The 45513-nt window shown below is 70.2% G+C and carries 43 protein-coding genes (1 of these 43 running past the window's edge); 27 read left to right on the plus strand and 16 right to left on the minus strand.

Going from position 1 to position 45513, the window contains the following annotated elements; all coding sequences use genetic code 11:
• Nucleotides 1–377, minus strand: partial view of an MFS transporter gene (locus tag ACWD5D_RS16035; RefSeq protein WP_451373295.1) — the 5' end (the start) only. The gene continues 895 nt to the left of window position 1, outside the view; the window shows 377 of its 1272 coding nt (coding positions 1–377); the start codon lies at nucleotides 375–377; the stop codon falls past the left edge of the window.
• Between the two features lie 210 nt (nucleotides 378–587).
• Between ACWD5D_RS16035 and aroQ the strand changes: the two genes are divergently transcribed.
• Nucleotides 588–1061, plus strand: coding sequence for a type II 3-dehydroquinate dehydratase (aroQ, locus tag ACWD5D_RS16040; RefSeq protein WP_451373296.1), 474 nt, complete (start codon nucleotides 588–590; stop codon nucleotides 1059–1061).
• A gap of 310 nt (nucleotides 1062–1371) precedes the next feature.
• On the opposite strand, the gene ACWD5D_RS16045 is transcribed toward aroQ, so the two are convergent.
• Together ACWD5D_RS16045 and ACWD5D_RS16050 are read right to left on the minus strand one after the other, a co-directional pair.
• On the minus strand, nucleotides 1372–2028 hold the full coding sequence (locus ACWD5D_RS16045; RefSeq protein ID WP_451373297.1) for an MBL fold metallo-hydrolase: 657 nt from the start codon (nucleotides 2026–2028) through the stop codon (nucleotides 1372–1374).
• 46 nt (nucleotides 2029–2074) lie between these two features.
• The gene (locus ACWD5D_RS16050; protein ID WP_451373298.1) at nucleotides 2075–2761 is read right to left on the minus strand and encodes a maleylpyruvate isomerase family mycothiol-dependent enzyme; all 687 of its coding nucleotides are present in this window, start codon (nucleotides 2759–2761) and stop codon (nucleotides 2075–2077) included.
• Nucleotides 2762–2985: 224 nt separating this feature from the next.
• Between ACWD5D_RS16050 and uvrA the strand changes: the two genes are divergently transcribed.
• Complete coding sequence (gene uvrA / locus ACWD5D_RS16055; protein WP_451373299.1) at nucleotides 2986–6012, plus strand: excinuclease ABC subunit UvrA; 3027 nt, start codon at nucleotides 2986–2988, stop codon at nucleotides 6010–6012.
• A 170-nt stretch (nucleotides 6013–6182) separates the two neighbouring features.
• Here uvrA and ACWD5D_RS16060 read toward each other — a convergent pair whose 3' ends face one another.
• Both ACWD5D_RS16060 and ACWD5D_RS16065 read right to left on the minus strand, forming a co-directional pair.
• Nucleotides 6183–7094, minus strand: a complete 912-nt coding sequence (locus ACWD5D_RS16060; RefSeq protein WP_451373300.1) for a carbohydrate kinase family protein — start codon at nucleotides 7092–7094, stop codon at nucleotides 6183–6185.
• Nucleotides 7091–8215: a LacI family DNA-binding transcriptional regulator gene (locus ACWD5D_RS16065; protein WP_451373301.1), complete on the minus strand. Its 1125-nt coding sequence runs from the start codon at nucleotides 8213–8215 to the stop codon at nucleotides 7091–7093. Before ACWD5D_RS16065 ends, ACWD5D_RS16060 begins: the two co-directional genes overlap by 4 nt.
• Before the next feature lie 389 nt (nucleotides 8216–8604).
• On the opposite strand from ACWD5D_RS16065, the gene ACWD5D_RS16070 reads away from it, so the two are divergent.
• Entirely contained in the window at nucleotides 8605–9033 is a 429-nt protein-coding gene (locus tag ACWD5D_RS16070; protein ID WP_451373302.1) for a Rieske 2Fe-2S domain-containing protein, read from the plus strand.
• A gap of 80 nt (nucleotides 9034–9113) precedes the next feature.
• Here the strand turns inward: ACWD5D_RS16070 and ACWD5D_RS16075 are convergent, their stop codons facing one another.
• Together ACWD5D_RS16075 and ACWD5D_RS16080 are read right to left on the minus strand one after the other, a co-directional pair.
• Nucleotides 9114–10061 (minus strand): hypothetical protein, encoded by a 948-nt coding sequence (locus ACWD5D_RS16075; protein WP_451373303.1) that lies wholly within the window; start codon nucleotides 10059–10061, stop codon nucleotides 9114–9116.
• Between the two features lie 186 nt (nucleotides 10062–10247).
• A complete protein-coding gene (locus tag ACWD5D_RS16080) occupies nucleotides 10248–10424 on the minus strand; it encodes a hypothetical protein (RefSeq protein WP_451373304.1) in 177 nt (58 codons plus the stop codon).
• Between ACWD5D_RS16080 and uvrC the strand changes: the two genes are divergently transcribed.
• The 12 genes from uvrC (at nucleotide 10423) to pgi (ending at nucleotide 24045) form a co-directional block, all read left to right on the plus strand.
• Complete coding sequence (gene uvrC / locus ACWD5D_RS16085) at nucleotides 10423–12606, plus strand: excinuclease ABC subunit UvrC (RefSeq protein WP_451373305.1); 2184 nt, start codon at nucleotides 10423–10425, stop codon at nucleotides 12604–12606. The two genes, ACWD5D_RS16080 and uvrC, sit on opposite strands and share 2 nt — an antisense overlap.
• The gene (gene rapZ / locus ACWD5D_RS16090) at nucleotides 12603–13586 is read left to right on the plus strand and encodes an RNase adapter RapZ (protein ID WP_451373306.1); all 984 of its coding nucleotides are present in this window, start codon (nucleotides 12603–12605) and stop codon (nucleotides 13584–13586) included. The genes uvrC and rapZ overlap by 4 nt, the downstream gene beginning before the upstream one ends.
• Nucleotides 13583–14677 (plus strand): gluconeogenesis factor YvcK family protein, encoded by a 1095-nt coding sequence (locus ACWD5D_RS16095; protein WP_451373307.1) that lies wholly within the window; start codon nucleotides 13583–13585, stop codon nucleotides 14675–14677. Before rapZ ends, ACWD5D_RS16095 begins: the two co-directional genes overlap by 4 nt.
• Entirely contained in the window at nucleotides 14668–15657 is a 990-nt protein-coding gene (gene whiA / locus ACWD5D_RS16100) for a DNA-binding protein WhiA (protein WP_451373308.1), read from the plus strand. Before ACWD5D_RS16095 ends, whiA begins: the two co-directional genes overlap by 10 nt.
• 731 nt (nucleotides 15658–16388) lie before the next feature.
• Nucleotides 16389–16553, plus strand: coding sequence for a hypothetical protein (locus ACWD5D_RS16105; RefSeq protein ID WP_451373309.1), 165 nt, complete (start codon nucleotides 16389–16391; stop codon nucleotides 16551–16553).
• A 297-nt stretch (nucleotides 16554–16850) separates the two neighbouring features.
• The gene (gene gap / locus ACWD5D_RS16110; RefSeq protein WP_451373310.1) at nucleotides 16851–17861 is read left to right on the plus strand and encodes a type I glyceraldehyde-3-phosphate dehydrogenase; all 1011 of its coding nucleotides are present in this window, start codon (nucleotides 16851–16853) and stop codon (nucleotides 17859–17861) included.
• A 135-nt stretch (nucleotides 17862–17996) separates the two neighbouring features.
• Entirely contained in the window at nucleotides 17997–19208 is a 1212-nt protein-coding gene (locus ACWD5D_RS16115) for a phosphoglycerate kinase (protein ID WP_451373311.1), read from the plus strand.
• A gap of 41 nt (nucleotides 19209–19249) precedes the next feature.
• On the plus strand, nucleotides 19250–20005 hold the full coding sequence (gene tpiA, locus ACWD5D_RS16120) for a triose-phosphate isomerase (RefSeq protein ID WP_451373343.1): 756 nt from the start codon (nucleotides 19250–19252) through the stop codon (nucleotides 20003–20005).
• Between the two features lie 105 nt (nucleotides 20006–20110).
• Complete coding sequence (secG, locus tag ACWD5D_RS16125) at nucleotides 20111–20347, plus strand: preprotein translocase subunit SecG (protein ID WP_451373312.1); 237 nt, start codon at nucleotides 20111–20113, stop codon at nucleotides 20345–20347.
• A 236-nt stretch (nucleotides 20348–20583) separates the two neighbouring features.
• Nucleotides 20584–20919, plus strand: a complete 336-nt coding sequence (locus ACWD5D_RS16130; RefSeq protein WP_003957010.1) for an RNA polymerase-binding protein RbpA — start codon at nucleotides 20584–20586, stop codon at nucleotides 20917–20919.
• A 135-nt stretch (nucleotides 20920–21054) separates the two neighbouring features.
• Entirely contained in the window at nucleotides 21055–22323 is a 1269-nt protein-coding gene (locus ACWD5D_RS16135) for an MFS transporter (RefSeq protein ID WP_451373313.1), read from the plus strand.
• Nucleotides 22324–22395: 72 nt separating this feature from the next.
• A complete protein-coding gene (gene pgi / locus ACWD5D_RS16140) occupies nucleotides 22396–24045 on the plus strand; it encodes a glucose-6-phosphate isomerase (protein ID WP_451373314.1) in 1650 nt (549 codons plus the stop codon).
• Nucleotides 24046–24200: 155 nt separating this feature from the next.
• Here pgi and pgl read toward each other — a convergent pair whose 3' ends face one another.
• Genes pgl through tkt form a run of 5 tightly spaced genes read right to left on the minus strand, consistent with a single transcriptional unit; the run spans nucleotide 24201 to nucleotide 30817 of the window.
• On the minus strand, nucleotides 24201–24983 hold the full coding sequence (gene pgl / locus ACWD5D_RS16145) for a 6-phosphogluconolactonase (RefSeq protein WP_451373315.1): 783 nt from the start codon (nucleotides 24981–24983) through the stop codon (nucleotides 24201–24203).
• On the minus strand, nucleotides 24980–26026 hold the full coding sequence (opcA, locus tag ACWD5D_RS16150) for a glucose-6-phosphate dehydrogenase assembly protein OpcA (protein ID WP_451373316.1): 1047 nt from the start codon (nucleotides 26024–26026) through the stop codon (nucleotides 24980–24982). The genes pgl and opcA overlap by 4 nt, the downstream gene beginning before the upstream one ends.
• Nucleotides 26023–27561: a glucose-6-phosphate dehydrogenase gene (zwf, locus tag ACWD5D_RS16155; protein ID WP_451373317.1), complete on the minus strand. Its 1539-nt coding sequence runs from the start codon at nucleotides 27559–27561 to the stop codon at nucleotides 26023–26025. The genes opcA and zwf overlap by 4 nt, the downstream gene beginning before the upstream one ends.
• A 1-nt stretch (nucleotide 27562) precedes the next feature.
• Nucleotides 27563–28681, minus strand: coding sequence for a transaldolase (tal, locus tag ACWD5D_RS16160; protein WP_451373318.1), 1119 nt, complete (start codon nucleotides 28679–28681; stop codon nucleotides 27563–27565).
• Nucleotides 28682–28714: 33 nt separating this feature from the next.
• Nucleotides 28715–30817, minus strand: coding sequence for a transketolase (gene tkt, locus ACWD5D_RS16165; RefSeq protein ID WP_451373319.1), 2103 nt, complete (start codon nucleotides 30815–30817; stop codon nucleotides 28715–28717).
• A 378-nt stretch (nucleotides 30818–31195) separates the two neighbouring features.
• Here tkt and ACWD5D_RS16170 point away from each other — a divergent pair, with 378 nt between their 5' ends.
• The 4 genes from ACWD5D_RS16170 to ACWD5D_RS16185 all read left to right on the plus strand — a co-directional run bounded on the left by ACWD5D_RS16170 (nucleotide 31196) and on the right by ACWD5D_RS16185 (nucleotide 34888).
• Nucleotides 31196–32185 carry a heme o synthase gene (locus ACWD5D_RS16170; RefSeq protein WP_451373344.1) on the plus strand — a complete coding sequence of 330 codons (990 nt, stop codon included), beginning with the start codon at nucleotides 31196–31198 and terminating at the stop codon, nucleotides 32183–32185.
• A 101-nt stretch (nucleotides 32186–32286) separates the two neighbouring features.
• Entirely contained in the window at nucleotides 32287–32607 is a 321-nt protein-coding gene (locus ACWD5D_RS16175) for a hypothetical protein (protein ID WP_451373320.1), read from the plus strand.
• Between the two features lie 415 nt (nucleotides 32608–33022).
• Nucleotides 33023–34129, plus strand: coding sequence for an amidohydrolase family protein (locus tag ACWD5D_RS16180; protein ID WP_451373321.1), 1107 nt, complete (start codon nucleotides 33023–33025; stop codon nucleotides 34127–34129).
• An 18-nt stretch (nucleotides 34130–34147) separates the two neighbouring features.
• The gene (locus tag ACWD5D_RS16185; protein ID WP_451373322.1) at nucleotides 34148–34888 is read left to right on the plus strand and encodes a nucleotidyltransferase; all 741 of its coding nucleotides are present in this window, start codon (nucleotides 34148–34150) and stop codon (nucleotides 34886–34888) included.
• Nucleotides 34889–34907: 19 nt separating this feature from the next.
• Here the strand turns inward: ACWD5D_RS16185 and ACWD5D_RS16190 are convergent, their stop codons facing one another.
• The 4 genes from ACWD5D_RS16190 to ACWD5D_RS16205 form a co-directional block, all read right to left on the minus strand.
• Nucleotides 34908–35918: a COX15/CtaA family protein gene (locus ACWD5D_RS16190; protein ID WP_451373323.1), complete on the minus strand. Its 1011-nt coding sequence runs from the start codon at nucleotides 35916–35918 to the stop codon at nucleotides 34908–34910.
• Between the two features lie 70 nt (nucleotides 35919–35988).
• Nucleotides 35989–36705, minus strand: a complete 717-nt coding sequence (locus ACWD5D_RS16195) for an ABC transporter permease (RefSeq protein WP_451373345.1) — start codon at nucleotides 36703–36705, stop codon at nucleotides 35989–35991.
• Between the two features lie 145 nt (nucleotides 36706–36850).
• Nucleotides 36851–37828 carry an ABC transporter ATP-binding protein gene (locus ACWD5D_RS16200; RefSeq protein WP_451373324.1) on the minus strand — a complete coding sequence of 326 codons (978 nt, stop codon included), beginning with the start codon at nucleotides 37826–37828 and terminating at the stop codon, nucleotides 36851–36853.
• A gap of 31 nt (nucleotides 37829–37859) precedes the next feature.
• The gene (locus ACWD5D_RS16205; protein WP_451373325.1) at nucleotides 37860–38675 is read right to left on the minus strand and encodes an aminoglycoside N(3)-acetyltransferase; all 816 of its coding nucleotides are present in this window, start codon (nucleotides 38673–38675) and stop codon (nucleotides 37860–37862) included.
• Nucleotides 38676–38858: 183 nt separating this feature from the next.
• Between ACWD5D_RS16205 and ACWD5D_RS16210 the strand changes: the two genes are divergently transcribed.
• The 8 genes from ACWD5D_RS16210 to ACWD5D_RS16245 are packed head-to-tail and all read left to right on the plus strand — an operon-like array spanning nucleotide 38859 to nucleotide 45434.
• Nucleotides 38859–39608 carry a helix-turn-helix transcriptional regulator gene (locus ACWD5D_RS16210; protein WP_451373326.1) on the plus strand — a complete coding sequence of 250 codons (750 nt, stop codon included), beginning with the start codon at nucleotides 38859–38861 and terminating at the stop codon, nucleotides 39606–39608.
• On the plus strand, nucleotides 39605–41026 hold the full coding sequence (gene sufB, locus ACWD5D_RS16215) for a Fe-S cluster assembly protein SufB (protein ID WP_451373327.1): 1422 nt from the start codon (nucleotides 39605–39607) through the stop codon (nucleotides 41024–41026). The genes ACWD5D_RS16210 and sufB overlap by 4 nt, the downstream gene beginning before the upstream one ends.
• A gap of 59 nt (nucleotides 41027–41085) precedes the next feature.
• Complete coding sequence (sufD, locus tag ACWD5D_RS16220) at nucleotides 41086–42270, plus strand: Fe-S cluster assembly protein SufD (RefSeq protein WP_451373328.1); 1185 nt, start codon at nucleotides 41086–41088, stop codon at nucleotides 42268–42270.
• Complete coding sequence (locus tag ACWD5D_RS16225) at nucleotides 42267–42596, plus strand: non-heme iron oxygenase ferredoxin subunit (RefSeq protein ID WP_451373329.1); 330 nt, start codon at nucleotides 42267–42269, stop codon at nucleotides 42594–42596. Before sufD ends, ACWD5D_RS16225 begins: the two co-directional genes overlap by 4 nt.
• Before the next feature lie 7 nt (nucleotides 42597–42603).
• A complete protein-coding gene (gene sufC, locus ACWD5D_RS16230; protein ID WP_451373330.1) occupies nucleotides 42604–43368 on the plus strand; it encodes a Fe-S cluster assembly ATPase SufC in 765 nt (254 codons plus the stop codon).
• A complete protein-coding gene (locus tag ACWD5D_RS16235; RefSeq protein WP_451373331.1) occupies nucleotides 43365–44621 on the plus strand; it encodes a cysteine desulfurase in 1257 nt (418 codons plus the stop codon). Before sufC ends, ACWD5D_RS16235 begins: the two co-directional genes overlap by 4 nt.
• 16 nt (nucleotides 44622–44637) lie before the next feature.
• Entirely contained in the window at nucleotides 44638–45105 is a 468-nt protein-coding gene (gene sufU, locus ACWD5D_RS16240; protein WP_451373332.1) for a Fe-S cluster assembly sulfur transfer protein SufU, read from the plus strand.
• The gene (locus ACWD5D_RS16245; RefSeq protein ID WP_131569140.1) at nucleotides 45102–45434 is read left to right on the plus strand and encodes a metal-sulfur cluster assembly factor; all 333 of its coding nucleotides are present in this window, start codon (nucleotides 45102–45104) and stop codon (nucleotides 45432–45434) included. Before sufU ends, ACWD5D_RS16245 begins: the two co-directional genes overlap by 4 nt.
• Nucleotides 45435–45513 lie beyond the last annotated feature (79 nt).

The raw sequence follows: 45513 nt of genomic DNA on the forward strand, positions 1-45513 counted from the left end.
CCGCCCCACTCCCCGCCGAGCCCCAGCCCCTGCAGAAAGCGCAGCACCAGCAGCAGCACGGGTGCGGCGACGCCGATCGACCCGTATGTCGGCACGCACCCCACCGCGACCGTGGAGGCGCCGGTCAGCAGCAGCGAGGCGACGAGCACCGGCCGCCGCCCACGCCGGTCCCCGAGGTGCCCGAACAGCACCGAGCCCAGCGGCCGGGCCGCGAACCCCACCCCGAACGTCCCGAACGCCGCCAGCGTTCCCGCCAACGGCGAGAACGTCGGGAAGAACAGCGGCCCCAGGACGAGGGCGGCCGCGGTGCCGTAGACGAAGAAGTCGTAGAACTCGATCGCGGTCCCGGTGAGCGAGGCGGCCGCGAGGCGTGACATGGAAGGGGTTCTTACGGTGTGTACACGATGCATGCCGCGTCAACTACCCACGGTGACCGGTGGTTACGGGGGCGCACGGAGTGATCACGGAGGCCGCGGCGCACGCCGGACCGACCGGCGTACGCGGCCGGTCACGCGTACCACGCACCGTGATAAACCAGGTCCGAGCAGCGGTCGCCAACGCACCGCCCCGAACGGACCGGAGGAACCGTGCCCCGCACCCTGGCCAACGCCCCGATCATGATCCTCAACGGGCCCAACCTGAACCTCCTCGGCCAGCGTCAGCCCGAGATCTACGGCAGCGACACGCTCGCCGACGTGGAGGCGATGTGCGTCAAGGCGGCGGCCACGCACGGCGGCACGGTGGACTTCCGGCAGTCCAACCACGAGGGCGAGCTGGTCGACTGGATCCACGAGGCGCGGCTGAACCACTGCGGGATCGTCATCAACCCCGGCGCCTACTCCCACACGTCGGTCGCGATTCTGGACGCACTCAACACCTGCGACGGCATGCCCGTGCTGGAGGTGCACATCTCCAACATCCACCAGCGCGAGTCGTTCCGGCACCACTCGTACGTCTCGCTGCGCGCCGACGGCGTGATCGCGGGCTGCGGGGTGCAGGGGTATGTGTTCGGCGTCGAGCGGGTCGCCGCGCTGCTGGGGGCGGCGCGCGCGGACGCGTAGTCACCCGACCGTTTCCACGGCCCCTCGCCGGGGTGGCCGGTGCATGCTAGGCACGGAAGCCCGGCCCCGGTCCGGGCGCGAGCCAGGGCCGCCGGCCATGGGCGTGGTGGGAAGGCCGACGGCCCCACCCCGCGCAGGAGCGGTGATCCCGGGCGGGGCAGTCACCAGTTGACCGCGTGACACCGGTCGTCGGGAGCGCGCACGCGAGTCCGGCGCGTGCGAAACGTTCACACGGGGCGCGCGGAATCGGCCGGTTGTCGAGTCACCCCGCTTTACGAAGGGGGGATGAGGCCAGCGCTGCCCGGCCTGCTCACCACCCGCGCGCGTGCCACGCCGGCAGCTGCGGCCGCTCCGCACCCAGCGTGGTGTCGTTCCCATGTCCGGGATAGACCCACGTCTCGTCCGGGAGCACGTCGAAGATCTTCGTCTCGACGTCATGGATCAGGCTGGCGAAGGCCTCGGGGTCCTTGTGGGTGTTGCCGACGCCGCCCGGGAAGAGACAGTCGCCGGTGAAGACGTGCGCGTGGCCGTGCGGGTCGTCGTAGACCAGCGCGATCGAGCCCGGCGTGTGCCCGACGAGGCGGCGCGCCGTCAGTTCCACCTGCCCGACCCTGATGACGTCGCCGTCGTCGACCGGGACGTCGGTGGGCACCGGGATGCCGGGCGTGTCCTCCCGGCCGGCGTACGTGCGAGCGCCCGTGGCCGCGACGACCTCGGCGAGAGCCTGCCAGTGGTCCCCGTGTCGATGAGTGGTGACGACGGACGCGATGCCGTCGTCACCGATCATGGAGAGGAGCGTATGCGCCTCGTTTGCCGCGTCGATCAGCAACTGCTCGTCGGTGGCCCGGCAGCGCAGCAGATAGGCGTTGTTGTCCATCGGGCCGACCGCGATCTTGGTGATCATCAGGTCTTTGAGCTCGTGCACGTCCGCCGGTCCGCCGACCCGGACCTCTCCGCTGTACGTCATGTCGATCAGCCTATAGCGGCGGAGCGCCCGGCGGACCGCCCTCGCGCTAGAGAGGGGGCAGCGTCGGCAGCGCTCCGCCCTTCGTCTCCAGTGCGGCACTCTCGCGGCGGCCCGCGAGCCAGCCCAACACGTCGGCGGACGTGCCGCTGACCGTGACCTCGGGCTCGGGCGCCTCGCGTCCCGTGCTCCACGCGCGCGTGCCGTCCGTGACGCGGGTCGCCGGGACTTCGGGGTGCCCGGAGAATCGCTGGGCCAGGAACTCGATCTCGCGCTGCGTGAACTCCGGCGGAAGATCCTCCAGCTCGTAGCCGATCCCGAGGTCCACGTGGTGCAGCTCGACCTCGGCCCACCGGCGGAAGGGCACCCGGGACGCGGAGTCGGTGACGCCGTTGCGCAGCTCCACCGTGCGCGACCAGTCGGCCGGCACGGCCCCCGCCTGCTGGAAACGGGCGGCGCTCTCGCGCACGTCGGTGATCTGGACGTCCAGGGGGCGCGGGGCACCCTCCTCGATGTCCCCGTCGCGCGCATCGGCGCTTGTGTACATGGGACGGCCATCGAGGACGTTCACGAGTGCGTCGGCGTTGCGGGCGAGGTGGGCGAAGATGTGCCCACGGGTCCAGCCGGGAAGCCGTGACGGCTCGGCGGACGACGCGTTGTCCAGTCTGGCGACAGCGATAAGGAGCCGTTCCGTCGCGTCACGTACACATGCCAGGTCATGAGCGTGATCCATCATGACCCTGACCCTAGACCTGCCACACCTTCGGGTGAAGCTGGTGAAGCCCGCCCGCAAATCGAAAGCACGTGCTATATCGTCGGGGGTGGCGTCGGGCATGCTGGATGGTCGGGGATTGTTATGCGACCGGGAATCCGACCGGCGTTGTCAGTGGCTCCCCCTAGTCTCGAAGAAGCACGGGGGCCCCGCCCCTGTCACTTCTCTCAAGAAAGGTGCGGACCGGCGTGGCCGACCGTCTCATCGTCCGTGGCGCGCGCGAGCACAACCTCAAGAATGTCTCGCTCGACCTGCCGCGCGACTCGCTCATCGTCTTCACGGGCCTGTCTGGGTCGGGCAAGTCCTCACTGGCCTTCGACACGATCTTCGCCGAGGGGCAGCGGCGCTACGTGGAGTCGCTCTCCTCGTACGCCCGGCAGTTCCTCGGCCAGATGGACAAGCCGGACGTCGACTTCATCGAGGGCCTGTCGCCCGCCGTGTCCATCGACCAGAAGTCGACCTCGCGCAACCCGCGCTCGACGGTCGGCACCATCACCGAGGTCTACGACTACCTGCGCCTGCTGTTCGCGCGCATCGGCAAGCCGCACTGTCCCGAGTGTGGCCGCCCGATCTCGCGCCAGTCGCCGCAGGCCATCGTCGACAAGGTCCTGGAGTTGCCGGAGGGCAGCCGCTTCCAGGTGCTGTCGCCGTTGGTGCGCGAGCGCAAGGGCGAGTTCGTGGACCTGTTCGCCGACCTGCAGACCAAGGGCTACTCACGCGCACGCGTGGACGGCGAGACCATCCAGCTGTCCGACCCGCCGACCCTGAAGAAGCAGGAGAAGCACACCATCGAGGTGGTCGTGGACCGCCTCACGGTGAAGGAGTCCGCCAAGCGGCGCCTCACCGACTCCGTGGAGACCGCCCTCGGCCTGTCCGGCGGCATGATCGTGCTCGACTTCGTGGACCTCCCCGAGGACGACCCCGAGCGCGAGCGCATGTACTCGGAGCACCTGTACTGCCCGTACGACGACCTGTCCTTCGAGGAGCTGGAGCCGCGCTCCTTCTCCTTCAACTCGCCCTTCGGCGCCTGCCCCGAGTGCACCGGCATCGGTACGCGCATGGAGGTCGACCCCGAGCTGATCGTCCCGGACGAGGACAAGTCCCTGGACGAGGGCGCCATCCACCCCTGGTCGCACGGGCACACCAAGGACTATTTCGGCCGTCTGATCGGTGCCCTTGCCGACGCGCTCGGCTTCCGCACCGACATCCCCTTCGCGGGTCTGCCGCAGCGTGCCAAGAAGGCCCTCCTCTACGGCCACAAGACCCAGATCGAGGTCCGCTACCGCAACCGTTACGGCCGCGAGCGCGTGTACACCACGCCCTTCGAGGGCGCGGTGCCGTTCGTGAAGCGCCGGCACAGCGAGGCCGAGAGCGACGCCAGCCGCGAGCGCTTCGAGGGCTACATGCGCGAGGTGCCCTGCCCCTCCTGCCAGGGCACGCGCCTGAAGCCGATCGTCCTCGCGGTCACGATCATGGACAAGTCGATCGCCGAGGTCTCCGCGATGTCGATCAGCGACTGCGCGGACTTCCTGGGCCGGCTGACGCTGAACGCCCGCGACAAGAAGATCGCCGAGCGAGTGCTCAAGGAGGTCAACGAGCGGCTGCGGTTCCTGGTCGACGTCGGCCTGGACTACCTCTCCCTCAACCGCGCTGCCGGCACCCTCTCCGGCGGCGAGGCACAGCGCATCCGCCTGGCCACCCAGATCGGTTCCGGCCTCGTCGGCGTCCTCTACGTCCTGGACGAGCCGTCCATCGGCCTGCACCAGCGCGACAACCACCGGCTGATCGAGACCCTGGTCCGGCTGCGCGACATGGGCAACACGCTCATCGTGGTCGAGCACGACGAGGACACCATCAAGGTCGCCGACTGGATCGTGGACATCGGCCCCGGCGCCGGTGAGCACGGCGGCAAGGTCGTACACAGCGGTAACCTGAAGGAACTGCTCGCCAACACCGAGTCGCAGACCGGCCAGTACCTCTCCGGCCGCAAGTCGATCCCGGTCCCGGAGGTGCGGCGGCCCCGCGACCTGTCCCGGCACCTGACCGTGCACGGCGCCCGCGAGAACAACCTGCGGGACATCGACGTGTCATTCCCGCTGGGCCTGTTCACGGCCGTCACGGGCGTGTCCGGGTCCGGCAAGTCCACGCTGGTCAACGACATCCTGTACACGCACCTGGCCCGTGAGCTCAACGGCGCACGCAGTGTCCCCGGGCGCCACACACGCGTGGACGGCGACGACCTCGTCGACAAGGTCGTGCACGTCGACCAGTCGCCCATCGGCCGCACCCCGCGGTCCAACCCGGCGACCTACACCGGCGTCTTCGACCACATCCGCAAGCTGTTCGCCGAGACCACCGAGGCGAAGGTCCGCGGCTACCTGCCCGGACGCTTCTCCTTCAACGTCAAGGGCGGCCGCTGCGAGAACTGCGCGGGCGACGGCACGATCAAGATCGAGATGAACTTCCTCCCGGACGTCTACGTCCCGTGCGAGGTCTGCCACGGCGCCCGGTACAACCGGGAGACCCTGGAGGTCCACTACAAGGGCAAGTCCATCGCCGAGGTCCTGAACATGCCGATCGAGGAGGCGACCGATTTCTTCGAGGCCGTCCCCGCGATCTCCCGGCACCTGAGGACCCTGAAGGACGTCGGCCTCGGCTACGTCCGGCTCGGCCAGTCCGCGACCACCCTGTCCGGCGGTGAGGCGCAGCGCGTGAAGCTCGCCAGCGAGCTGCAGAAGCGCTCCACCGGACGCACGGTGTACGTCCTGGACGAGCCGACCACCGGTCTGCACTTCGAGGACATCAGCAAGCTGCTGAAGGTCCTCGCCGGGCTGGTCGACAAGGGCAACACGGTCATCGTCATCGAGCACAACCTCGACGTGATCAAGACCGCGGACTGGGTCGTCGACATGGGACCGGAGGGCGGTGCGGGCGGCGGTCTGGTGGTCGCCGAGGGCACGCCCGAAGAGGTCGCCGGCGTTCCGGCCAGCCACACCGGCAAGTTCCTGCGCGAGGTCCTCGGCGCGGACCGCATCAGCGACGCCGCGCCGGTGAAGGTGCCGCGCCCCGCCTCGCCCAGGACGACGGTTGCGGCCAAGGCGGCGGCGAAGAAGACGGTGACGGCCAAGGCCAACAACACGGCGACCAAGAAGGCCGCCGAGGCCACGAAGAAGACGGCGGCGGCGAAGAAGACCACGCGGGCCCGCAAGGCCTGAGGAGGAGTCAGACCCTGTCCTGACATAACATCGAAAAACCGGCGCCCCGCGGGAACTCCCGGCGGGGCGCCGTTCGTTCCCTCATCAGCCACCCCGGTTCTGCGGTTCGAGGGCTTCCCGCACCGCAGAACCGGCCGCACCTTGACAGCACAACAGGGGAAACAGACCGGTCAGAGCTCGCCCAGCTCAGCCGCGTAGGGCGGCTCCGCCCCCGCCCGCGAGCAGGTGATCGCCGCCGCACGCGCAGCGAACCGCAGCAGCCGGGTCCAGCCGTCCCCGCCCAGGGCGGCGAGTGCCGCCGGTGACAGCGCGTCCTGGACGGACAGGCCGTGCAGCAGGGCAGCGTTCACCGTGTCGCCGGCGCCGATGGTGTCCACGACCTCGACCTTCTCGCCCGGTACGGAATACTCCCCGCCGTCCCGGGTGAAGACGGTCAGGCCGTCACCGCCCCGCGTGACCACCACGGCCGAAGGTCCCGAGGCCAGCCATTCGCGAGGGGTGCCGCCCAGCCACTCGGCGTCCTCGGCGGACAGCTTCAGCAGCGTGACCGAGGGCAGCCAGCTCCGGAAACGTGCCCGGTAGGCGTCCGCGTCCGGGATCAGTCCCGCCCGGATGTTGGGGTCGAGGGCGGTGAACACGCCCTGCCCTGCGGCGGTCCGCATCAACTCCTCGTAGGCGCTCGCACCCGGCTCCAGGACGAGCGACAGGGTGCCGAAGGACACCGCCCGTGTGCCGGTGGGCAGACCGGACGGGGTGCTGAACAGGCGGTCGGCCGTGCCCTCGACGTAGAAGGAGTAGGCGGCCGAGCCCCCGGCGTCGATGGTGGCGACCGCGAGCGTGGTCGGCTCCGTGCCGCGCTGCACGCCGGACACATCCACCCCGGCCCTGTGCAGCCCGTCGAGCAGGGCCTCGCCGAAGGTGTCGTACGACGTGCGGGAGTAGAAGGCGGTGGCCGACTCGAGGCGGCCGAGGGCCACGGCGGTGTTGTACGGGCCGCCGCCGAGCGCCGGCTTCAGGTCTGCCAGGGCGCCCGGGCCCTGCGGTACCAGGTCGATCAGTGCCTCACCGGCGACGACGATCACGGGGCGGATCCCTTCTTGGACTGCGCGGATGGTTCGGTTCGGTTCCCGGCGTCGGTTCGATTCCCGGCGTCGGTCGTCGGGTGGTTTCCGGCTTCGCCCGGCTCCTCCGGGCACCCGCAGGAGGTGCGGTGGACGAAGGCACAGGGCAGCCGTACGGTGCGGGCGGGTCGGTCAGGCGTGGCCAGTCGGTCCAGGAGCACCCGGGCCGCCTCTGCACCGATCTCCCTGCTGGGCTGGGCGATGGCGGTGAGCCGGGGGGAGAACAGGTCGGCCCAGGCGAAGTCGTCGAAGCAGCACAGGGCGATGTCGTCCGGCACGCTCAGGCCCTGTCGGCGCAGGGCGCGCAGGGCCCCGATGGTCATCGTGTTGTTGGCGGTGACGAGAGCCGTGGGCGGATCCACGCGGGAGAGGAGATCGGCCGTGGCACGCTCGGCGCCGGCCGACTCGGAGCTGCCGGACACCACGAGATCGTCGGCATGGCCGAGACCGGCGGCGGTGAGGCCCTGGCGGTAGCCGTTGATGCGCTCGCTGGTGGTGCTGAGTCCGGGCAGGCCGGCGACGAGGCCGATGCGGCGGTGGCCCAGCTCGGCGAGGTGGGCCACCAGACGGGCCATGGAGTCGGCGTTCTCGGCGCAGACCTGGTCGAAAGGGGCCTGTCCGGCGCCGGTGCCGGTCGTGATCACGCGGTCCAGGAACACGGTCGGTACGGCATGACGGCTCAGGTACACCATGAGGCCGTGCGGGTCGGCGGAGGGAGCGACGATCATGCCGTCGACCCGGCGCTCGTGCAGGAGGTGGGCGACCTTCAGTTCGTGCTCGGGATCGTCGTGCGGGTCGGCGATGAGCAGGCTGTAGCCCGCGTCCAGGGCGGCGGCCTCGACACCCTGCAGGATCTCCGTGAAGTACGGGTTGCTGATCGCCGACACCGCGAGGCCGATGGAGCGGGTGCGTGAGGTCACCAGGGAACGGGCGAGGGTGTTAGGCGTGTAGCCGAGCGCGTCGACGGCGTCCAGCACGGCCTGGCGGGTGTGGGGCAGTACCGGACGCGTGCCGTTGAGCACGTGGGAGACGGTCGCCACGGAGACCCCGGCACTCCGGGCGACGTCGGCCATGGTGGGCATCGTGCTACCTCCTCCCAGGGGCTGGTGGGTCGGTGACCGCTGCGGCGATCCGGTGAGCGCCGCGGGAGTTCCCGGCCGGTCCGATGGCCACCGGCCCGCGACATCTCTGCCGACCGGTGACCTCTGTGCCGGCCGTGAGGCTTCCCGGACCTCCCTGCCGACTGCGGGACCTCCCGGGCGGGAAGGTACCCCATCCACGGCACACGCGTAAACGCTTGCGTAAGCGTTTACGCGCGACACTCGGCCTCCACCCGCCTCTCCATCCGGTGCCCGCTCGCCCCCTCCGACGCTCCCGCGCTCCCCCTCCCGTGCACCGCCCCCGCCCCCGGTGCCGTCGTTCTGTCCGGGTATCGTCGGCTTCCCCGTCCCTCGGACCAGTGGAGACACAGATGCCCGCCCGACCGTCCGCGAGTCGTCGTACCATCCTTCGAGGGGCCGCCGTGGCTCCGGTCGCCGGGCTCGGACTGGCCGCCTGCTCGGCTCCCGGCGACAGTGAATCCACTGCGGCGACCCCGACAGCGCCCGTCGACCTCGGAGCCGAGAGCGAGGTCGCGAAGGGCGGCGCCAAGCTGTACCGGGACCACAACGTGGTGGTCAGCAGGGACGAGAGCGGCACCCTCAAGGCGTACAGCACGATCTGCACGCACGCGGGGTGCCCGATCAACAAGCTCCAGGGGACGACTCTGATCTGCCCGTGTCACGGCAGCGAGTTCGACGCCCTGACCGGCAAGGTGGTCCACACGCCGGCCACCGTGCCGTTGAACGAGCTTCCGGTGAAGACGGCGAAGGGCAGGGTCATCGCCGGTCCGGAGGCCTGACCGACTTGCGTGGCCGGGCGGGGATCACCCACCTCCCCCCTCTCACCCGATCTCGACAGTGACCGAGGGCTCCCGACGGTTCACTCCCACTCCCAGCCGATGCCGACCATGCCCGGCCGGATCCGGGGTTCGACCAGGTGGACACTGAGGTGCGGACGGCTGAGGGGGAGTTCCTGGTGGCCGCCGCGGAGGGCCGTGGGCGCGTGCTGGGCGAAGCGGTGACAGCGGGCCGGCAGGGCGCCCGCGTCGAAGCGGACCTGGAGGGCGTACTGGCCGCCGGGTGAGCCGTAGCGGTGGACGTACTCGCGTGAGACCCCGGCGGTGCCGTCGACGACCTCGTACCGGAAGAGGAAGGTGTCGCCGGAGCGCAGCCGGGTGTCGAAGAGGATCTCGGCCAGCAGCACGCCTGTGTCATGGTCCGGGCGGACACGTCCGGTGCGGCAGTTCTCCAGGGCGTGGACGGCCATGTCGCGTGGGCTGCACCCGGGGTCGCCGTGATGGACGGCGACGTAGCGGTCCACGCCGTCGCGAAGGGCCCGCACGATGTGCTGGGACTCGCGGCCGGCGAGTTCGCGGCGGGCGCCGACGCGGACGCGTTCGTGATGGCCCAGGGTGTACAGACCGCTGTCGAGGGACCAGCCCGGCTCGGCCAGGAGCCGGGACAGGACGTCGGAGGTCTCGATCGGGGAGCCGAAGGAGCGGGGCGCCGGACGACTGGTCTCCGAGGGGGTGTCCGCCTCGGCGAGCAGCCGGATCAGGGATGCCTCAGGCAGCCGGAGGATCTCCTCCAGCGCGCGGACGGCGCGGAGCGACTCGGGTCGTTGTGGGCGGCGGGCACCCTGCTGCCAGTAACTCAGGCTGGTCACACCGACCTTGATCCCGTGGCGCGACAGATGGTGCTGCACGCGCTGGAGCGGCAGCCCGCGGGCGGCGATCGCGGCGCGCAACGCCACGTGGAAGGGGCCTCTCCGCAGGGCCCTGTCCAGTTCCGTGGGGGTGACGTCCGCGTGCTCTGTGGCATGCCGCATGCACAGAAGCCTTTCTGTGAGGTGTCACCACGGCTGGTCAGACCGTGTGCGCCGGTTCCGGGGCCGCCCGGCGGGCACGGGGGCGCCGGTACGCGGGTGTGCCGTACCTGTGTGCCGGTGTGCACGGCCCCGAGTTCCCCCGCATTGAAGCGTGTTGACCAGACCCCGACAACACCTCGGACGCCTTCACGGCGACTCTGGCCGGGTCGTGCCCCTTCGGCGTTCGCTCGGGGGCGCGCCGGTCCTGCGCACCTCGGCCTCGGCGCCCGGCGCGAAGATCACCGCGTGGCCGGGGATCATGGGCGCGGGCGTTGTCCCCAGGCCCGACGCGGTGTCGGTGCTCGCCAGTAGGGTGTGAGACATGGCCGACCCCTCCAGCTATCGCCCCAGGCCGGGTGAGATCCCGGACTCTCCCGGGGTGTACAGGTTCCGTGACGAGCACCGCCGGGTGATCTACGTCGGGAAGGCGAAAAGCCTGCGCCAGCGCCTGGCGAACTACTTCCAGGACCTTTCGAACCTGCACCCGCGCACCCGGACGATGGTGACCACCGCAGCGTCCGTGGAGTGGACGGTCGTGTCCACGGAGGTCGAGGCCCTTCAGCTGGAGTACTCCTGGATCAAGGAGTACGACCCCCGGTTCAACGTCAAGTACCGCGACGACAAGAGCTACCCGTACCTCGCGGTGACGATGAACGAGGAGTTCCCGCGCGTGCAGGTGATGCGCGGTCACAAGAAGAAGGGCGTGCGGTACTTCGGGCCGTACGGCCACGCCTGGGCCATCCGCGACACCGTCGACCTGCTGCTGCGCGTCTTCCCGGTGCGCACCTGCTCGGCGGGTGTCTTCCGGAACGCGGCCCGTACCGGCCGCCCCTGCCTGCTCGGTTACATCGGCAAGTGCTCCGCCCCGTGTGTGGGCCGGATCACCCCCGAGGACCACTGGGACCTGGCCGAGGAGTTCTGCGACTTCATGGCCGGTCGCACCGGCACCTACCTCCGCCGTCTGGAGCAGCAGATGGCGGAGGCGGCCGAGGAGATGGAGTACGAGCGGGCCGCCCGCCTGCGCGACGACATCGGGGCCCTGAAGAAGGCCATGGAGAAGAGCGCGGTCGTGCTCACCGACGCGACCGACGCCGACCTCATCGCGGTGGCCGAGGACGAGCTGGAGGCGGCCGTCCAGATCTTCCACGTGCGCGGCGGACGGGTACGCGGCCAGCGTGGCTGGGTCACCGACAAGGTCGAGGAGATCACCACCGGAGCCCTCGTCGAGCACGCCCTGCAGCAGCTCTACGGCGAGGAGACCGGGGACGCCGTCCCCAAGGAGGTCCTGGTCCCGGCCCTGCCCGAGCCGGTCGAGCCGGTCCAGGAGTGGCTGACCGGCCGCCGCGGGTCGAACGTCTCGCTGCGCATCCCGCAGCGCGGTGACAAGAAGGCGCTCATGGAGACCGTGCAGCGCAACGCCCAGCAGGCCCTCGTCCTGCACAAGACCAAGCGCGCCTCCGACCTGACCACGCGCTCGCGGGCCCTGGAGGAGATCGCCGAGGCCCTCGACCTGGACAGCGCCCCGCTGCGCATCGAGTGCTACGACATCTCGCACCTCCAGGGCGACGACGTCGTCGCCTCCATGGTCGTCTTCGAGGACGGGCTCCAGCGCAAGAGCGAGTACCGCCGTTTCCAGATCAGGGGCTTCGCCGGTCAGGACGACGTCCGCTCCATGCACGAGGTGATCACCCGCCGCTTCCGGCGTTACCTCGCCGAGAAGGAGAAGACGGGGGAGTGGGCCGACGGCGCGGACACCCCCACCGACGGTGAGCACACGTCCATCGACGGCGAGCACGCGCCCACCGGCGGCGGGACCCCGCTGGTCGCCGGCGAGCACGCGCCCACTGGCGGCGGGACCCCGCTCGTCGACGGCGATGCCCTCACCGCCTCTCTGACCGTCTCGCTCAAGGACGATGACGGCCGCCCCAGGAAGTTCGCGTATCCGCCGCAGCTCGTCGTGGTCGACGGCGGGCAGCCGCAGGTCGCGGCGGCCCGGCGCGCCCTGGACGAGCTGGGCATCGACGACATCGCCGTGTGCGGCCTCGCGAAGCGCCTGGAGGAGGTCTGGGTGCCGGGCGAGGACGACCCGGTGGTCCTGCCCCGCACCAGCGAGGGCCTCTATCTGCTGCAGCGCGTCCGCGACGAGGCCCACCGCTTCGCGATCACCTACCAGCGCGCCAAGCGCGCCAAGCGCTTCCGCTCCAGTCCCCTGGACGACGTGCCCGGTCTCGGCGACACCCGCAAACAGGCGCTCATCAAGCATTTCGGCTCGGTGAAGAAGCTACGCTCCGCCACAATCGAGCAGATCCAGGAGGTGCCCGGGATAGGCCGCAAGACGGCGGAGACCATCGCCGATGCCCTTGCCCAGGCGGCTCCGGCCGCACCAGCCGTGAACACGGCGACCGGAGAGATCATTGATGACGAGGAACCCGACGCGACGGCGGGCTCCTCGGGGGAGCCCGCGACCGCGGGCGTCCCGGACGGACGACGGGGGCAGGAGCCATGACCGAGCACGACGCACAGCCCACACCGGAGCGAGAACAGGCAGCCGGTGAACCGCAGAACGCGGTGCACGAAAACGGAGCACAGGTGACCACGGACGTCACGCCGGCCGGGGCCGAGGCGGCCATCCCCGAGCTGGTGATCATCTCCGGTATGTCCGGAGCGGGCCGCTCGACCGCGGCGAAGTGCCTGGAGGACCTGGGCTGGTTCGTCGTCGACAACCTCCCGCCCGCCCTGATCCCCACCATGGTGGAACTGGGCGCCCGCTCCCAGGGCAACGTGGCACGGATCGCGGTCGTCGTCGACGTGCGCGGCCGGCGCTTCTTCGACAACCTGCGCGAGTCCCTCGCCGACCTCGACACCCGGAACGTGACCAGGCGGATCGTTTTCCTGGAGTCCTCGGACGAGGCGCTGGTGCGCCGCTTCGAGTCGGTGCGCCGCCCGCACCCCCTCCAGGGCGACGGCCGCATCGTCGACGGCATCGCCGCCGAACGCGAGCTGCTGCGCGAGCTGCGCGGCGACGCCGACCTGGTGATCGACACCTCGAGCCTCAACGTGCACGAGCTGCGCGCGAAGATGGACGCCCAGTTCGCAGGCGACGAGGAGCCCGAGCTGCGGGCCACCGTGATGTCCTTCGGATTCAAGTACGGCTTGCCGGTGGACGCCGACCTGGTCGCGGACATGCGGTTCCTGCCCAACCCGCACTGGGTCCCGGAGCTGCGCCCGTTCACCGGCCTCAACGAGGAGGTCGCCGCGTACGTCTTCAACCAGCCCGGCGCCAAGGAGTTCCTCGACCGGTACGCCGAGCTGCTGCGCCTCATCGCGGCGGGTTACCGGCGCGAGGGCAAGCGGTACGTGACCATCGCCATCGGCTGTACCGGCGGCAAACACCGCTCGGTGGCGGTGTCGGAGAAGCTCGCCGCGCGCCTCGCGGCCGAGGGTGTGGAGACGGTGGTCGTACACCGGGACATGGGACGGGAATGACGGAACGCACACCGCGGCTGAGCAGGCTGCGCCGGATGGTGCCGGAGGGCCGCCCGAGCCGCGCGACGGCGGAGGCCCGCACGGCGCGGCCCGCCGAGGCCCGCGGCGGCCGCCCCCGCAGGCGCGGCGCCCAGCCCAAGGTCGTCGCCCTCGGCGGCGGCATGGGCCTGTCCGCCTCGCTGGCCGCGCTGCGCCGGATCACCGGCGACCTCACCGCCGTGGTCACGGTGGCCGACGACGGCGGCTCCAGCGGGCGCCTGCGCGACGAGCTGGGCGTACTCCCGCCCGGCGACCTGCGCAAGGCGCTGGCTGCGCTGTGCGGCGACGACGACTGGGGCCAGACCTGGGCCCGTGTCATCCAGCACCGCTTCCATTCCCAGGGCGATCTGCACGACCACGCGGTGGGCAACCTGCTGATCGTCGCCCTGTGGGAGCAGCTCGGCGATCATGTGCAGGCCCTGGACCTGGTCGGCAAGCTGCTCGGCGCGCACGGGCGCGTGCTGCCCATGTCCGCCGTGCCGCTGGAGCTCCAGGCCCTGGTCAAGGGGCACGACCCAAAGCGGCCCGAGGACGTGGACACCGTCCGCGGCCAGGCCACCGTGGCCCTCACACCGGGCGAGGTCCAGTCGGTGCACCTGGTGCCGAACGACCCGCCGGCCGTCCCCGAGGCCGTGGCCGCCGTACGGGACGCGGACTGGGTGGTGCTCGGCCCCGGTTCCTGGTTCTCCTCGGTCATCCCGCACCTGCTCGTCCCCGAACTGCTGGACGCGCTCACCGAGACCAAGGCCCGCAAGGTCCTCTCCCTGAACCTCGCTCCGCAGCCGGGAGAAACCGAGGGCTTCTCCCCGCAGCGTCATTTGGAGGTTTTGGGGCGACACGCCCCTAAACTCGCCCTGGACGTGGTGCTGGCCGACGAGGCCGCCGTGCCCGACCGGGACTCGCTCACCGAGGCCGCCAAGCGGCTCGGAGCCGCGGTCGAGCTGGCCCCGGTGGCCCGGACCGACGGAAGCCCCCGGCACGACCCGGAGCTGTTGGCCGCCGCGTACGACCGTATTTTTCGGATGCATGGAAGGATCGGCCCATGGCGATGACGGCAGCGGTGAAGGACGAGATCTCCCGGCTTCCCGTCACCCGGACCTGCTGCAGGAAGGCGGAGGTCTCCGCCATTCTGCGGTTCGCCGGCGGCCTCCACCTGGTGAGCGGGCGCATCGTGATCGAGGCGGAGCTGGACACCGCGATGGCGGCCCGGCGCCTCAAGCGGGACATCCTGGAGATCTTCGGCCACAGCTCCGAACTGATCGTGATGGCGCCCGGCGGGCTGCGTCGCGGTTCGCGCTACGTCGTGCGCGTGGTCGCCGGCGGCGACCAGCTGGCCCGCCAGACCGGCCTGGTCGACGGCCGGGGACGCCCGATCCGCGGGCTGCCCCCGCAGGTGGTCTCGGGGGCCACCTGTGACGCGGAGGCGGCCTGGCGCGGAGCCTTCCTGGCGCACGGCTCGCTGACCGAACCCGGCCGCTCCTCCTCCCTCGAGGTCACCTGCCCGGGTCCCGAGGCCGCGCTCGCCCTGGTCGGCGCGGCCCGCCGGCTGTCCATCGCGGCGAAGGCCCGTGAGGTGCGCGGGGTGGACCGGGTGGTCGTCCGCGACGGTGACGCCATCGGTGCCCTGCTCACCCGCCTCGGCGCGCACGAGTCCGTGCTGGCCTGGGAGGAGCGCCGGATGCGGCGCGAGGTGCGGGCCACCGCCAACCGGCTGGCCAACTTCGACGACGCCAACCTGCGCCGCTCGGCCCGCGCGGCCGTGGCCGCCGGTGCCCGGGTCCAGCGGGCCCTGGAGATCCTCGGCGAGGAGGTTCCCGAGCACCTCGCCGCTGCCGGGCGGCTGCGGATGGAGCACAAGCAGGCCTCCCTGGAGGAGCTGGGCGCGCTCGCCGACCCGCCGCTGACCAAGGACGCGGTCGCCGGCCGGATCCGCCGACTGCTGGCGATGGCGGACAAGCGCGCCTCCGATCTGGGTATCCCGGGCACGGAGGCCAACCTGTCCGAGGAGCTGGCGGAGAACCTGGCCGGTTAGCCGACGCGGCGTCAAACCGCCGGTGCCGGCGCCCGTTCGGGTGGTCGGCACCGGCAATTTTGTGTCCGTGAGACGTTCGCTCATGTGCACGAGACCGCCTCAGCTCGGTCGTGTGATGGGCTGGAACAAGGTCGGCGGCGCCTTGACCAGACCGGGACGGCAGGGAGGCCGACCTCCGCAAGGTGGTCCGACGCAGGGAACTCGAGTACCGCGTCGACGGCGGCCGTACGCACGACCGGACGCTGCGGCCCCGGAAGGGCGGTGAGAGGTACGGCGGCGCCGACAGCCTCTATGTGGCCGAAGTGTGGTTCACACGCTCGGCGCGCTCGAGCACTTCAGGGCCGTCGCGTACTACTCCCGCGTGAACGGACCGGGCACCATGAGGTCATGCTTCACTCTTTAGCGTGGCGGTGGTGTATCCGTGCGGGCGGCGAAGCAGGGTTCGCTTTCCAGGCGCGCGAGCCCCTGAAGGCGCAACTCCGGCCAGGCCGGTGGACCCGGTTGTGCGGGGCGTCGAACGCCCGCGGTGCGGGGCGCAGGCAATCCCCTTCACCGCGCTGTCAATCCCCTTTACGTCCTGGGCGGTTGGGCGCGTACGGCGCATCGCGGTCAGCGGTGTCCGCGGCGCACGTTCGGTCACTCCGTGACGGAGCGGCCGACCCGGTACGGCCTGGGCGCCCGCGGGTGCACGCCGGCGCGGAGAGCCCGACCGTGACCGGCGGGGCGCCGCCGTGGCCGCCGCCGGCCACAGCGGCAACGCTGACAAGCGCCTCACCCACACCATCGACCTCACCGGTGCCACCGCCGCCGACAAGCCGGCCCCGAGTATCCGACTGCTGTCGGCGGCCGATCGGACGGTGCTCGTGAAGAAGGCTCCGGCATCACCCAACAGGTGAGCGGAGCCCCCTCTCAACGGTGCGTGGAGACGTCATGCATCAGGTGAGCCGACCCGCTCACGAACGAGTGAAAAGACCGTCAAGAAGCACCGTCACACCCTGACAAAAGGGAGTGAAACGACCTCCGATCCGGGGGGTCCGTACCCCTACCGACGGGTACGGACAGCCTGCCCGTGTATGCGGCATCTCGATGTCACCGCGGGGGCCCCAGAGGGGTAGGGTCGGGGGTGGTCGGGGACATCCCAAATACAGCTCGCCGGCACCGCATCGCCGGCGTACCAACGAGGAGATCGGTTCGTGACGATCCGCGTAGGCATCAACGGCTTCGGTCGTATCGGCCGTAACTACTTCCGCGCGCTCCTGCAGCAGGGCGCGGACATCGAGGTTGTGGCTGTAAACGACCTGGGTGACACCGCCACCACGGCTCATCTGCTCAAGTACGACACGATTCTGGGCCGCCTCAAGCAGGAGGTCACGCACACCGCCGACACGATCACCGTCGACGGTCACACCATCAAGGTGCTCTCCGAGCGCAACCCCGCGGACATCCCGTGGGGCGAGCTGGGCGTCGACATCGTCATCGAGTCGACCGGCATCTTCACCAAGCGCGAGGACGCCGCCAAGCACCTCGACGGCGGTGCCAAGAAGGTCCTCATCTCGGCTCCGGCCAAGAACGAGGACATCACCATCGTGATGGGCGTCAACCAGGACAAGTACGACCCGGCGAAGGACCACGTCATCTCCAACGCCTCGTGCACCACCAACTGCGTGGCGCCGATGGCGAAGGTCCTGGACGAGAACTTCGGCATCGTCAGCGGCCTGATGACGACGGTGCACGCCTACACCAACGACCAGCGCATCCTGGACTTCCCGCACAAGGACCTGCGCCGCGCCCGCGCCGCCGCGGAGAACATCATCCCGACCACCACCGGCGCCGCCAAGGCCACCGCGCTGGTGCTGCCGCAGCTCAAGGGCAAGCTGGACGGCATCGCCATGCGCGTCCCGGTCCCGACCGGCTCCGCCACCGACCTGGTCGTGGAGCTGTCGCGCGAGGTCACCAAGGACGAGGTCAACGCCGCGTTCAAGAAGGCCTCCGAGGACGGCGCGCTCAAGGACTACCTGGCCTACACCGAGGACGAGATCGTCTCCTCGGACATCGTGGGCGACCCGGCCTCCTGCACCTTCGACTCGTCCTTGACCATGGTCCAGGACGGCAACACGGTGAAGGTTCTGGGCTGGTACGACAACGAGTGGGGCTACTCCAACCGCCTCGTGGACCTCACGGTCTTCGTCGGCAGCCAGCTCTGATCGCCGCAAGCAGGACCTCGAAGTGAGAGCAGGGCTCGGGCAGCGCACCGTCGCGCTGTCCGGGCCCTGTCCTACGCCCGGACCACGTCCTTTTACGATCAGGGGCATAAAAAGCCCTCATCAGGAGTCCACTCAATGAAGACGATCGACGAACTTCTCGCCGACGGCGTGAGCGGAAGGCGGGTCTTCGTCCGCGCCGACCTCAACGTGCCGCTGGCCGACGGGACGATCACCGACGACGGCCGCATCCGCGCCGTGCTGCCCACCGTGAAGGCCCTCGCGGACGCGGGCGCCGAGGTGGTCGTCGCCTCGCACCTGGGCCGCCCCAAGGGTGCGCCGGACCAGGCCTTCTCGCTGCTGCCCGTCGCCGAGCGACTCGGCGAACTCCTCGGCGCCCCGGTCGCCTTCGCCCAGGACACCGTCGGCCCGGCCGCCCACGCCGCCGTCGACGGCCTCCAGCCCGGCCAGGTCGCGGTCATCGAGAACCTGCGCTTCAACCCCGGCGAGACCTCCAAGGACGACACCGAGCGCGGCGAGTTCGCCGACCAGCTGGCCGCCCTCGCCGACGTCTACGTCGGTGACGGCTTCGGCGCGGTGCACCGTCAGCACGCCTCCGTGTACGACCTGCCGAAGAAGCTGCCGCACTACGCCGGCTACCTCATCGCCACCGAGGTCGGCGTCCTGCGGAAGCTCACCGAGGACGTCAAGCGCCCCTACGTCGTCGTGCTCGGCGGCGCCAAGGTCTCCGACAAGCTCGCCGTCATCGACGAGCTCCTCGGCAAGGCCGACCGCCTGCTCATCGGCGGCGGCATGGTCTACACCTTCCTCAAGGCCAAGGGCCACGAGGTCGGCATCTCCCTCCTCCAGGAGGACCAGATCCCGGCCGTCAGGGAGTACATGGAGCGCGCCGAGAAGAACGGTGTGGAGCTGGTGCTCCCCGTCGACGTCGTGGTCTCCCCGGCCTTCCCGGACCTGAAGGCCAAGGCTCCCACCGAGCACACCGTGGTCGACGCGGACAAGATGCCCGCCGGCCAGATGGGCCTGGACATCGGCCCGAAGTCGGGAGAGCTGTACGCCTCGAAGCTCGCCGACGCCGCGACCGTCTTCTGGAACGGTCCCATGGGCGTCTTCGAGCACCCCGACTACGCCGAGGGCACCAGGGCGGTCGCCCAGGCCCTCGTCGACTCGGACGGCTTCACCGTCGTGGGCGGCGGTGACTCCGCCGCAGCCGTGCGTACGCTCGGTTTCGACGAGAACGCATTCGGCCACATCTCGACCGGTGGCGGCGCCTCCCTCGAATACCTCGAGGGCAAGGCGCTCCCCGGCCTCGCCGCACTGGAGGACTGACCTCAATGGCTGCATCTAATTTCGCCGGGCGCATGCCGCTGATGGCGGGCAACTGGAAGATGAACCTCAACCACCTCGAGGCCATCGCGCACGTCCAGAAGCTCGCCTTCGCCCTGGCCGACAAGGACTACGAGGCCGTCGAGGTCGCCGTTCTGCCGCCCTTCACCGACCTGCGCTCCGTGCAGACACTGGTCGACGGCGACAAGCTCAAGATCAAGTACGGTGCCCAGGACATCTCGCAGCACGACTCCGGCGCCTACACCGGCGAGATCTCCGGCCCGATGCTCGCCAAGCTGAAGTGCACGTACGTGGTGATCGGCCACTCCGAGCGCCGGCAGTACCACGGCGAGACCGACGAGCTGGTCAACGCCAAGGTCAAGGCGGCCTTCAAGCACGGACTGACCCCGATCCTGTGCATCGGCGAGGAGCTGGACGTCCGCGAGGCGGGCAACCACGTCAACCACACCCTCGAGCAGCTCGAGGGCGGTCTGAAGGACCTCCCGGCCGAGCAGGCCGAGTCGATCGTGGTCGCCTACGAGCCCGTCTGGGCCATCGGCACCGGCAAGGTCTGCGGCTCCGACGACGCCCAGCAGGTCTGCGGCGCCATCCGGGCCAGGCTCGCCGAGCTGTACTCGCCGGAGGTGGCCGACAAGATCCGCATCCAGTACGGCGGCTCCGTCAAGGCGGGCAACGTGGCCGAGATCATGGCGCAGGCCGACATCGACGGCGCTCTGGTCGGCGGGGCCTCGCTGGACGCGGACGAGTTCGTCAAGATCGTCCGCTTCCGTGATCAGTAGCGGCAGCCGTGAGTAGGCGGTAGCGGCGATACGTCGTACTCTTGCGGGGGCACAGCCATGGTGCTGTGCCCCCGTCCATCCGAATCCGAGGAAGTTGGTCCAGCCGTGGTTTTGGGGTTCTCGATCGCCCTGATCGTCTTCAGCCTGCTGCTGATGCTGCTGGTGCTGATGCACAAGGGGAAGGGCGGCGGCCTGTCCGACATGTTCGGTGGCGGCATGCAGTCCTCCGTCGGCGGCTCCTCGGTCGCCGAGCGCAACCTCGACCGCATCACGATCGTGATCGCCGTGTTGTGGTTCGCGTGCATCATCGTCCTCGGCATGCTGATGAAGTCCAACGGCTGAGACACGCGCCCGGGACGCCGAGTCGATCGGCGTCTCACAAGCACATACATTCCGTACGTAAGGCCCCATGTTCGGTACGCGCTCCTGAGCGCGGCCTATCATGGGGCTTGCGTCTAGGTGTGGGGGTTGTAACTCCAATCACTGGACGCGCGTTGGGCCTTACGTAGACTGAGGCGCTCGCGGCGAAGCGAAACGCCGACTCGCTTCGCGGCACCATCACGCAGGGAGTTACGACCGTGGCAAGTGGCAACGCGATCCGAGGAAGCCGGGTCGGGGCGGGGCCGATGGGCGAGGCCGAGCGCGGCGAGTCCGCGCCCAGGCTGCGCATCTCCTTCTGGTGCTCCAACGGGCACGAGACGCAGCCCAGCTTCGCCAGCGACGCGCAGGTCCCCGACACCTGGGACTGTCCGCGCTGCGGCTTCCCCGCCGGCCAGGACCGGGACAACCCGCCGGACCCGCCCCGCACCGAGCCGTACAAGACGCACCTCGCGTACGTGCGGGAGCGTCGCAGTGACGCGGACGGCGAAGCGATCCTCGCCGAGGCGCTCGCCAAACTGCGCGGCGAAATCTAGGACTTCTCACCGGCCGGGTGCCCATGGGCACCCGGCCGGAGCCGTCTCACCCGGCCGCCGGCACCCCGTTGTCAGTGGTGCTCGTTACGGTGTGTGCATCGACGCATCGTGATCGGCGCAGCGTGAGGGGGACGCGTGGCAGGGGTCGGGACGGCAGGCGAGGGCGCACCCGCGTGGCGCGGAGGGTTCGGACGGCTGTGGACGGCCGCCGTGGTCTCCCGCTTCGGAGACGCGCTGCGTACGGCCGCGCTGCCACTGCTCGCCGTGCGGTTGACCGACGAGCCGCTCGTCATCGCCTCCGTCACCGCCTGCGGCTATGTGCCCTGGCTGCTGTTCGGGCTGTTCGGCGGGGCCGTGGCCGACCGGGTGGACCAGCGGCGCGCGATGTGGGCCGTGGACACGGTACGAGGCCTCCTCGTCGCCGCCTTCGCCCTCACCGTGGGCCTCGGGCACGCCTCGATCCCCCTGCTGCTCGCCCTCGCGTTCTCCCTCACCGCCCTACAGACGCTCTTCGACAACGCCTCCACCGCCCTGTTGCCCTCCCTGGTGGAGCGCGAGGTCCTCGGCGGTGCCAACGCCCGTCTGATGACCGGTCAGCAACTGGCGGGCGGGCTGTTCGCGGGCCCGTTCGTGCCGGTGCTGCTGACGGCCGGGGCGTTCATGCCCTTCGCGGCGGACGCCGGGACCTATCTGGTGGCCGCCACGCTCGTCGCGTCCTTGCGGATACGGCCCCCGGAGCGGGAGCCGCGCCCGGGCGGCAGCACCCTGCGCACGGAGATCGGCGCGGGCCTGCGCGCCCTGTGGCGCGACCGGACACTGCGTTCGGTCTGCGTGGCCACGCTGCTGTGCAACATCGGCATGGGCGCCCTGATCGCCACACTCGTCCTGCACGTCACCCGCTGGCTGCACGCCGGCAACGCGGGATACGTGGCCGCGATGACGGCGTACTCGGCCGGCAGCCTCGCCGGAGGCCTTATCGCCCAGCGGATCGCGCGCCGCGCCGGGCGCGTTCGGGCCCTGCTGCTCGGCGGCAGCGTCCAGGTCGCATCGCTGCTGCTCATCGGCGGTGTGCGGCACCTGGCGGCCCTGATCGCCGGGACGCTGTTGCTCGGCGCGATGAACATGGTGTGGAACGTCAACCAGGTCACGCTGATGCAGCAGCGCAGCCCCGAGTCGATGCTGGGCCGCATCGCCTCCGCCTTCCGTACCGCCTCGACGTCCGGCGCCCCGCTCGGCGCCCTCCTCGGCGGAGCGGCGGCCCGCCTCTGCGGACTCAACACGCCCGCCCTGCTCGCGGCCGTCCTCTTCGCCCTGGCGGTCACCGCGCTGATATCGGCGCGCAAGCCGGACGTAGAAGTTGTTGCACCGCGGGACGGCGTCATGACCCCTCGTCCCACGGGCTGATCAACTAGTTTGTGAACCGGCAGCGGGCAACGGACGCAGCAGGACAGGCAGGAAAGAAGGCAGAAGCCGGATATGAACGCAGACGGCCGTACGAGGCTCAACCAGACGCCCGAGTGGACCGCTCTCGCCAAGCACCGCGAGGAGCTGGCCGACACTCATCTGCGGGACCTGTTCGCCGCCGATCCGGGGCGCGGCGACGGGTACACGCTGCAGGTCGGCGACCTGCACATCGACTACTCGAAGCACCTGGTCACCGACGAGACGCTGCGGCTGCTGCGGGAGTTGGCGGCCGCCACGGACGTCTTCGGACTGAGGGACGCCATGTTCCGCGGCGAGAAGATCAACACGACGGAGAACCGGGCCGTGCTGCACACGGCCCTGCGCGCCCCGCGCGACGCCGTGGTCGAGGTCGACGGGGAGAACGTCGTCCCGGACGTGCACGCCGTACTGGACCGGATGAGCGACTTCGCCGACCGAGTCCGCTCCGGCACCTGGACCGGCCACACCGGCAAGCGCATCAAGAACGTGATCAATGTCGGCATCGGCGGCTCCGACCTCGGCCCCGCCATGGCCTACGAGGTGCTGCGCAGCTTCACCGAGCGCGACCTCACCGTCCGCTTCGTCTCCAACGTGGACGGCGCCGACCTGCACGAGGCGACCCGGGACCTGGACCCGGCCGAGACGCTGTTCGTCATCGCCTCCAAGACCTTCACCACGGTCGAGACCATCACCAACGCGACCTCCGCGCGCACGTGGCTGGTGGACGCGCTCGGTGACACGTCCGCGGTCGCCCAGCACTTCGTGGCGCTGTCGACCAACGCCGAGAAGGTCGCCGAGTTCGGCATCGACACGGCCAACATGTTCGAGTTCTGGGACTGGGTCGGCGGACGGTACTCGTACGACTCCGCGATCGGCCTGTCCCTGATGATCGCCATCGGCCCGGACAACTTCCGCGAGATGCTGGACGGCTTCCGGCTGGTCGACGACCACTTCCGCACCGCCCCCGCCGAGGCCAACGTCCCGCTGCTGCTGGGCCTGCTGGGGATCTGGTACGACAACTTCCACGACGCCCAGTCGCACGCGGTACTGCCCTACAGCCACTACCTGTCGAAGTTCACCGCCTACCTGCAGCAGCTGGACATGGAGTCCAACGGCAAGCACGTGGCGCGTGACGGCCGTCCGGTCGACTGGCAGACCGGTCCCGTCGTCTGGGGCACCCCCGGTACCAACGGGCAGCACGCCTACTACCAGTTGATCCACCAGGGCACGAAGCTCATCCCCGCCGACTTCATCGGCTTCGCCCGGCCGGTGGCCGAGCTGAGCGGGGAACTGGAGGCCCAGCACGACCTGTTGATGGCCAACTTCTTCGCCCAGACCCAGGCGCTGGCGTTCGGCAAGACCGCCGAGGAGGTCCGTGCGGAGGGCGTGCCCGAGGAACTGGTCCCGCACAAGACCTTCCACGGCAACCGGCCGACGACCACGATCCTCGCCCGCGAACTGACCCCGTCCGTCCTCGGCCAGTTGGTCGCCCTCTACGAGCACAAGGTGTTCGTGCAGGGGGCGGTCTGGAACATCGACTCCTTCGACCAGTGGGGCGTGGAGCTGGGCAAGGTCCTCGCCAAGCGGGTGGAGCCGGCGCTGACCGAAGGGGCCGAGGTGGAGGGGCTGGACGCGTCGACGCGGGCCCTTGTCGCCACGTACAGGAAACTGCGCGGCCGCTGATCACCCCCCACACACACAGCGGCCACGGTCCCGGAAGACCCGCAGGGCCGGCGGGACCGCGCCACCTCGTGAGCACAGTCGTCGTCCGAACACGCGGACGCCGGGTCCCGTCCTGCGACGGAACCCGGCGTCAACTGTTCCGGAGACAGTCCGCGTTACGGCGACGCCGGCGGATACAGCGACCGCGGCAGATCGGAGGCCGCGGCCGAGTCCAGCAGCCACAGGGTGCGCTGCCGGCCGTACGCGCCCGCCGCCGGGGCCTGGATCTCGCCCGCACCGGACAGGGCGATGGCCGCGGCCTGGGCCTTGTCCTCGCCGGCCGCGAGGAGCCAGACCTCACGGGCCGAGCGGATCGCGGGCAGGGTGAGGGAGACGCGGGTCGGCGGGGGCTTGGGGGCGCCGTGGACGCCCACCACCGTGCGCTCGGTCTCGCGGACCGCGGGCAGCTCCGGGAAGAGGGAGGCCACGTGGGTGTCCGGGCCGACACCCAGCAGCAGGACGTCGAAGGACGGCGCACTGCCGTGGTTCTCCGGCCCGGCCGCCTTGGCCAGCTCCGCCGCGTACGCCTCCGCGGCCGCGTCCACGTCCGCACCGTACGGGCCGTCGGACGCGGGCATGGGGTGCACGCGCGCCGGGTCCAGCGGTACGGAGTTCAGCAGGGCCTCGCAGGCCTGCGTGTAGTTGCGCTCCGGGTCGCCCTCGGGGAGGTAGCGCTCGTCGCCCCACCACAGTTCGAGGCGGCCCCAGTCGATGGCGTCCCGGGCGGGGGACGCCGCCAGCGCGGCCAGCAGGCCGTTGCCGTTGCGGCCGCCCGTGAGGACCACGGACGCCCGGCCCCGGGAGGCCTGGGCGTCCACGATCTTCGTGATCAGGCGGGCCGCGGCGGCCTGCGCCATCAGCTCCTTGTCGCGGTGCACGACCAGCTGGGGAGTGCTCACTTCGCCGTCGCCTTCTTCGCAGGAGCCTTCTTGGCGGCCGTCTTCCTGGCGGGCGCCTTCGCGGCCTTTGCCGCCCCTTCCGGCGCGGCGGCCGGCTCCGCGGCGTCGGCCTGCGGGTCGGTGTTCAGCCGCTCCACGCCGTAACGCAGTGCCGAGGCGTAGGTGTCGTCCGGGTCGAGCCGGCGCAGCTCCTCCGCGATCAGCTCGGCGGTCTCCCGCCGCTTGAGCGCCACCGCGCGGGCCGGCTGGCCCTCGATGGACAGCGTGGCCAGCGAGCCGTCGGCCCGGTCGAGGACGATCGCGCCGCAGCTGGTGTCCATACGGACGGCCGTGAGGCCCGGCCCCGGGGACAGGGTGCGGCGCACGGGCACGCCGAGCCGGACCGCGAGCCACATGGCCAGCAGCTCGCAGCTCGGGTTGAACTCCTCGCCCTCCACCTCGACGGCCTGCACCGTGCAGGTCACCTGGTCCAGGGCCGCCGCCAGCATCGAGCGCCACGGCGTGATCCGGGTCCAGGCGAGGTCGGTGTCGCCGGGCGTGTAGGCCGCGGCGCGGGCCGACAGCTCCCGCACCGGCTGCTCGGCGGCATAGGTGTCGGTGACCCGGCGCTGGGCCAGCGCGCCCAGCGGGTCCTTCGCCGGGTCCAGCGGGGCGTTCACCGGCCACCACACCACCACCGGGGCGTCCGGCAGCAGCAGCGGCAGCACGACCGAGTCGGCCTGGTCGGCGACCTCGCCGTACAACCGCAGGATCGCCGTCTCGCCGGTGCCCGCCTCCGCGCCCACCCGCACCTCGGCGTCCAGACGCGAGGTGGTGCGGTCGCGGGGGGAGCGGGAGACACGCTTGATGACCACGAGCGTGCGTGAGGGGTGCTCGCGCGACGCGTCGTTGGCGGCCTTCAGGGCGTCGTAGGCGTTCTCCTCGTCGGTCACGATGACGAGGGTCAGGACCATGCCGACGGCGGGGGTGCCGATGGCTCGCCGACCCTGCACGAGCGCCTTGTTGATCTCGCCGGCGGTGGTGTCGGTCAGGTCGATCTTCATGGCCGGCGCCAGCTCCGTCCGTCTCGTGCGAGCATCTCGTCCGCCTCGGCGGGGCCCCAGGTGCCCGACTTGTACTGCGCGGGCCTGCCGTGCTTGTCCCAGTACTCCTCGATCGGGTCGAGGATCTTCCAGGACAGCTCGACCTCCTCGGTGCGCGGGAAGAGGTTGGCGTCGCCGAGCAGCACGTCCAGGATGAGCCGTTCGTACGCCTCCGGGCTCGACTCCGTGAAGGACTCGCCGTAGGCGAAGTCCATGGACACGTCCCGGATCTCCATCGAGGTGCCCGGCACCTTGGAGCCGAAGCGGACCGTGATGCCCTCGTCGGGCTGGACGCGGATGACGATCGCGTTCTGGCCCAGCTCCTCCGTCGCCGTGTGGTCGAAGGGGGAGTGCGGGGCCCGCTGGAAGACGACCGCGATCTCCGTCACGCGGCGGCCCAGCCGCTTGCCGGTGCGCAGGTAGAAGGGGACGCCCGCCCAGCGGCGGTTGTCGATGCCCACCTTGATCGCGGCGTAGGTGTCGGTCTTCGACTTCGCGTCGATGCCGTCCTCTTCGAGGTAGCCGATGACCTTCTCGCCGCCCTGCCAGCCCGCCGCGTACTGCCCGCGGACGGTGCCCCGGCCCAGGTCCTTCGGCAGCCGGACGGCGCCGAGCACCTTGGTCTTCTCCGCGGCCAGCGCGTCCGCGTCGAAGGAGGCGGGCTCCTCCATCGCGGTCAGCGCGAGAAGCTGGAGCAGGTGGTTCTGGATGACGTCACGGGCGGCGCCGATGCCGTCGTAGTAGCCGGCCCGGCCGCCGATGCCGATGTCCTCGGCCATGGTGATCTGCACATGGTCCACGAAGGACCGGTTCCAGATCGGCTCGAACATCGTGTTGGCGAAGCGCAGCGCCAGGATGTTCTGGACGGTCTCCTTGCCGAGGTAGTGGTCGATCCGGAACACCTGGTCCGGCTCGAACACCTCGTGCACGACCTTGTTGAGCGCCTCGGCCGACTCCAGGTCGTGGCCGAACGGCTTCTCGATGACCGCGCGGCGCCAGGAGCCGCCGCTCTGATCGGCCAGGCCGTGCTTCTTCAGCTGCTGGATGACGAGGGGGAAGGAGCGCGGCGGCACCGACAGGTAGAAGGCGAAGTTGCCGCCCGTGCCCTGTGCCTTGTCCAGCTCCTCGATGGTGGAGCGCAGCCGCTCGAACGCGTCGTCGTCGTCGAAGGTGCCCTGGACGAAGCGCATCCCCTGGATGAGCTGCTGCCAGACCTCCTCACGGAACGGCGTACGGGCGTGCGCCTTGACCGCGTCGTGGACCTCCTGCGCGAAGTCCTCGTTGGCCCATTCGCGGCGGGCGAAGCCCACCAGCGAGAAGCCCGGCGGCAGCAGACCCCGGTTCGCGAGGTCGTAGACCGCGGGCATCAGCTTCTTGCGCGACAGGTCGCCCGTGACGCCGAAGATCACCAGGCCCGACGGCCCCGCGATACGCGGGAGCCGTCGGTCGGCGGGGTCACGAAGCGGGTTGGCTCCGGAACCGGAAAGCGGTGACAACTCAGTCCTCCGCGGGGACGAGGCGCTTGAGCTCCGCCTCGGTCGACTTGAGCAGGTCGATCCAGGACGCCTCGAACTTCTCGACGCCCTCGTCCTCCAGCACCTGGACCACGTCGTCGTACGCGATCCCGAGCTTCTCGACCGCGTCGAGGTCGGCGCGGGCCTGCGCGTAGCCGCCGGTGATGGTGTCGCCGGTGATCTCGCCGTGGTCCTCGGTGGCCTCGAGGGTGGCCTCCGGCATGGTGTTGACCGTGTTCGCCGCGACCAGCTCGGTGACGTACATGGTGTCCGGGTAGGCCGGGTCCTTGACGCCGGTCGACGCCCACAGCGGACGCTGCTTGTTGGCGCCGTCCCGCTCCAGGGCCTTCCAGCGGTCGGAGGAGAAGACCTCCTCGTACGCCTCGTAGGCGAGGCGCGCGTTGGCGACGGCGGCCTTGCCGCGCAACGCCTTGGCCTCGTCGGTGCCGAGGGCGTCAAGGCGCTTGTCGATCTCGGTGTCCACGCGGGACACGAAGAAGGACGCGACGGAGCGGATCAGCGACAGGTCCAGGCCGCGCTCCTTGGCCTTCTCCAGGCCGGTGAGGTAGGCGTCCATGACCGCGCGGTAGCGCTCCAGCGAGAAGATCAGCGTGACGTTGACGCTGATGCCGAGGCCGATGACCTCGGCGATCGCCGGCAGACCCGCCTTCGTGGCCGGGATCTTGATGAGGGTGTTGGGGCGGTCGACCAGCCAGGCCAGCTGCTTGGCCTCGGCGACGGTCGCCCGGGTGTTGTGGGCGAGGCGCGGGTCGACCTCGATGGAGACCCGGCCGTCCTGGCCGCCGGTCGCGTCGAAGACCGGGCGCAGGATGTCGGCGGCGTCGCGGACGTCCGCCGTGGTGATCATGCGGATGGCCTCGTCCACGGTGACCTTGCGGGCGGCGAGGTCGGCGAGCTGCTGCCCGTACCCGTCACCGCTGCTGATCGCCTTCTGGAAGATCGTCGGGTTGGTGGTGACGCCCACGACGTGCTGCTGGTCGATCAGTTCGGCGAGGTTGCCGGACGTGATCCGCTTGCGCGACAGGTCGTCCAGCCAGATCGCGACGCCTTCCTCGGAGAGGCGCTTGAGTGCGTCTGTCATGGAATTACATCTCCTACGTGTCGTGTATGAGCGTCAGCGCTGGGCGTCGGCGAGGGATTCCCGGGCCTTCGCGGCCACGTTCTCGGCGGTGAAGCCGAACTCGCGGAAGAGGACCTTGCCGTCGGCGGACGCACCGAAGTGCTCCAGGGAGACGATGCGGCCGGCGTCCCCGACGTACCTGTGCCAGGTCAGACCGATGCCCGCCTCCACGGCGACACGGGCCTTGACGGACGGCGGCAGCACGGAGTCCCGGTACCCCTGGTCCTGCTGCTCGAACCACTCCACGGACGGCATGGACACCACCCGCGTGGGCACGCCCTCGGCCTGCAGCTGCTCGCGCGCCTCGACCGCCAGGTGCACCTCGGAACCGGTGGCGATCAGGATCACCTGCGGCTCCGTGTTCTGCCCGCCGGGCCCTTCGGCCTCGAACATGACGTATCCGCCGCGCGCGGCGTCGTCGTTGGACTCGTAGGTCGGCACGCCCTGGCGGGTCAGCACCAGGCCGTGCGGCTGGCCCTTGCCGAACTCCTTGGTCCAGCGCCCCAGGATCTCGCGCCAGGCGATGGCGGTCTCGTTGGCGTCCGCCGGGCGGACGACGTTCAGACCGGGGATCGCGCGCAGCGCGGCCAGGTGCTCGACGGGCTGGTGGGTGGGGCCGTCCTCGCCGAGGCCGATGGAGTCGTGCGTCCACACGTACGTCACCGGCACGTGCATGAGGGCCGACAGACGCACCGCGTTGCGCATGTAGTCGGAGAAGACGAGGAAGGTGCCCCCGTAGACACGGGTGTTGCCGTGCAGCGTGATGCCGTTCATCTCCGCGGCCATCGCGAACTCGCGGATGCCGAAGTGGACGGTACGGCCGTACGGGTTGGCCTCCGGCAGCGGGTTGTCCGCCGGCAGGAAGGAGCTGTCCTTGTCGATGGTCGTGTTGTTCGACCCCGCGAGGTCGGCGGAGCCGCCCCACAGCTCGGGGATGACCGCGCCGAGGGCCTGCAGCACCTTGCCGGAGGCGGCGCGGGTCGCGATGCCCTTGCCCGTCTCGAAGACCGGGATCTTCTCCTCCCAGCCCGTCGGCAGCTCTTCCTTGCTCATGCGGTCGAACTCGGCGGCGCGCTCCGGGTTGGTGTTGCGCCACTCCTGGAACGACTTCTCCCACTCCGCCTTGGCCTGACGGCCCCGTTCGAGGGCCTGGCGGGTGTGGGCGAGCACCTCGTCCTCGACGGCGAAGGACTTCGTGTCGTCGAAGCCGAGGACGCGCTTGGTCGCGGCGACCTCGTCGGCGCCGAGCGCCGAGCCGTGGGCGGCCTCGGTGTTCTGGGCGTTCGGGGCCGGCCAGGCGATGATCGAGCGCATCGCGATGAAGGACGGCCGGTCGGTGACCGCCTTGGCCTTCTCGATCGCCGCGTAGATCGCCTCGGGGTCCAGGTCGCCGGTGGACTTGGCCTCCACACGCTGCACGTGCCAGCCGTAGGCCTCATAGCGCTTGACCGTGTCCTCGGAGACCGCAGTCTCGGTGTCGCCCTCGATCGAGATGTGGTTGTCGTCCCACAGCAGGATCAGGTTGCCGAGCTTCTGGTGACCGGCCAGCGAGGACGCCTCGGAGGAGATGCCCTCCTGGAGGCAGCCGTCACCGGCGATGCAGTAGATGTAGTGGTCGAACGGGGACGAGCCCTGCGGGGCGTCCGGGTCGAACAGACCGCGCTCGAAGCGGGAGGCCATCGCCATGCCCACCGCGTTGGCCACACCCTGGCCCAGCGGACCGGTGGTGGTCTCGACGCCCTTGGTGTGCCCGTACTCCGGGTGACCCGGAGTCTTCGAGCCCCAGGTGCGGAAGGACTCCAGGTCCTCCAGCTCCAGACCGAAGCCGGCCAGGTAGAGCTGCGTGTAGAGAGTCAGGGACGAGTGTCCGGCGGACAGGACGAACCGGTCACGGCCCACCCACTCCGGGTCGGCCGGGTCGTGCCGCATCACCTTCTGGAAGAGGGTGTAGGCGGCCGGGGCCAGGCTCATCGCCGTACCGGGATGGCCGTTGCCCACCTTCTGTACGGCGTCGGCGGCCAGGACACGAGCGGTGTCCACGGCCCGCTGGTCGAGCTCGGTCCAGTCAAGGTCTGTGGTGGTCGGCTTGGTGCTCACCCTGGTTCAGGGCTCCTCTCCACATGTCGGTCGCCGGTCGTCGGGGCAGACTGCCCTCCCGGCCGCCGGTGCACTTCTGCCCACCGGCCGGGTTGAGCCTACCCCTGTGAGGACGTGCGTTTTTTCGAGTCATTCCAGACTGCCGGGCATCCGTGCGATCCGCCTCCCGACTGGCCGACACCGCATTCGGCACATGAATACGGAGCCGCTCATCTGACCGCTCAGTCGAGCCCCTGGACCCCTCTTATGAGACGTCCGCCAACACGACCCCACCCCCGCGAAGGCCGGGGTATGGGCAACGTCTAAAGTGGCGTGGTACGCGCGAGCCTTTACCGGGACTTTCACACGGTGAGGTTTGCTGGGATGTCTCTGTCAGGGGTGTGCGTGACGGCCGTCGAATCCCGTCCAGCGGATGGGGGCACCGCCCATGCCGTGCAGGTCATGGGAGAGCTCGGTGGTGCGAGCCGGGGTCCGGGCGATCGGTCGTTCGGAGCCCGTGTCAAGGCGTTCGTGGCGCTGACCAAGCCGCGGATCATCGAGCTGCTGCTCATCACCACCGTTCCGGTGATGTTCCTGGCTCAGCAGGGCGTACCCGACCTCAGGCTGGTCCTGCTCACCTGCGTCGGCGGTTACCTGTCCGCGGGCGGCGCCAACGCGCTGAACATGTACATCGACCGGGACATCGACGCCCTGATGGACCGCACCTCGCAGCGGCCGCTGGTGACCGGCATGGTCAGCCCGCGCGAGTGCCTGGCCTTCGGCATCACGCTGGCGGTCGTCTCGACGCTGCTGTTCGGGTTCACCGTCAACTGGCTGAGTGCCTGGCTGTCACTCGGAGCGCTCCTTTTCTACGTCGTCGTCTACACGATGATCCTCAAGCGGCGTACGTCGCAGAACATCGTGTGGGGCGGTATCGCCGGCTGCCTTCCGGTGCTGATCGGCTGGTCCTCCGTCACGAACTCGATGTCGTGGGCGCCGGTCGTTCTCTTCCTCGTCATGTTCTTCTGGACACCGCCGCACTACTGGCCGCTGTCCATGAAGGTCAAGGAGGACTACGCACGCGTGGGCGTGCCGATGCTCCCGGTCATCGCCTCCAACAAGGTGGTCGCCCGGCAGATCGTCATCTACAGCTGGGTGATGGTGGCCGTCTCCCTGCTGCTCACCCCGCTCGGCTACACCGGCTGGTTCTACACGGTGGTCGCGCTCGCGGCCGGCGGCTTCTGGCTGTGGGAGGCGCACGGGCTGCAGAACCGGGCGAAGGCCGAGGTGACCGGGGTCAAGCTCAAGGAGATGCGGCTGTTCCACTGGTCGATCACCTACGTGTCGATCCTCTTCGTCGCGGTCGCGGTGGATCCCTTCCTGCGATAGCACCGCGGCAGCCTCCGGCGCTTCTGACGGGAGGGGCGCGTGGTCAAGGCCACGCACCCCTCCCGTCGCCGTTCGATCTACCCATGAGTAGCATCCTGGCCATGGCAGACACGCAGCAGGTTGACCCCAAGGCCGAGCGCAAGGCGGCGAAGCTCGCCCACCAGATCAGCACCTTCGCGAAGTCGCACGGCGGCGCCGAGGGTCAGGTGGCCTACATCGGCGAGCGCGGCGCCCGTATCGCCCTGGTCGGCGAGGACGGCGAGTGGGGCAACCTGGTGGCCCCCACCCTCGAGATCGCCGAGCAGGCGGTGCGCAAGGCCGGCATCACCGTGCACGAGTCCTTCGACGGCGAGTTCGCGCTGAAGGTGAAGACGGGACCGTACGAGTGGAAGCGGATGGCCGGGATCCAGATCGGCGGCTGATTTCGGGGCGACCGCGTTCCTTCACCGTGCCCGTTCGCGGATCGGATGCGAACGTGTGTCCCGATGGTCGCTGGTCATGAGGATGCGGGGTGTGTGGGGGCGTAACGGTCGGTAGGGTCACCGTGTCAGTCCGTGAGCCCTTCGAAGGCACGAACCGGTGAACGCCGGGGACACGGTTGTACGTGGCGTCGACCGGACTGTCGTCATCGGGCGCTGTCCGATGTGGGTGTCTGTCACCGCACCCGCGCCCTCGTCTCCGTCGAGGGCGGATGCGACCCGTGACCGTCCTGTCGTAGGGGGCAGTCGGGAGCGCGACAAGGTGTGAGCTGTCGAGTCGGCAGGCTCGTTCGCTCGCGGCCGAGAAGGTGACCCGTTAGGACGGGTAGGAAGCACGTCCGCCCACGGGGGAGCCCCGATGATCGAAACGTCGTCCCTCGTGGACCAGTACTGCCACGGGGTGCTGCGGACGGAACTGGGCCTCGGCACCTTCGAGGCCCAGTTGGCCCGCACCGAGGGGCCTCCGGCGCCCGGCACCACGCTCTTCGACACCCAGACCGGCTTCGCCGTGCGGCGCTGGTGCCCGCCCCTCCTCGGTCTGGAGCCGCACTGCGCGCCCGCCCGCTATCTCGCCCGGCGCCGCGAACTGGGCGTCCTGGAAGCGGGCCGCCGGCTGCTGCGGGGCAGCGGCATCACCACCTACCTGGTCGACACCGGCCTGCCCGGAGACCTCACAGGACCTGACGAGATGGCCTCCGCCGGGGACGCCGAGGCCCGCGAGATCATCCGCCTGGAACTCCTCGCCGAACAGGTCGCCGACACCTCGGGCACCGTCGAGTCCTTCCTCGCCAACCTCGCCGAATCCGTGCACGGGGCCGCCGGGCAGGCGGTCGCCTTCACCTCCGTGGCCGGGCTCAGGAACGGACTGGCTCTCGCGCCCGAGCCGCCGGGACCGGGCGAGGTGCGGGGCGCGGCCGGCCGCTGGCTGGCCGGGCGGCCGGTCGGCGGCGAACTCTCCGACCCGGTCCTGCTCCAGCACCTGCTGTGGATCGCGGTCGCCTCCGGACTTCCCCTGCAACTGCACGCCGGGCTCGGCGAACCGGGCTCCCGCATCGACCGCACGGACCCGGTGCTGCTCACCGACTTCGTGCGGGCCACGGCGGGCCTCGGCGCGGACCTGATCCTGCTGCACGGGTATCCGTACCACCGTCACGCCGCCCACCTGGCCGGTGTCTTCCCGCACGTGTACGCCGACTCGGGGGCGGCCCTCGTCCGCACCGGCGCCCGCGCGGCCACCGTCCTCGCCGAGATCCTGGAGCTGGCCCCGTTCGGCAAGATCCTCTTCTCCAGCGGCGCCCACGGCCTGCCCGAACTGCACGTCGTCGGCGCCCATCTGTTCCGCGAGGCCCTGAACCGGGTGCTGGGGACCTGGGTCGCGGACGGCGCCTGGTCCCTGGGGGACGCCCAGCGGGTGGCCCGAATGGTCGCGGCGGACAACGCGCGCCGGGTGTACGGGCTGACGTGAGCCGTCCAGACTGAGCCGATGCCGACCGACGCGCTCATCGACCGCTTCCTGCACGGCCTCGCGCCGCTACGACCGCTCGCCCTGTGGGCCCACGGCTCCCTGGCCGGCGGGGACTACCAGGAGGGCCGCAGCGACCTGGACCTGATCGCGGTGCTGCCCGGCCCCATCGGCTTCGGAACCGTACGGCAGACGGTGACGCTGCACCGCCGGCTGCGCACCGAACCGCTCGCCGCCAAGCTGCACTGCAGCTATCTCACCCCGGCCACGCTCGCCGACCCCGAGCGTTCGCACCTCACCTGGGCGCACGAACACGTGATGCGCCGCCCGGTCACCCCCGTCACCCGGGGCGAGCTGCACCGGTTCGGCCGGGTGCTGCACGGCGAGGCGCCGGGCGCCCTGCTCCCGCCGGTGCCGGCGCACGAGCTGAACGGGTACGTGGTGCGCGACCAGCGGGACTACTGGCGGCCGGCGGTCGACAAGGCGAGGCTGTGGCGGCAGGACGTCTGGGTCGACCTGGGGCTGCTGACCTTCGCCCGCGCCACCGTCACCCTGCGCGAGGGGCGGCTGATCTCCAAGCGCGAGGCGCTCGCCGAACTGCCCGCGCTCGGCGCGCCCACGGAGGTCGTCGAGGACATCGCGCGGCGCCGCTACGACGAGGACCCCGCCCCGGCGCACGACGACTGGCGCGCCCGCCGCGCCGACCTGACCCGCGCCTACCTCGGCCCGGCGATCGACGCGCTGATTACCACGTACGGATGACAGTCGTGCGGGTACGCGCTCACGCGCGCGTGCCCACCGCCACATCGGCCGAGGGGCCGGGCAGGTCCAGGGGGGCCTCCGGGCGTTCCCGCAGGGACAGCAGGACGCGCAGCACGCCGATCCACACCAGGCACGAGCCGAACATGTGCAGGCCGACCAGGGCCTCGGGCAGGTGCGTGAAGTACTGGACGTAGCCGATGACGCCCTGGCCGAGCAGGATCAGGAAGAGGTCGCGGGTGCGGTCGAGCGGGCCCTTGGGGGCGTCGACCGCCTTCAGCACGAACCAGAGCGCGAACGTCAGCGTCACCACGATCCAGGCGAGCACCGCGTGCAGCTTGGAGACGGTCTCCCAGTCGATGGGGATCCGCTCCACCTCGCTGGAGTCACCCGCGTGCGGGCCCGCGCCGGTCACCACCGTGCCGACGGCGATGAGCAGCACGGAGGCGGCCACCAGGAACCACACCAGCTGCTGCACGGCCTTGCCGACCAGCGGCCGGGGCGCCTCATCACCCTCCCGGGTGCGTTCCCACATCACCGTGGCGACGGCGATCAGCGCCGAGGACAGCAGGAAGTGCGCGGCGACCGTGTACGGGTTCAGGCCGACCAGGACGACGATGCCGCCGAGCACCGCGTTGCCCATGACCACCCAGAACTGCGCCCAGCCCAGCCGGGTCAGGCCGCGCCGCCACGGCTTCTCGGAGCGCGCGGCGATGATGGCCCAGCCGACGGCCGCGCACAGCACGTACGTCAGCATGCGGTTGCCGAACTCGATGGCGCCGTGGAAGCCCATCGCGCTGGTGGTGGTCAGCGAGTCGTCGGTGCAGGTGGGCCAGGTCGGGCAGCCGAGGCCCGAGCCGGTCAGCCGGACGGCGCCGCCCGTGACCACGATGACCACCGACATGACGAGTGCGGCGAAGGCCGCCCGCCGGACCGTCCGGGGTTCCGGGGTCCAACGGGCTGCGATGAAGGCGAGCGGGTTGCGCAGGGCCGCTACGGCGTCGGCACGGGTCAGCTTTGGCACGTGCACCATCGTAGGCCGCCGCTTGTGCATCCATTCACGAGGGTCCCGCTCCGTACCCCGAAGGAGGTCGGCCGGGCCCCTACTCCCAGCGGAAGAACCTGCCCGCCGCGGCCAGCCCCACGACCGCCCATCCGGCGAGGATCCCCAGGTCGCCCCACGGCATCCCGGCCCCGTGCTGGAGCACGTCCCGCAGACCGTCCGACAGGGCGGAGATGGGCAGCAGACCGAGGACGTCCTGTGCGGCCGGCGGGAACTTGTCGAGCGGCACGATCACCCCGCCGCCGACGAGCAGCAGCAGGAAGACCAGGTTGGCGGCGGCCAGTGTGGCCTCGGCCTTCAGGGTGCCCGCCATCAGCAGCCCGAGCCCGGAGAAGGCGGCCGTGCCGAGGACGAGCAGCAGCACGACCGAGACGGGGTCGCCGTGCGGGGACCAGCCCAGCGCGAAGGCGATCACCGTCAGCAGGATCACCTGGAGGATCTCGGTGACCAGCACGGACACCGTCTTGGCGGTCATCAGGCCCCAGCGGGGCAGCGGGGAGGAGGCGAGCCGCTTCAGCACGCCGTAACGGCGCTCGAAGCCGGTCGCGATGGCCTGCCCGGTGAACGCGGTCGACATCACGGCGAGGGCCAGGACGCCCGGGGCGAGGAAGTCGACCGCCTCGCCCTTGCCGGTGTCGACGATGTCCACGGAGCTGAAGAGCACCAGCAGCAGCGTCGGGATCACGACGGTCAGCAGCAGCTGCTCGCCGTTGCGCAGGAGCATCCTCGTCTCCAGCGCCGCCTGCGCCCCGATCATGCGGAAGAGCGGGGCGGCGCCCGGCTTGGGGGCGTAGGTACCCGTCACGGTGGTCACGAGCGCAGCTCCTTGCCGGTCAGCTCGAGGCTGTGTTCTCCCGGGGGACGACCCCCGGACCCCCGGCCGATGTCGGTGTGAGCCGGAATCATGAGCGCAACTCCCTGCCGGTCAGCTCCAGAAAAACGTCTTCGAGAGTGTGCCGCTCCACGGAGATCCGGTCCGGCATCACTCCGTGCTGGGCGCACCACGAGGTCACCGTGGCCAGCAGCTGGGGGTCGACCTTGCCGGTGACCCGGTAGCTGCCCGGGGTCAGCTCGGCGGCCGTGGAGTCGGCCGGGAGCGCCTTCAGCAGGGAGCCGACGTCGAGGCCGGGGCGGCCGGTGAAGCGCAAGGTGTTCTCGGCGCCGCCCTTGCACAGCTCCTCGGGGGAGCCCTGGACGATGACCCGGCCGCCGTCGATGATCGCGACGTCGTCGGCGAGCTGCTCGGCCTCTTCCATGTGGTGGGTGGTGAGGATCACCGAGACGCCGTCGGCGCGCAGGTCCCTGACCAGGTCCCAGGTGGCCCGGCGGGCCTGCGGGTCGAGGCCCGCGGTCGGCTCGTCCAGGAACACCAGCTCCGGGCGTCCGACCACGGCCATGGCGAGCGCGAGCCGCTGCTGCTGGCCGCCGGACAGCCGCCGGTAGCTGGTGCGGCCGCAGGAGCCGAGCCCGAGGCGTTCGACGAGCGCGTCCACGTCCAGCGGGTGCGCGTGCAGCTTGGCGACATGGCGGAGCATCTCGTCCGCGCGGGCGCCAGAGTAGACGCCGCCGGACTGGAGCATGACGCCCACGCGGGGGCGCAGCTCGGCGGACTGGCGTATCGGGTCGAGGCCGAGGACGCGCACCGTGCCGGAATCCGGCTTCCGGTACCCCTCGCAGGTCTCGATCGTGGTCGTCTTCCCCGCCCCGTTGGGGCCGAGTACGGCGGTGACTCCCGCCTGGGCCACCAGGTCGAGGCCGTCGACCGCGGTCTTTGTGCCGTACCGCTTCACCAGGGCCTTGACCTCGATGACCGGGTGCGACGCGAAGCGTCTCGTCGACGGGTGGTGGTCGGGAGACGGGCGGGCGGGCTCACTTCGCATGGGTCCAGAGTCTAGGTACGCCGCCCGGGGCTCAGGCGCGGGGGTGCGGGAACTCGTCCTCACGGGGACGATGCACGGGCAGCCACCGCTGCGCGTAGGCGACCGCGTCCGCCACCGGGAACAGGCGTGCGGTGGCCGCGCCGACCTTTCCGCGCACGACCGGCCGGTCCCGTTCGAAGTCGTGGCCCAGCTCGTCGAAGCGGTCGGAGGTGATCGACACCTCGGTCACCCTCTCCCATCCGCCGCCCGGCGCGGGCCGGCCGACCTCCACGTGCGGGGAGGGTATGCGGTACTCGGCCAGGTGGAAGCTGGTGCAGGCGTCGTAGCCCGCGCCGAGCAGCAGGACGCGGGCGCCGAGCTTCTCCAGCCGGGCCAGCGGACTGCGCTCGCCGAGCCGGCAGTCGGGGGCGTGGCCCGCGGTGATCTCCGCGGCACGCCCTCCGAGCGCCGCGAACGAGGTCTGCGGGTGCGCGCTGCGCAGGGCGCCGGGCCAGGTCCGCACGGTCTCGGGGATCACGCCGACCCCGCGCGTGGGGGTGATCCGGGGGTCGTAGGCGGGCATCGTGGCCCGGATGCGCTCCCACCAGTCCTCGGGCACCGGAGGGTTCCCCCACACCGCGGGGTCGGACAGGTCGCCGGACTGGGCGGGGACGACGAGCGTGCCGTCCGGGCCGAGGGCGTCGAGGAGCGCCCGGACCACGGCGACGGCGCCTCCGTTGACCCAGCCCAGGGCGCTGAGGGAGGAGTGCACCAGGAGGATCTCGCCGGGTTCGACACCGAGCGCGCTCAGCTCCGCGCCGGCACTGTCGCGGGTGACGAGGGGGCCGCGCGGAGGGGATGTCGGCATGGGGTGGAGTCTTCCCGAACGGGCGTGCCCGGCGCCACCGATTTGCCTGGTGAGAGGCGCCGGAATGATCGATCAGAAGATCGTTTCCGCAGGTCGGATTAGGTATACCTAAGTGATGCAGGGCACCGTCGATGATCCGGACGGCGCTTGTCAGGCCGCGAGGAATTACGCAACAATGGCGTTGTGAAAAACGTCGACGAGGCTCGGGAGACCCCGATGGGGACCCCCCATGAGGAGCTCGCGACCGGAGAGCGCTCGACGCGCAACCGGGTCGTGCGGTCCATCCTGGACCACGGCCCGTCGACCGTCGCCGAGCTGGCCGGCCGGCTGGGGCTGACCCAGGCCGCCGTACGGCGGCATCTGGACGCCCTGGCCGCCGACGACGTCGTGGAGGCACGCGAGCAGCGCGTGTACGGCACGCGCACGCGAGGCCGCCCCGCCAAGGTGTTCGCACTGACCGACTGCGGCCGGGACGCCTTCGACCAGTCCTACGACAAGCTCGCCGCGGACGCCATGCGCTGGATCGCCGAGCACGAGGGCGGAGCCGACGCGGTCGCCGCCTTCGCCCGCGCCCGGATCGCCGCCCAGGCGGGTGTGTACCGCGAGGCGATCGGGAGCGTCGGCCCCGAGGAGCGCACCGAAGCCCTGGCCAGGGCCCTGAGTGCCGACGGGTACGCTGCTACGGCGCGCAGCGCACCGGTCGGCGAACAGCTGTGCCAGCACCACTGCCCGGTCGCCCATGTCGCGGAGCAGTTCCCCCAGCTGTGTGAGGCGGAGACGGAGATCTTCGCCGAGCTGCTCGGGACCCACGTCCAGCGACTGGCGACCATCGCCCACGGCGACGGCGTCTGCACGACGTTCATCCCCAAGATTTCGAAGACCGATCAGAGCCATCACGCTTCTGCAAGCACGGCCGGGAGGAACCCCGCATGACTCTCCCCACGGAGACTGTCCACCCCGAACTCGAGGGCCTGGGCAAGTACGAATACGGTTGGGCCGACTCCGACGAGGCCGGCGCCTCTGCGAAGCGTGGTCTGAACGAGGACGTGGTCCGGGACATCTCGGCGAAGAAGTCCGAGCCGGAGTGGATGACCAAGCTCCGTCTCAAGGGCCTGCGCCTCTTCGAGAAGAAGCCCATGCCGAACTGGGGCTCGGACCTGTCGGGCATCGACTTCGACAACATCAAGTACTTCGTGCGCTCCACGGAGAAGCAGGCGGAGTCCTGGGAGGACCTGCCCGAGGACATCAAGAACACGTACGACAAGCTCGGCATCCCGGAGGCGGAGAAGCAGCGCCTCGTCGCCGGTGTCGCCGCCCAGTACGAGTCCGAGGTCGTCTACCACCAGATCCGTGAGGACCTGGAGGAGCAGGGCGTCATCTTCCTCGACACCGACACCGCGCTGAAGGAGCACCCGGAGCTCTTCAAGGAGTACTTCGGCACCGTCATCCCGGTCGGTGACAACAAGTTCGCCTCCCTGAACAGCGCCGTGTGGTCGGGTGGCTCCTTCATCTACGTCCCGCCGGGCGTCCACGTGGAGATCCCGCTCCAGGCCTACTTCCGCATCAACACGGAGAACATGGGCCAGTTCGAGCGGACCCTGATCATCGTCGACGAGGGTGCCTACGTGCACTACGTCGAGGGCTGCACCGCCCCGATCTACAAGTCGGACTCGCTGCACTCCGCGGTCGTCGAGATCATCGTCAAGAAGAACGCCCGCTGCCGCTACACGACCATCCAGAACTGGTCGAACAACGTCTACAACCTGGTCACCAAGCGCGCCGTGGCGTACGAGGGCGCGACCATGGAGTGGATCGACGGCAACATCGGCTCCAAGGTGACGATGAAGTACCCGGCCGTCTACCTGATGGGCGAGCACGCCAAGGGCGAGACCCTCTCCATCGCCTTCGCGGGCGAGGGCCAGCACCAGGACGCCGGTTCCAAGATGGTCCACATGGCGCCGAACACCTCGTCCAACATCGTCTCCAAGTCGGTGGCGCGCGGTGGCGGCCGTACCTCGTACCGCGGCCTGGTCGAGATCGGCGAGGGCGCCGCCGGCTCCAAGTCGAACGTGCTCTGCGACGCGCTGCTGGTCGACACGATCTCCCGCTCCGACACGTACCCCTACGTGGACGTCCGCGAGGACGACGTGTCCATGGGCCACGAGGCGACCGTCTCCAAGGTCTCGGAGGACCAGCTCTTCTACCTGATGAGCCGCGGTCTGACCGAGTTCGAGGCGATGGCGATGATCGTGCGCGGCTTCGTCGAGCCGATCGCCAAGGAACTGCCGATGGAGTACGCGCTTGAGCTCAACCGGCTGATCGAGCTGCAGATGGAGGGTGCGGTCGGTTAAGCACCGACCCGCGCTCCCCGTCAAGCCCCTCACGTAAGAAAGCGAGCACTACGACAGCCATGGCTGAGGCTCAGAATATCCCGGTGGGCTCCACCACCGCCGGCCAGATCGCGGTGGCCGCCGAGTCGACCGTCGCCACGCGCATGAGCGCGCCCGCGTCCTTCGACGTCGCGGACTTCCCCGTCCCGCACGGCCGCGAGGAGGAGTGGCGGTTCACCCCGCTGGAGCGCCTGCGAGGTCTGCACGACGGCACCGCCGTCGCCACCGGCGAGGGCGTGAAGGTCGCCGTCGAGGCCCCCGAGGGCGTCACCGTCGAGACCGTCGGTCGCGACGACGCGCGGATCGGCAGGGCGGGCACCCCGGTGGACCGCGTCGCCGCCCAGGCGTACTCCGCCTTCGAGCAGGCCTCGGTCGTGACCGTCGCCAAGGAGACCGTCCTCACCGAGCCGATCCGCATCGCCGTGCACGGCGAGGGCGGGGTCGCCTTCGGCCACCAGGTGATCGAGCTGGGCGCGTTCGCCGAGGCGGTCGTCGTCATCGACCACACCGGTGACGCGGTGCTCGCCGCAGGCGTCGACTACGTCCTCGGCGACGGCGCCAAGCTGACCGTCGTCTCCGTCCAGGACTGGGACGACAAGGCCGTGCACGTGGCCCAGCACAACGCCCTGATCGGCCGCGACGCCTCCTTCAAGTCCGTGGTCGTCACCTTCGGCGGTGACGTCGTCCGGCTGCACCCGCGCGTCACCTACGCGGGCACCGGCGGCGAGGCCGAGCTGTTCGGCCTGTACTTCACCGACGCCGGGCAGCACCAGGAGCACCGTCTGCTGGTCACCCACAACACCCCGCACTGCAAGTCCAACGTCGTCTACAAGGGCGCGCTCCAGGGCGACGACGCGCACGCGGTCTGGATCGGCGACGTGCTCATCGAGGCCTCGGCCGAGGGCACGGACACCTATGAGATGAACCGCAACCTGGTCCTCACGGACGGCGCGCGCGTCGACTCGGTGCCGAACCTGGAGATCGAGACCGGCGAGATCGTCGGCGCCGGCCACGCCTCCGCCACCGGCCGCTTCGACGACGAGCAGCTCTTCTACCTGATGGCCCGCGGCATCCCGCAGCACGAGGCCCGCCGCCTCGTCGTCCGCGGTTTCTTCGCCGGGCTGGTCCAGCAGATCGGTGTCCCGGACATCGAGGAGCGCCTGCTCGCCAGGATCGAGGAAGAGCTGGAGGCTTCGGTCGCATGACCTTCGTACGCGTCTGCGAGCTGAGCGAGCTGGAGGAGGACACCCCGAAGCGGGTGGAACTCGACGGCACGCCGGTCTCGCTCGTGAAGACCGAGGGCGAGGTGTTCGCGATCTACGACGTCTGCTCCCATGCGAACGTCTCCCTGTCCGAGGGCGAGGTGGAGGACTGCCAGATCGAGTGCTGGCTGCACGGCTCCGCCTTCGACCTGCGCACCGGCAAGCCCTCCGGCCTCCCGGCCACGCGCCCCGTCCCCGTATACCCCGTAAAGATCGAAGGGGGCAGCGTCCTTGTCGACGTACGCGCCTCCCTCACCCAGGAGTCCTGAGGCACCCATGGCAACGCTTGAAATCCGAGACCTGCACGTCACCGTCGAGGCCGACAACGCCACGAAGGAGATCCTCAAGGGCGTCGACCTCACCGTGAAGCAGGGCGAGACGCACGCCATCATGGGCCCCAACGGCTCCGGCAAGTCGACCCTCGCCTACTCCCTCGCGGGTCACCCGAAGTACACGATCACTGGCGGCACCGTCACTCTCGACGGCGAGGACGTCCTCGAGATGTCCGTCGACGAGCGTGCCCGCGCGGGTCTGTTCCTGGCGATGCAGTACCCGGTCGAGGTCCCCGGCGTCTCGGTCTCCAACTTCCTGCGCACCTCCGCCACCGCCGTCCGCGGCGAGGCCCCCAAGCTGCGCACCTGGGTGAAGGAGGTCAAGGAGGCCATGGAGCGCCTCAACATGGACCCGGCCTTCGCCGAGCGCAACGTCAACGAGGGCTTCTCCGGCGGTGAGAAGAAGCGGCACGAGATCCTCCAGCTCGAACTGCTCAAGCCGCAGATCGCGATCCTCGACGAGACCGACTCCGGTCTGGACGTCGACGCGCTCCGCATCGTCTCCGAGGGCGTCAACCGCGTCCGCGAGACCGGCGAGGTCGGCACCCTGCTGATCACGCACTACACGCGCATCCTGCGCTACATCAAGCCCGACCACGTCCATGTGTTCGCCGGCGGCCGCATCGTCGAGTCCGGCGGCGCCGAGCTCGCGGACAAGCTGGAGAACGAGGGCTACGAGGCATACGTGAAGGGTGGCGCATCCGCGTGACACAGCTGCCGGGCCTCCTCGACACCGAGGCGATCCGCAAGGACTTCCCCGTCCTGGACCGCCTGGTCCACGGCGACAAGAAGCTCGTGTACCTGGACAACGCGGCGACTTCGCAGAAGCCGCGCCAGGTGCTGGACGCACTCAGTGAGTACTACGAGCGCTACAACGCCAACGTCCACCGCGGTGTGCATGTGCTCGCCGAGGAGGCCACGGCGCTGTACGAGGGCGCACGCGACAAGGTCGCGGAGTTCATCAACGCGCCCAGCCGCGACGAGGTGATCTTCACCAAGAACGCCTCCGAGTCGCTGAACCTCGTGGCGAACATGCTGGGCTGGGCCGACGAGCCCTACCGGGTGGACCACGAGACCGAGATCGTCATCACGGAGATGGAGCACCACTCCAACATCGTGCCGTGGCAGCTGCTCGCGCAGCGCACGGGCGCGAAGCTGAAGTGGTTCGGCCTCACCGACGACGGCCGCCTCGACCTCAGCAACATCGACGAGATCATCACGGAGAAGACGAAGATCGTCTCCTTCGTGCTGGTGTCCAACATCCTGGGCACGGTCAACCCGGTCGAGGCGATCGTGCGCCGCGCCCAGGAGGTCGGCGCGCTCGTCTGCATCGACGCCTCCCAGGCCGCCCCCCACATGCCGCTGGACGTGCAGGCCCTGCAGGCCGACTTCGTGGCCTTCACCGGCCACAAGATGTGCGGCCCGACCGGCATCGGCGTGCTGTGGGGCCGCCAGGAGCTGCTGGAGGACCTGCCTCCGTTCCTCGGCGGCGGAGAGATGATCGAGACGGTCTCGATGCACTCCTCGACGTACGCCCCGGCGCCGCACAAGTTCGAGGCGGGCACGCCGCCGATCGCCCAGGCGGTCGGTCTCGGTGCCGCGATCGACTACCTGAACGCCATCGGCATGGACAAGATCCTCGCCCACGAGCACGCGCTCACCGAGTACGCGGTGAAGCGGCTGGGGGAAGTCCCCGACCTCAGGATCATCGGCCCGACCACGGCCGAGGACCGTGGGGCCGCGATCTCCTTCACGCTGGGTGACATCCACCCGCACGACGTGGGCCAGGTCCTCGACGAGCAGGGCATCGCGGTCCGCGTCGGCCACCACTGCGCGCGTCCCGTCTGCCTGCGGTACGGAATTCCCGCGACCACGCGAGCGTCGTTCTATCTGTACTCCACGCCGGCCGAGATCGACGCTCTGGTCGACGGCCTGGAGCACGTACGGAACTTCTTCGGCTGAAGGGCGTGCTGACAAGGTGAAGCTGGACTCCATGTACCAGGAAGTCATCCTGGACCACTACAAGCACCCGCACGGGCGTGGTCTCAGGGATGGCGACGCCGAGGTGCACCATGTGAACCCGACGTGCGGCGACGAGATCACTCTTCGCGTGAAGTACGCCGGCACGAAGATCGAGGACGTCTCCTACGAGGGCCAGGGCTGCTCCATCAGCCAGGCGTCCGCCTCCGTGCTGAACGAGTTGCTGGTCGGCAAGGACGTGACCGAGGCGCAGAAGATCCAGGAGAGCTTCCTGGAGCTGATGCAGTCCAAGGGGCGGATCGAGCCCGACGACGCCATGGAGGAGATCCTGGAGGACGCGGTCGCGTTCGCCGGTGTCTCCAAGTACCCCGCGCGGGTGAAGTGCGCCCTCCTGAGCTGGATGGCGTGGAAGGACGCGACGGCCCAGGCGCTGGGTGGCGCCGACGCCGAAAGGAAGACCGCATGAGCGACACCGTCGAGATGAAGCCGGCCTCGGAGGAGGAACTCCGTGAGGCCCTGATGGACGTGGTGGACCCCGAGCTGGGCATCGACGTCGTCAACCTCGGGCTGATCTACGGCATCCACGTCGATGACGCGAACATCGCCACCGTGGACATGACCCTGACCTCCGCGGCCTGCCCGCTGACGGACGTCATCGAGGACCAGGCCAAGTCCGCGACCGACGGCCTCGTCAGCGAGCTGCGCATCAACTGGGTCTGGATGCCGCCGTGGGGCCCCGACAAGATCACCGACGACGGCCGCGAGCAGCTGCGCGCGCTCGGGTTCAACGTCTGAGGTTCTTCGCACCCGCATGAGGCGGCGGCCCCCCCGGGGGGGCGCCGCCCCATTTATGTTAGAGGGGGCGGCCAGCGGG

This window comes from Streptomyces sp. NPDC002520, from assembly GCF_053595235.1.

Excerpts from the sequence above, each read along its gene's own strand:
- ACWD5D_RS16200 (WP_451373324.1), bottom strand. The coding sequence starts at position 37,828 with ATGCGAAGTGAGCCCGCCCGCCCGTCTCCCGACCACCACCCGTCGACG.
- ACWD5D_RS16095 (WP_451373307.1), top strand. The coding sequence starts at position 13,583 with ATGACGGAACGCACACCGCGGCTGAGCAGGCTGCGCCGGATGGTGCCG.
- ACWD5D_RS16080 (WP_451373304.1), bottom strand. The coding sequence starts at position 10,424 with ATGTCTCACACCCTACTGGCGAGCACCGACACCGCGTCGGGCCTGGGG.
- ACWD5D_RS16075 (WP_451373303.1), bottom strand. The coding sequence starts at position 10,061 with ATGCGGCATGCCACAGAGCACGCGGACGTCACCCCCACGGAACTGGAC.
- tal (WP_451373318.1), bottom strand. The coding sequence starts at position 28,681 with ATGACAGACGCACTCAAGCGCCTCTCCGAGGAAGGCGTCGCGATCTGG.
- sufC (WP_451373330.1), top strand. The coding sequence starts at position 42,604 with ATGGCAACGCTTGAAATCCGAGACCTGCACGTCACCGTCGAGGCCGAC.
- ACWD5D_RS16205 (WP_451373325.1), bottom strand. The coding sequence starts at position 38,675 with ATGCCGACATCCCCTCCGCGCGGCCCCCTCGTCACCCGCGACAGTGCC.
- rapZ (WP_451373306.1), top strand. The coding sequence starts at position 12,603 with ATGACCGAGCACGACGCACAGCCCACACCGGAGCGAGAACAGGCAGCC.
- ACWD5D_RS16180 (WP_451373321.1), top strand. The coding sequence starts at position 33,023 with ATGATCGAAACGTCGTCCCTCGTGGACCAGTACTGCCACGGGGTGCTG.
- ACWD5D_RS16225 (WP_451373329.1), top strand. The coding sequence starts at position 42,267 with ATGACCTTCGTACGCGTCTGCGAGCTGAGCGAGCTGGAGGAGGACACC.
- ACWD5D_RS16115 (WP_451373311.1), top strand. The coding sequence starts at position 17,997 with ATGAAGACGATCGACGAACTTCTCGCCGACGGCGTGAGCGGAAGGCGG.
- ACWD5D_RS16175 (WP_451373320.1), top strand. The coding sequence starts at position 32,287 with ATGGCAGACACGCAGCAGGTTGACCCCAAGGCCGAGCGCAAGGCGGCG.
- ACWD5D_RS16065 (WP_451373301.1), bottom strand. The coding sequence starts at position 8,215 with ATGCCCACCATGGCCGACGTCGCCCGGAGTGCCGGGGTCTCCGTGGCG.
- ACWD5D_RS16195 (WP_451373345.1), bottom strand. The coding sequence starts at position 36,705 with ATGATCGGGGCGCAGGCGGCGCTGGAGACGAGGATGCTCCTGCGCAAC.
- pgi (WP_451373314.1), top strand. The coding sequence starts at position 22,396 with ATGAACGCAGACGGCCGTACGAGGCTCAACCAGACGCCCGAGTGGACC.
- ACWD5D_RS16245 (WP_131569140.1), top strand. The coding sequence starts at position 45,102 with ATGAGCGACACCGTCGAGATGAAGCCGGCCTCGGAGGAGGAACTCCGT.
- ACWD5D_RS16190 (WP_451373323.1), bottom strand. The coding sequence starts at position 35,918 with ATGGTGCACGTGCCAAAGCTGACCCGTGCCGACGCCGTAGCGGCCCTG.
- ACWD5D_RS16050 (WP_451373298.1), bottom strand. The coding sequence starts at position 2,761 with ATGATGGATCACGCTCATGACCTGGCATGTGTACGTGACGCGACGGAA.
- ACWD5D_RS16185 (WP_451373322.1), top strand. The coding sequence starts at position 34,148 with ATGCCGACCGACGCGCTCATCGACCGCTTCCTGCACGGCCTCGCGCCG.
- ACWD5D_RS16045 (WP_451373297.1), bottom strand. The coding sequence starts at position 2,028 with ATGACGTACAGCGGAGAGGTCCGGGTCGGCGGACCGGCGGACGTGCAC.
- ACWD5D_RS16070 (WP_451373302.1), top strand. The coding sequence starts at position 8,605 with ATGCCCGCCCGACCGTCCGCGAGTCGTCGTACCATCCTTCGAGGGGCC.
- sufD (WP_451373328.1), top strand. The coding sequence starts at position 41,086 with ATGGCTGAGGCTCAGAATATCCCGGTGGGCTCCACCACCGCCGGCCAG.
- whiA (WP_451373308.1), top strand. The coding sequence starts at position 14,668 with ATGGCGATGACGGCAGCGGTGAAGGACGAGATCTCCCGGCTTCCCGTC.
- opcA (WP_451373316.1), bottom strand. The coding sequence starts at position 26,026 with ATGAAGATCGACCTGACCGACACCACCGCCGGCGAGATCAACAAGGCG.
- sufB (WP_451373327.1), top strand. The coding sequence starts at position 39,605 with ATGACTCTCCCCACGGAGACTGTCCACCCCGAACTCGAGGGCCTGGGC.
- tpiA (WP_451373343.1), top strand. The coding sequence starts at position 19,250 with ATGGCGGGCAACTGGAAGATGAACCTCAACCACCTCGAGGCCATCGCG.
- uvrC (WP_451373305.1), top strand. The coding sequence starts at position 10,423 with ATGGCCGACCCCTCCAGCTATCGCCCCAGGCCGGGTGAGATCCCGGAC.